Below are 56724 nucleotides of genomic sequence, written 5' to 3'. Positions count from 1 at the left end.
TGTCGATGCCCAGAACGCGCACGTCATCGCTGGATTCGAGAACACCTTCCGAGTGTCCGCCCATGCCGAGCGTCATGTCCGCAACAACGGGGGTCTCCCCCGCAGCGCGGGCAGCGTCAATGCCGACTGTCAGCAGCTGAACGCACCTGTCCAGGAGGACGGGTACGTGCGGGTAGTCGCTCACTGTCCTCCTCCTTGGTGTTCTTCGCGGCTGTTGGACCTAAGACCCCGTCCGGCCGTGCCCTGGCACCGGGGAAGTGTGTCAGGACCCCTCGGCTTTGGAATCGGGGAAGTATTCCAAAACCTTGTCTTCGGTCGGACGGAGTCTTCGGACCAACAATCAGAAGACTCCGGGAATCACCTCGTCGGTGCGGTCGGCGAATCCCTGCTCGGTGTCTGCGAGGTATTCCTCCCACAGAGCCGAATCCCAGATCTCAGCACGGTTTCCCATGCCGATCACTGCGACATCGCGGTCAAGCGATGCGTACCGGCGCAGGATCTGCGGAATGGTGAACCGCCCCTGCTTGTCCGGCTGCTCGGCCGAAGCTCCGGAGAGAAACACGCGGAGGTAGTCCCTGGCGTCCTTGCTCGTCATGGGAGCGGCGCGAAGCTGCTCGTGGACGGTTTCGAACTCCCGGGTCGAGAACAGGGTGAGACAGCGCTCTTGACCCCGGGTGATGACCAGACCCCCGGCCAGTTCCTCACGAAACTTTGCGGGCAGGAGAAGACGACCCTTGTCATCGAGCCGCTGAAAGTGCGTGCCCAAGAACATGTCGTCTCACCCCTTTCGAAGCCACTCGACTCCGATGAGCCCCACTATACTCCACTTTCCCCCACCATGTCCTCCCCCGGGAAGAAATACCCGCCTAGAATCTGCATTTCCCCTGGTCACAGAGGTGGTGGAAAGTGGGGTGACCAGACCAAAGGGGCGCGAAAAGGACCACCCAACAGGCACCTCGGGAGAAGAAAACCCGCGAAAAACACGCCAAAACACCCCCATGGAGGGCCGCAGGGAGGAAAGTGGGGGCGCGTGGGGAGGAAAGTGGAGTGACCCGGTGGAGGGAAGTGGGGTGAAAAGTGGAGCGGCCTTCGGCTGTGGGGCAGAATGGAGCGCATGACGACACCAGCGCCCGAAGACATTCAGCACTACGGAGAAATCGCCTCGCGGCTGACAACCGCGGTCAGCTCAGTCCTGGACGGCAAGGCCGACACTGTTCGCCTGGCCATCACATCGCTGTTCGCGGGCGGCCACCTGCTGCTGGAAGACGTTCCCGGCGTCGGCAAAACCCTGCTGGCCAAAGCGCTCAGCCGCTCGGTCGGCGGCAGCGTGCGCCGCATCCAGTTCACCCCTGACCTGCTGCCCTCGGATGTTCTGGGCGTCAACCTGTTCAACCAGGAGACCCGCCAGTTCGAGTTCCGCGCCGGCCCGATCTTCTCCAACATCGTCATCGCCGATGAAATCAACCGCGCCTCCCCCAAAACCCAGTCAGCGCTGCTGGAGGCCATGGCCGAATCCCAGGCGACAATCGATGGGACCACGTACCTCATGCCCGACCCGTTCATGGTCGTGGCAACCCAGAACCCCATTGAAATGGAAGGCACCTACGCCCTGCCGGAAGCTCAGCGCGACCGTTTTCTCATGCGCACCTCGGTGGGCTACCCCTCGCTGGCGGACGAAGTCTCGATGCTCGGCTCACACGTGGGTCCCGATCCACTCGACCAGCTTGGAGCCGTGACCACAACAGAAGAGCTCACGGCACTGCGCCAGGCAGTTGCGGCTCTCCCCGCGACCGATGAGCTGCGCACCTACATCGTGGGCCTGGTCACCGAAACCCGCAGCGATGCCTCGATCCGCATGGGTGTTTCTCCGCGTGGTTCGGTGGCTCTGCTGCGCGCAGCACAGGCCAACGCGGTGCTCGAGGGCCGCGGCTATGTCACACCGCACGACGTGCAGACAATGGCCGTGCCGGTCCTTTCTCACCGCATCATCGCCCAGGACACCGACGCTCCCGATGTTGCCGAGCAGCTGATCGCCGACATCATCAGGAGGGTGCCTGTTTCGGCATGAGGATCAACACCTCCGGCTGGGTTTTCGTCATCCTCGGGGCGGCGCTCATCATCGCCGCCTACCGCTTCGGCTTTCCGGGGCTGCTTCCCGTGGGCATCGTGTTCATCGGGCTTGTCGTGTTCAGTCTGCTGGCAGCACTGCTCACCAGTTCGCAGCTGAGTGCCAAGCTGGTGGCTGATGCGCCGGCCCTGGACGGAACCGCCATCACCAAGGTGGGCGATGAACTGGTCGTCACGGTGCGCGCGGCGAACCGTCTGCCCACTCCCCTGCTTCCCTTTGATCTCACTCTGCACGCGAAGCCGGGCTTCGGACCTGATCAGGATGCGCACTTGGGCTCCCTGCCCGCGCGAGGGTACGCGGACGTGCAGGCTGTTTTCGTGCCCACTCACCGTGGGATGACCGGGATTGAGAAGCTGTCGGCCGCTGTCGCCGGGCCGTTTGGTCTGGCCTCCTCAATGCGGTCGGTTCCCGGTTCACTGGATGTTGCGGCAGCACCCGCCGAGGTGCCTGTCGGCTATCCGCAGTCCCTGTCGGCTCACCTGTCGCGCATCTCGAGTGACCGCGTGTCACGCGGTCGCGGAACACGTGACTACTTCACACGCGAATACGCTCCCGGCGACGATCTGCGCCATATTCACTGGAAGACCACGGCCCGGCTGGGCGAACTGGCGGTCCGCCAGGAAGCAGAAGAGGAACACGCCACCGCGATTGTCGTCCTCGACGGCGGGCTGCCCGCACCTGCGGAAGGCGAAGCCTCGGAGCCCAGCCCGCAGTTTGAAACGCTTGCAGCCGCCGCGGCGGCTGCCGTGCGCGCCTACTTCGCCGCCGGCTATGACATCCGCCTGCTGTGCGGGGAAGACGACGTCCGGGTCGAGGCCCGTTCGCTCGATCTTCCGCACGCAGAACTGGCGATTTCCCAGGCTGATGGCCGCAGCGTGCCCGCGGGCGTGCATCTGCCGCAGAACGTCGAAACAGTCATCGTGTGTGCCGACCGAGGCAGCCTGAGCGTGAACGTTCCGGCCCGCGCCCACGTGTGGGCCGCCGACTCGCTTGAGATCCCCGCCGCTGGAACCGAGCCCGCTGTCCCCAAACGGTGGACGCTGACAGCAGGGAGGGGTCGCTGATGCAGATGATCCGCTCTCTCCTCCTGTTTGCCGCGCTGTCGCTGGCCGCATATGCCACGACCGCCATGTTCTCCGGGCTCGAACTGCTTGTGCCGGTCGTTTCGATCATCGGCATCACCCTGCTTGTGGGATGGCTGGCGCGCATGGTCCGCAAGGTGGCCGAATCCGGACTCGCGGTTCTCGTGCAGTTCCTCGCGGCGAGCTTTGCAGTGCTCTTCATCTGCGTGCCCGATTCGCTCATCGCGGGCTTCATACCGGGCCCGTCGTCGATTTCGGCTCTCGTGTCGTCTGTCAGCGCCGGCTTTGAGGATGTCGCGACCAAGCAGATTCCGCTGGAGGCCACCGGCGGCCTCATCACCATCTTCACTCTGGGCTTCGGGTTCCTAGCGCTCATCATCGACGGCCTGGTGTCAGACCTGCGCATATCAAAGGTCCCCGCCTTCCTGCTGCTGACGGTGTGGGCTTTCCCCGTGTACTTCGCCTCGGTGCACACGCAGCCGGTCCACATGGCAGCCATCAGTGCGGCCTTCATCATCGTGCTGCTCACCGAGTACGCCAGCGCTGTTCTCACAGCGCACACCGGAGTGGGCTCGACTGCCGGCCATGAGAAGCACACGGCCGCAAGCCGGCCCGGCGCAGAAGCCCTGCGCCAGCGCGGCACCGTGGTCGGTCGGGCGAAGAACGGCCTGCGCAGGTTCCCCGGAACCGCGCTGCTGGCGGGCGCTTTGGCGCTCCTGCTGGGCATGGGCCTCCCGACCGTCCTGCCGGCAATCACGGCAACACCCCACTACTCCAGTGAGCGCGCTGAGGATCTCACGATCATCAACCCGTTCCTCACCATCCGCAACGACCTGCAGAACCCCTCCACTGACCCCGTCTTCACCTACACGACGACCGATCCGGGTGCCGGAGAGCCCATCCGCCTGACCTCGGTCAGCGAGTTCGACGGCGAAGTGTGGAAACCCGCGGAGTTCCCCCTCAGCCGGTCGCGCACCGCTGACGGCGGTCTGTCCAATGCGCGCTCGCAGGCTCCCGCGGGTGTTCAGCAGAGCACTGAGTTTTCGATCGGCGCACTTGACCAGGCGTATCTGCCGGCTCCGTTTGCTCCCACGCAGACTCATGATGCGGGTCCGCAGTGGCTGTACGACTCTGAGACGCTCACGATTGTGGGCAGCGGCGTGACTTCGCGCGGGCTGAACTATTCGGTCGACTACCTGTCCCTGCAGCCGACGGCGAAAGAGCTCGACGATGCCGGAGAGAATGCGGGACGTTCAGCTGACCAGAAGTACACCCAGCTGCCTGACGATGTCCCTGCGGTCATCACCGACACGGCACGCGAACTCACGGAGGACGCGGATTCGCAGTGGGCGAAGGCCGCTGCCATTCAGGCGTATTTCCGCGGCGGAGATTTCACCTATTCACTCGAAGCGCCGACTACGGCATCGAGTTCGGCGCTGGCAGACTTCATGAAGCAGAAGAAGGGCTACTGCGTGCAGTTCTCAGCTGCAATGGCGTCGATGACCCGCTCCCTGGGCATTCCCACGCGAATCGGTGTGGGCTTCACCGCAGGCTCTGAGATCGGCGACGGCGAATATCAGGTGACTCTAGCCGAAGCTCACGCGTGGCCGGAGCTGTTCTTCGATGGGATCGGCTGGGTGCGCTTCGAACCGACCCCCGGCGGTCCGGTCGGCGATATTCCCGCCTGGACGACTGCTGGCGGACAGTCAGAAGAACCTGACGATGAGCCGACGGAAGACCCGACTTCTGCAAGCCCCGAACCGACTCCGGAAGAAACCGAAGACGCCGGCAGCGAAGAAGAGGACGAATCCGATGACACAGCGGAAGGGTCCGCTGAGGCCGTTGCCCCAATCCCGGCGTGGGTCTGGCTGCTTCTGGCCGCAGCGATCATCATTGCGCTGCTGTTTCTGCCGATGATTGTTCGTGCCGTTCAGCGCCGTCGCCGCCTGCGGGCGGGTGCGGCAGGCCTGTGGGACGAGATCACGGCGACCGCCGCCGATGCGGGGCTCGGCTTGCGCTCGTCAATGACGGCGCCGGCTGCTGCCGCCGCGCTGGCTGAGTACGCGCCTGATAGCGCGGCTGAACTGGCGAGTGCTGCACGGGCGTCGGACGCTCAGCGCTACGGCAACGCGGATGTTCAGCTGAGTGCAGATGACAGCCGCGGCCTGGTGGCGGATGTTCACGACGAGCTGTTCGGCCGTCTGTCCGGTCCGCAGCGAGTGCTGAAGACGCTGCTGCCGGCAAGCGTGTTCGACCGACGCCGATGAAGAAGGCGATAAACGCGTAAGCGGCGGTGGAAAACTCCACCGCCGCTTACGCGTTTATGTTCGTTTCAGCCCTCTTGGCGCTTGTCCCAGCGATCTTCCATGCGCTCCATGAAGGACGAGCGGCGCTTGGGCGCACCTGATTTGCGGGGCGCTGATCCTGTGCTGGACGAAGAAGCCGCGGCGTTTTCATCCGGGGTCACGGCGTAGTAGCCGCCGAAGACCATGGCTGCGAAGCCGACCACACCGCCGACAGCCGCCAGGGGCATGTTGAAGAAGAAAAGCGAGGCGATTGCGACTGCCAGGCCCACAACGAGAATGACGATGCCCAAAACCAGGCGGCGCGGCGAAAGGCGCAGGCCGGGAGCGTCCTCTGCAGGGCGCGAAATGTTCTGGGCGAAGCTGGGGTCTTCGCTCCGCAGCTGCTGTTCAAGCTGGTCGAGAAGCTGCTGTTCGTGATCTGAAAGAGCCATGGTGTGAACTTCCTGCCCAAAACTTTCTGAAGTCGATACGACTAATGATAGTGCCACATGAGTCTTTGAATTCCATGGGCGGGAGAAAAAGTCCCTATTCCGGGCGCAGGAGTGAGGCGGGAGAGATAGCTCCCTTGCCGAACTTCTTGCGGATTTCGTCGACCGCGATGTCCGATTCGCGTGTTGACCTGCCGCTGCTTTCCAGAGTCTCCTGCCTGCCGACAACCCCGACGGGCTGGAGGTTCGATGCCGCGACTCCCAGCAGCCTGGCCCCTGTGCGCTTGGCCGCGGCCGTCTCCAGAGGTCCGAGGAGAGCCTCGTACACCTCGCCCGTGACATCTGTCGGAGCCGGCAGGGTGACCGACCGGGTGATGGTGGTGAAGTCGGGTGACCGGAACTTCAGAGTGACAGTGCCGGCGGCGAGCCCCTCGGCCCGCACTCGGGCGGTCACTTTGTCAGCCAGACGAAGAAGTTCGGTGCGCAGGAGCTCCAGCTGGTAGATGTCGTCGTCGAATGTGCTCTCCGCACTGATCGAATGGTCTTTTGCCCTGTCGTGCACAGTCCGGTGATCGCGCCCCTGCGCGTAGCCGACGAGTGCCGGCCCGGCCGAACCGAGGGTCTTCGCTGCCCACGCCGGTGTTTGGCGGGCCAAATCGCCGATTGTGCGGATGCCGTAGCGCGACAGGGTTTCGTGCGTGGCTCGGCCAACCCCCGGCAGCGCTGTGACGGGCATCGACTCCATGAACTGAGCTTCTTTCCCCACCGGCACCACCAGCTGGCCGTTGGGTTTGGCCCTGGCTGACGCGATCTTGGCAACGACCATCGCTTTGGACAGCCCAATGGAGGACGGCAGACCCATCCTTTCGGCAATCGTCTGCCGCAGGTGCAGGGCGATGCGCGCGGGACTGCCGAGCCTGCGCACCGCACCGGACACATCGATGTAGCCCTCATCGACGCTGACACGGCTGAAGTCCGGGGTGACGTCGCTGACAACAGCAAAAACACGGTCTGAATACTCGGAGTAGACGCCCTTCGTCGGTGGCACGACAACCGCGTTCGGGCACAGCGCCAGGGCACGGCCGATCGGCATGGCCGAGTGCACTCCGTAGGCCCGGGCCTCATAGCTGGCCGAGGCCACCACTCCCCTCCCGCTGCGACCGCCGACTATGACGGGAAGGCCGATAAGCGAAGGGTCGAGGAGGCGTTCAACGGACACGAAGAACGCGTCCATGTCCAGATGGAGAATTGTGCAGCCGGTGTCGTCATCACCCAGGCCCGTCAGATCACCGCCCGTGCGGTCCAGCTGCTTTCTGCTCATGCGTCCCCCTGTGCGCATCGTACACCGACAGAAACCCGGAGAGAGGCCCGTTTCATCCCGCGTCCAACCCAGGCCGCGGCCCGTTTAGGCTTAGGGCATGAGCCTTACAGATCCGTCTGATGTCCGCCGCCAGGTTGATGCCGCTCTGCGCGAGGGCCTGGACAGCACCTCCAGCCGCTTCACAGCGCTGTCGCCGTCCGCTGAACACCTGATGCGGCCTATTCTGGACTTCACGGCCTCCGGCAAGCGCATCCGCGCTCTGGCCGCCTGGTGGGGCTTTGAGATTGCCGGCGGCAGCGCCGAAGCCCACCCCGGCATCGCAAATGCCGCCGCGGCTGTCGAACTTCTGCACGCCGCAGCTCTCATTCACGACGACGTGATTGATGCATCCGACACCCGCCGGGGCGCTCCGTCGGTGCACCGGCAGTTTGAAGCCCTGCACAGGAACGACGGCTTTGCCGGCGACAGCGAACACTTCGGAATTGCCACGGCAATTGTCGCCGGCGACCTCTGTTTGGCCCTGTCAGAAGAGTTCTGGTCGATGACCGGCCTGCCGGATGCGACGTCACCGGCTGCACTGGAGGCGCGCAACGACCTGCGCCGGGACGTCATGTTCGGACAGTTTCTCGACATCTACGTACAGGACGCCCCCGTTCCGGCGGCCGAAGTCACGGACCGCGCCTGGGAAGTGCTCACCTACAAAACCGCAAAGTATTCCGTCGAACAGCCCTTTGCCGTCGGCGCATCGATTGCCGGAGCCGATGAGGCGGTCATTGACGCGCTGCGTGCTTTCGCCCTGCCCCTGGGCCGGGCCTTTCAGCTGCGCGATGACGAACTCGGCGTTTTCGGCGACCCGGAGGTCACCGGCAAGCCCGCGGGCGATGATCTGCGCCAGGGCAAGAAGACCGTGTTGGTGGGCCACACCCTCGAGGCTCTTCCGGAGGGTGAGCGCGATTGGTTTGTCAGCGCCCTAGCCGCTGAGCGCAAAACCGCTGAGGACATCGCGCGGATGACCGACCTCATCCGCTCTTCCGGTGCGCTTGAGCGCATGGAGCAGCTCATTGCGCGGGAAGTCGCCGATTCCGAGGCGGCACTCGACAGGCTCAGTGAGCTCGGTCTGGACGCCGAAGGACACAAGGTGCTGCGCGGCTACGCGCAGTCCCTCACCGTTCGCTCAAGCTGAGGGTCCGGAAGCCCGGGCTGACTCAGATGGCCAGCGCCTGAGCGCGCCGGCGGATCTCAGATTTTTCGCCGCGGCGCAGGAAGTCAATGGCCCGCCCGGGCAGGGTGTCGTCTTCTTCGTACAGCCAGGCGATCGCCTCGTCGTCCGAGAATCCGGCGTCGGACAGCAGAACAAGAGTTCCGCGCAGAGCAGGCACGGGCTGGCCGTCTTTTATGAAGAGCGCCGGAATCCGCATGGTGGGCGGAGTGCCGAACTTCAGCCCCAGGAGCACTCGGTCTTCGACCTTCCGGTGAACCTTCGTCACGGGGATGTCGAGCAGCTCAGCGACCTCGGCGGCGGTCATCCATTCGTCAACGATCTCTTCAGCTTTAATCACGACTCCAGCCTAAAGCACGAACGCACACCGCGGGCCCGGGCCGCGCCCGGCGGCCGCAGACCGCCGGCACACCGCGATGGTCCGACACGCCGCCGCGCCTGGCGACGCTGTCGAAGAGGTCGACCTAACCTGGGGGCATACCAACTTCCCCACAGAAAGCGTCCCATGCAGCGAGACACCAGGCGCGACCCTACAGGTGCGCCCGCGCCGGGTTTCACCTCGGGAACCATCACTGAGGCCGTACCCGTCACCCACGGTGGCCGCACCTACCGTGTGCGCACGGGCGACACCGTCATCAGCGTGGCAAAAAAGCACGGCGTTTCGGCTCCCGCTCTCATCGAGCTGAACGAACTGCGCGGACGCACCTCACTGACACCCGGCCAGATCCTCTCCCTGCCCGAAAAGAACGTCCCACCGCCGCCTGCGGGCCACACCGTCAAGCCCGGCGACACCCTCGAATCCATCGCCCGCCAACACGGCACCTCGACCGCGGCACTGCAGCGCGCCAACGCAATGGGAACCTCCGTTCTCATCACCGTTGGAGAAGTCCTCGCACTGTCCGGTTCCGGTGCCACGAGCGCCCGTGTCAAACCCACCCTGCCGGAAAAGCTGCCGAACATTCCCCACTCCGTCGATGGACGGGAATACCCGGAGGACGTGCTGATGGCGGCCCGGCTGAATAAGGCCCAGCTCATGCGCCGCCCTTCTCCATCACGCGCCTGGGTGCGCAAAACGATCCTTCGCCTGGCCGGTGAAATCGGTGTTGACGGACCACTGGCACTGGCCGTTGCAACCCAAGAATCCGGGCTGAACCACCGGCTGGTCTCCCCGGTCAACGGCATCGGCATCATGCAGCTGACACCGCGGGCAGGCCAGTGGGCCTCATCGCTCATCGGCCGTCGTCTGGACATCCTCGACCCTGAAAACAACATCGTCGCAGGGCTTGCGATCCTGCGCAGGCTCTTGGCGACAACCGACAACCGCTCGGCCGCCGTCGCCGCCTACTACCAGGGTGCCGCCAGCATTGAGCAGACGGGAATGGCGCCGGACACGCGTTCGTTCGTGCGCACCGTCGACATCCTCACCGAACGCTACAGCCACAATTCGGAGGTGCCGCATGGCACAGATCCGTGATCAGCTGATCGGCGTCGTCCTCGACGGCCGCTACCGCATCGAATCCGTTGTCGCCCGCGGCGGCATGGCCATGGTGTACCGCGGAACCGACCTGCGGCTTGACCGTGAGATTGCGGTCAAGGTCATGCACGCGCACCTGGCGAGCGACCCCTCGTTTGTTGAGCGCTTCGAACGCGAGGCGATGAACGCCGCCCGGCTGTCCCACCCCAACCTCATCGCGGTAAACGATCAGTCCCGCGATGGGGACGTCGTGTATCTGGTCATGGAGTACCTGGAGTCGGTCACTCTGCGCAAGGAACTGAAGTTCCGCGGCCGCTTCACACCCCGCCAGGCCATCAGCGTCGTCGACGCGATCCTCGCCGCGCTCGAAGCTGTTCACGAAGCCGGGATGATCCACCGGGATCTCAAACCCGACAACGTGCTTCTGGGCACCGACGGGCAGATCAAACTCGCTGACTTCGGACTCGCACGCGCTGTGACGAGCGAAACCACGACGAAAACGCTCATCGGCACTGTCGGCTACGTCGCACCGGAGCTTGTCACGCGCAGCGGCGCTGACGAACGCACAGACCTCTACACGCTGGGCATCATGTTCTACGAGATGCTCACCGGATCCCAGCCGTACACGGACGACGTCCCGATTCAGGTGGCCTATCGCCACGTGCACGACCGTGTGACAGCACCGTCGCAGGCAGTTCCCGGGCTCAGCCCCCAACTGGATGCTCTTGTCCTGTGGGCTACAAGCCCCAAGCCGGACGACCGCCCGGAAAGCGCCACTGCAATGCGCCAGGCTCTTGGCGAAGCCCGGTTGGCGATGACGGATGAGCAGCTTGACTTCGGCGGCACATCGGATGCGGCCGATCCCACCGAACCGGCGCTGACCGCAACCGCCGACATTGACGAGCAGATCGGCCTCGAAGCTCCTGAACCGGTTCCCGGCACGGGTGAGATTCCCAAGCTCTCCACTGACGAAACCCCTGCCGCAGTCAGTTCGACGACTGAGATCCCCGGCACTCTGACCGCCGCCGCGGTTTCGGCTGACGGCACTCCCCCGGTTGACCTTCCACCGCTTGAAGACGAGCCACCGACCGCGGAAGAACTCGAAGATGACGATGAGCCGCGCGACTCACGCCGCCGCCGGCCTGTCTTCGTTGGTCTGGTTGCGGCTGTCGCTGCTCTTGGCCTGGCGGGCACGTTCGGCATTGCAAAAGCCTCCGGTGTGATCGGGGGCGAAACCGAGCAGGAAGTCGTCATGGCTGCGGTTCCCCAGATCGAGGCAGGCACAGCCGAGGCTGAGGCGCGGCAGATTCTGGAGCAGGCCGGCTTCGCTGTCAGCACCGAGACCCGCAAGCACGCCGACATCGCCAAGGGAACCGTCATTGAGACGCGCCCCGCCGCGGGTGAACAGCTGCAGGAAGGATCATCGGTCACCCTCGTCACCTCCGACGGACCCGAAATGGTCGCAGTTCCCACACTCGACGGCAAGACAGAGGACGAAGCGACAAAGGCCCTGGAAGACGCCGGCCTGAAGAAGGGCAAGGTCTCGACAGTCGAAGGGCAGGGCAAGAAGGGCCGCGTCGTTTCCCAAAGCACCGAGGCCGAAGCCCAAGTTGAGAAGGGCAGCGCGGTGGACATCACGGTGTCCAGCGGACCCAAGACGATCGCCATCCCGGACTTGCGAGGGCAGGACTACGAAGCCTCGTATAAGCGTCTGCTGGGCATGGGCTTCCGGGTTGCGCGCGATGACGTCTACAGCGAATACACGCCCAAGGGCAAGGTTGTGGCCATGTACCCCGGCCCCGGCAAGAAGAGGACTGCGGACACTCTGGTGATCCTCAAAGTCTCCAAGGGCAAGGAGCCACCGAAGGACGACAAGCCGAAGGACGAAAAGAAGAAAGACGACAAGCCGAAAGACTGACTTTCAGCAAGCGCCTTAAGCAGAAGCAAAGCCGCCGGGAGATTTCTCTCCCGGCGGCTTTGCTCTTCTATGTCAGGTTCGTCAGTCCGTGCCCTCTGTCAGGTATTCGGCCACCTGGAATGCCATTTCGAGTGACTGGTCGTGGTTCAGGCGCGGGTCCACGAGGGTTTCGTAGCGGCGCTGCAGACCTTCTTCATCGATGTTGGCTCCGCCGCCCATGACTTCAGTGACATCATTGCCGGTGAGCTCAACGTGGATGCCGCCGGGCACCGTGCCGACTTCCTGGTGGGCGCGGAAGAATCCGGTGACTTCACCCATGACGTCTTCAAAGCGGCGGGTTTTGTAGCCGTTGGAGGCCGTAATGGTGTTGCCGTGCATCGGGTCGCACATCCAGGTGACCTGCGGGAGGTCGTCCTTGACGGCTGCGAGCAGCTTAGGAAGCGCCTCGCCGATTGTCTTCGCTCCCATGCGGGTGATGAAGGTCAGACGCCCGGGTTCGCCTTCCGGGTCAAGCTTTTCGGCCAGGCGCAGAGCGTCGTCTGCCGTTGCGTTGGGGCCGAGTTTCACGCCGATGGGGTTCTTCACGCGCGACAGGAAGTCGACGTGAGCACCGTCGATGTCGCGGGTGCGTTCGCCGATCCACAGGAAGTGGCCGGAAACGTCGTAGGGGTCACCCGTGCGCGAGTCAATGCGCGTGAGTGCCTGCTCGTATTCCAGAAGCAGAGCTTCGTGGGCCGAGTAGAACTCGACGGTCCGCATAGCGTCGAAGTCGACACCGCAGGCGTCCATGAAGCGCAGTGCGCGGTCGATGTCGCCGGCCATCTTTTCGTAGCGGACGTAGTTTTCGTTCGCCCCGAGGAAGCCGCGGTTCCACTGGTGCACCTGGCGCAGGTCCGCGAAGCCGCCCTTGGTGAAGGCCCGCATGAGGTTCAAGGTCGAGGCTGATGCATGGTAGGCGTCGAGCAGACGGGCCGGGTCGGGTCGTCGAGCCTCTTCTGTGAATTCGTGGGAGTTGACGATGTCCCCGCGGTAGCTGGGCAACGTCACACCGTCCCGGGTTTCAACATCGGATGAGCGCGGCTTGGCGTACTGGCCGGCCATGCGCCCCATCTTGACGACGGGAACGGCAGCGCCGTAGGTGAGCACAGCGGCCATCTGGAGGATCGTCTGAACGCGACGGCGAATGCTGTCGGCAGTGGAATCTTCGAAGGATTCTGCGCAGTCTCCGCCGGCAAGCAGGAACGCTTCGCCGCGCGAGGCAGCCGCAATCTGGGCTTTCAGCTGGTCGGCTTCGCCGGCGAACACCAGCGGCGGAACCCTGCGCAGCTGTTCAAGCGCGCCCCCAAGCTCTGCCGGGTCGGTGTACTGCGGCTGCTGCTTGGGGTCGAGATCGCGCCAGGCGTCGAGACCTTTGAGGGTTTCCTCGGAGGCGCGGGCATCGCCGGCCAGCTCGAACATCGGGTTAACGCTTTTCACAATCATCCACTCTCTGCTGTCAGCAAGGGCGATCTTCTCCGGTCCACTAAGGCCCGGAGCATTCGGAATTCCTCAGTATAGGCGGGTCAGGATTCGCCTTCGAAGTCTTCGGGTGACACGTGGTCAAGGAACTCGCGGAACTGGGCGACTTCTTCTTCGTCAGGCTCCGGACCTTCGATTCCGGCCTGCCCCATCAGCTCCGCGGTGGTATAGACGGGGCATCCTGCGACGAGCGCCATTGCGACCGCATCGGATGGGCGCGCTGACACCGTGTGCCCGCCGCTGGTGCGAAGTTCCGCATAGTAGGTGTGGGAGTCAGCTTCCGTGATGTGCACGGATTCGAGGGTGTCGCCGTACTCCTCGATGAGGTTGACCATGAGGTCGTGCGAGAGCGGACGAGGCGGGGTTACCCCGCGCAGTGCAATGCCGATCGCGTTTGCCTCCGAAGATCCGATCCAGATGGGCAGGAAGCGCGCCTGGGAGGCTTCTTTGAGAAGCAGGATCGGCTGGTTCGCCGGCAGTTCGATGCGAACGCCGACGACTTCGAGCTGAATGTCGGTCACGCAGTCCTCGGGCGCTGCTGGAAAATCATGCGGAACTTGCCAATCTGCACGTCGGCGCCGTTCTGCAGTTCGACCTTGTCGATGAGCTCACGGCCCACGTAGGTGCCGTTGAGCGATCCGGTGTCGCGCAGGGTGAAGCCCGAGGGAGTGCGGACGAATTCAGCGTGCTTGCGCGAAACCGTCACATCGTCCAGGAAGATGTCGGCGTTGGGGCTGCGGCCGACGGTGACAACGTCGGTGTCAAGCAGGATCTGCGCACCAGCGTCGGGTCCGGAGACTACGACGAGGAGGGCGTCGGTTTCCTGCAGGTGGTCGACGTCGGGAACGGGACGGATTTCGCCGGTGCGCGGATCAAGGATTCCGCTGATGGGCGCCGGCTGAGCCGCCTGCGTCTGGTGCGAGGTGGTTTCCGGCTGCTGTTCGCCGGTTCCTTCCGGGTTGCCGGGCTGAGGCTGCTGAGTCATCAAGCACCTTCACTTTCGACGTGTGCGCTGTAGGCGTCGGCGTCAAGGAGCGCTTCGACTTCCGAAGGGTCGGAAGGCGCGACTTCCAGCATCCAGCCGTCACCGTAGGGGTCGCTGTTGATGATCTCGGGCGCGTCTTCCAGAGAGTCGTTGACACGCAGCACTTCACCGGAGACGGGAGCCTTGAGGTCAGAGACGCTCTTGGTCGATTCGACCTCGCCGAAGTCCTCTCCGGCTTCCAGGGTGTCGCCGACTTCGGGCAGGTCCACGAAGACGACGTCGCCGAGCTGGTCCTGAGCAAAGTCGGTGATGCCGATGCGCACGGTGGCAGCATCAGCGGTCGCGTCGACCCATTCGTGGTCCCGCGAGTATTTGAGATTCTGCGGTGCTGCAGCGTCAGACATGTCTTCTCCTTGCTCAGGCTTACTCAAACCTACCTTTCAGCTCCGAAGATAACATCTGCGCAACAGCAGACGCCTTATGTTGCGAAGCTGAAATGATACGGCCAGATCATCGTATCAACTTTGAGTCCTGCGTCTCACATACCGGCCCGTAATAATTGCCCGATCAGCGGTTCCTGCACCTCCACCTCGTCCCCTGTGCGCAACTGACCGTACCGACCGAAACATGAGCACACATCCCGTTTTGCCTTCCCTGAAACAACTCGCTAGTATTTACAAGGCTCAACACCACGGGCTATGGCGCAGCTTGGTAGCGCGCTTGACTGGGGGTCAAGAGGTCGTGGGTTCAAATCCCGCTAGCCCGACTCACTGAAGAAGTCCCGAAGCACATCGCTTCGGGACTTCTTTTTTCTGGCCAGTTTCACTGATCTGGCAAACGGAGGGCTCGCTGTTCCTGCCTTCGAGGCGTCGCTCAGCCTCGTGCGTTGGCATCAGCACCGGCTTTGTCAACCGCCTGCCACACCGCATTCACATAGGCGTCGGCCAGGTTGTAGGAGAAAACGGCCTTCGTCCACTCCTCCGGAACCTCCCGCTTGCATCGCCTCCCGCAGACGCCTCGAGGCGCCTAAGTTGAACACCCGGGACCAAACCGGGACCAGATGCCCATTTTCGGCCTCACTGGCCCCGATCGTCGGGACCACGCTTCGGCTTCCCTCGCCCTTTGCCAGACGACCGCTCGGGTCCCTCTGTCTGGGCGTCGAGGAACCGGTTGGTCAGGTCCCCCGCCTGGGCGATGTGATCAAGATCAGGGTGGAGGTAGCCCTTGGTTGTCTCGATCGATTTGTGGCCGAGGATCTTCTGGAGCACGTTAAGCGGGATGCCGCGGTGTCGGACCGGTCGATCATCGATATCAATACTCTCAGCGAGGACGACTACACCCGCGTCCACCACGCCGCCCGTGAGAAGCTCGGCCTCGCCGGCATCGTGCGCACCCGCGAGGACGTCCGCAACTACCTCGTCGAGAACGCCAATCTCCGCGATGACGTCACCGAAGCCGCCGACTTCCTCGAAATCTCCCACGAACACTCGCTACACACTGGACCACCGATTTGCAGCTCCCAACGAGGAATAGAGGATACGCGAGATCCCGTACGTCGACCTTGATCAGGTTTGCTGGACGACGAACCGCCAACAGTGCAGTTAGCGATGAGCTCTTCGTCGAACGAGGAACACGAGAAGGGACGCCCCGAGCAATACGACACCCAACGCAAAGAGAGCGTAGTCCAACGGCCGCGCGTCTCCCACAGCCGCATTGGCGTCCACCCAGATTCCGTACCTGTAGAGCGAGACCGCCCAGATGATCAGGAGCACGAGTCCCGCCAGTGCGAGAGCCGCAGCCGTCCAGATTCTTACTCGACCTTGCTTGCTGTTCATGGTGCGCACCTTCCCTGTATCACCAGTTGCAGAATAGCTTTCCCTTTTTCGAAGACCTGGGTGCCGGCAGTGTCCGGTGAGTCGAATCTAGAAGCAGAGCATTCGGCCCCACATCCCTCGTTTGAGGTACGTCGCACCAGCTCATAGACGTGTATCGAACTGTGACCCTGATGAGGGCGCGTGACTGCCGAGGACCAGGTACGGTGAGTAGACGGCAGGGCATCCCCGTGCTGGGAAGAGGGCAGACTTTGGGAATAGATGTTGAGGCGGCAGAGGCGACTTCATCCAGCCGGAGCACTAACTGGACCAGAGTGCTGCGCGGACCACGATACGTGGATGCGCCATTCCGTGTGCTATTGCTATTAATCGCTGTCGTCGGTTTGACGCCCGCATCGATTGAAACGCCAGATCCCCTGTACTGAGCGTTTCAAGTCCTCGCAGCGATCCTGCTGGTGGCCCTGTGTTTCACCCCCGTTATCGCCGTGTCGGTTGGGTTAATCCTCTTTGTCGTCTTCGTTCTTACGTACCCAGACCGAGGGGACCTCGACGGCATGGAAGGGGCTAGGAGACGCACGCACCTTGCCGTCGTAAACTCGACAAGAACGGGAAATCGTAGCGCTCAACCACTATGACCACCCGGGACCAAAGCGGAACCAGAACCATGCATCCCATGCATTGCATGACGTGAAATCGGCCTCTTGTGACCGCAGAAATCCCAGGTCAGAAGGCTATGAGAGCCTGCCGTCCACCCGGGGGGTCAAGAGGTCGTGGGTTCAAATCCCGCTAGCCCGACGGAAAAGCCCAGGTCAGACACTGTTTCTGACCTGGGCTTCGTCATATCCGGAGTCGTTCGCGACTACCCCCGGCGCCTCCCGCTCCTCCGGCCGGAATGGCCTCCGGCCAGAGCCGGGCTCCCAGCCAGCAAGAACCCCGCCAGGCACTTTCTTTTGCGAAGCATTAGTGCTCCTTCTGAAGTGTGTTTCGCACCGGAATGTCCGGCGATAGGAGCATAGGTGCCTCGCAAGACCGCTCTCACCCCTCATTCGAGGTATATGGAGCCCGGCCGGCTTCACCTATGCCGAGATATCGATTGCCCTCAGATGCCACAGGACACGGATACCGGGGTGAGCCTGCGAACATGACCGGCACTTCTCGCGATTACCCTATGCCCTTGGTTGAGACCACCCCTGAGGTGCTTCCATGCCTCTTAGGTCGAGTAGAAGCGGTGTTGAAGGGCGCGGACGATGAGTTGAGCCAGATTCTCCGCCTGAAGTTTTTCTCGCAGATGCTTCGCCTGTGTCTTCGCCGTCCAAACGGAGATGCCCTGGGTCTCGGCTATCTCCTCGTATCCGCGCCCCTCGCAGATCAGAGTGAGCACTTCATGCTCGCGTTCGGTAATTTGAGGGCTCACTGCAGGGGCGTCAGGTAGGGCGTCGCCGGCGATGACGATATCTCGCGCGAGGAACTTCAACATGCTGGGGTCGTCTCCACGTGCAGCAGCGCGGACCGTTTCGCGCAGAGTTGATTCGGAGCAAGTCTTATTCACCGCAGCGACCGCACCCGCTTCGAGAGCACGTGCGAGCCCTGGCCCCGGGGAGACGGTGCTGAGGATGATCACAGTCGCGTCTGGGTCGAGCTTACGAATGCGAAGGGTCGCATCCACGCCGCTGATCCCGTCGGGCATATTGACGTCCATGAGGACCACATCTGGACGGTGCTGCCGGTAGCTTTCAACGGCTTCTTCACCGCTATGAACTGGCGGGAGCACACTCATGTCGGGCTCAGTGACAAGCGCGTAGGAGAGCGCTCGTGTGGTCCATTGGTCGTCGTCCACGATGAGCACCGAGAGGCGTCCGTGAGCGCTCGGCGCTTGCACCGGGATGTGGCGGCTTGAAGGGTTCATTTGCAGTACTTCTGAAACTTCTTCTTGTCGATGACGCGCCAGATAACGCACCTGTAGGGATTTCGCGTTGTGCTGACGTCGATTTCATCAGTTGCCGATACCGAGTGGATGGACACGGTGGCAGGGGCGCGTTCGACTGGGGCGGTCAGGGGGGGAGAGTTGAAGAGCAGCAGCGGTCGAGAGGGCGACGATGAATTTCATGCTCTAAGAGCACGCCAATTCCACCTCCTCGGACATCCCTCATACGAGGTATCTACATTGCGACCCCGTTCCCTACGGGAATCGCGACCTTAATCGCGAACATCCCCTCGTCATGAGACGTGCTCAAACGCCCTCCTGCACGTTCCACCCGTGCGCTGAGACTTCGGGGCGTACGCGTAGGTGCTTGCAGAGCTGGATTGGACGCTTCGAACTCGATCCATATCTCCATCTGTTTCTCAACCTGCTCGACAGATATCGCGCATGAGGACGTTGCTGAGGAGTGTTTGACCATGTTCGTAGCGAGCTCCTTGAGAATGAACTGAGCCGTCTCAAGCGTCTCTGCAGGCACGTCACTCGGCAGAGCTTCAACGCGGATCCCAATATCGAACCCGCCTGCCTCTGTAGCTGAACCGATCATCTCCGCAGCCTTGAGCATCTCAACGTCGAATGCCCTCATGGTCCGTCGTCCACCAGGATCGCCGGTGAGTCGGGCCAGCAGCACACGAAGCTGCTGCTGCGTGTGTACATTGACCAGCGCCAACTCCGTGACTCTCGAATCGGAGCGATCCTCCATACGGGCCTCAACACCGAGCATCCGAATGATCGCTGCCTCCGCGGCCAGACCGTGAGAGACAGTGTCATGCGTATCGAGCGCGAATTCCAACCGCATCCTCTCTACGTTTCTCTCGTGTGAGCGTGCCTGTGCTGTTTTCATCAAGATCTCAGACTGGATACGCCGCTCAAATGCTGCTGCTGCAAGTCCGAGGATCACAGCAAGTAGCCACCCGAAAGCCATCGTAAAGAGCGACTCACCATCCCCCTCCCAGATTCCCACTGCCGTATGGGCAACCACGATCCCGAATAGCAGCAGCGTCAGTAAGGAAAACGAACGGATCCGCAGCTGACTCAGGACAAGCGCGATCGCGGCTCCAGCAACGGTCGGAAATGGATTGACGAACTCGGGGAAGGTGATCCCAAAGACAACGAATAGCACTAACCCCATCAAGCCAGCGGTGAGCGGGACGAAACAGACGCTGACAATCAGGATCGCCCCGAGAACCTGGAACGCAACATACTGAGGATTCGACGATTCCATTGCCGCCGGCATGAGTCCTGCAACGCTGATAAGGAGCAATAGCACTCGGAAGGGCAGGTCCACGAACCTCGGACCTCTCATGAAACTGATCCATTTCGGCGTCGCCGCGCGTGAGGGTCTCACGACGAATTGTCTCGTCACCACCGAATATTGTCCTTCTTTCGCCTCCAGGAGAATCATCAGTGTCTTTACGGTAGCGGTGAACGAGGCTCGGACCAGCGTCATGGAGGTCACAGTTCGATACACCTGCGACTCAACCCACGACGCTGTTCCCGACGACGGATGCAACGGCTATTGGGCTCATCGCGTTCGAGGCTGCAGTAGGTGTGTACTGCCCGGTCTCTACCAGGGGCCGGAGGGGAGGACGTTGTGCGTGAGGTTGCGTAATTCGAGCACGGTGCCGCGGGGGTGCTCGATACGACCAATGATCGCCGCCGTGAGCCTGCTTCCGGTGCCGGGGCTCGACGGTGTCCCACAGCCATACCCAACGGCAGTCTGCGCAGGGGGGCAACTGTGGGCCCTGTCTCGAGGCACCGCGGCCTGGCCGCAACAGGGCAGTCTGATGGACTGTTCATTCCCGAGCTTTATGGTCAGGGTCGACCGTTGCCCGATGGCTAGGTGTCCGTGTCCACCAAGTCTGGCCCACTAGGGTCGTGCCGCCAGTCGTCTTCGGGGCGTCTGAGGGTGAGGACACATGTGCGCAGACTGTGTCTGCTGCGTCGCCAGTCGCCGAGATCGCCCAGTCAATTTCCAATACCGAAGTCGCCTCGCCCGGATAAAGGCTGAATCAAGTCTGATGATCACATTCCAGAGACGTGGAGCAACGGCGTGCAAGGGCCGGACGGTAAACGTGACGTCTATCGTCCGGCCCTTGCACGCCGACTCAAGGAGCGGAGCTACCTGAAAACCGCTAGTTCTGACCGTCTGCTTCGTCTCGCGGCTCTGATTCACACACCGATGTGTGTTCCTTACGTCGAGCTCGCCTAACCATCCAAATTACGGTTCCGATGATGACCAAGATGATAGCTATCACCAGGACAACCCCGAATATGTCGTATGCGTCTGGTACTAGAGGATTCATCTAGATCACGATTCCTTTCAGCTCCACCCATTGAAGGTTACTTTGCCGCCGGCGTTGGCCTTAAGAGTCTGATAGCCCTCGCGGGTCGACCAATTCATCCCCTTGATGGCCCCACGTTCAATGCGGACCTTGCATTTGAAGGTTGCCGTCGAGGACGTGAAGGCCTTGCTCTGCTTGCTTACGGTCACGTTCTTGCCAAGCACGATGTTCTTGACGACCTGGCACCCATAATCGGTGATCTTGGTGATTTTACCCTTGTTGGACGAGTATTTCCCCCAGACCTTCGTTTCAGTCAACTTGATGCCAGCGAACTTGAACCATTGCGTGCCCCAAACTGACCGGCCGACTGCAGCAGCAGTTTTCATATTCTTTTCTTCGGTGTGCAAGTAGACGCCAATAGAGCGCCGGATGTGTCGACATCAAACTGTCCTTCACCCTGTCTGCACTTTAGATTGCGACTTTGGTCTGTTGCATACCTCAAACGAGGTAAAACCGCTTCGGAAGGTTGTGCTGGCAGGTGAGACGTGTCACACGTTTGGCTGTGACAGGGCGTCTATCTCGCCGCCGAACGCCTGTGGCGCACCGACGCGCGCATCACGCAGATGCACCACACCCCCACGACGGGGTCGTCGACCTCGCCACCGATGGTCATCACGAGGGGCCCTTCGTCACCGACGGCTAGGCGGCCGAGGTGGCTTGGTCCCATCGAGCCACCTCGGGAGCGTTCCGCACCTGCTCGCATACACGAGCCACAACGAGCGAAGGACCGAGGCTATCCCCACGCCGGACTTCACTCACGGCTCGTGGGAGCGACGGCCAGACAGGGGCTAGATTGACTTTCGGGACATAGAGCGCCTGAAAGGCGTGGCCCCTGGTCGGCGCCACGTCGGGTCAGAAGGTAGGAGTCACCTGCCGACCCACGCGCACTTCGCCTACGCAGCAGCGTCAGTTCCGGCTTTGTTCGCCGCCTGCCACACCGCATTCACATAGGCCTCATCGGGGTTGTAGGAGAAAACCGCCTTCGTCCACTCCTCCGGTGTCGTGATGCTGCGCTCGGAGCACAGGTAGGCCGCGGCTGTCACGGCCGCATCGTCATAGCTGTGCGGGTCTTTCTTGCCGTCGCCGTTGGCGTCGACTGCCATCTTGTCCCAGACGCTGGGCAGGAACTGCATGGGTCCGACCGCCCGATCGTGCTCATTGTCCCCGTCGAGCCGTCCCCCGTCGGTGTCGGTGATGACAGCGGTGCCGCGCACGGACCCGTCGAGCTTCGGCCCGAAGATCTGCGGCCCTACCACCCCTGTGTCATCGACGGCGGACCCGCCGATTGTGCCGTGGGCTGTTTCGACGAACCCGATGCCCGCCAGCGTCGTCCATCCCAAACCGCATTCGGGGTGTTCCCTGCCCGCCCACGCTTCAGCGGTGACATAGGACTGCAGAGCACGCGCCGGTATCCCGGTCTTTTCGGCTGTCGCCGTGAGCCATGGCGATTCAAGCTGTGGAGGCTGAGGGCTCTGCTGTTCATCAGCGGGGAGATCAGGTGATTCGGGGCGCTCCGGCACTGGTGGCGGCGTTGCGTGGGTCGCGGAGTCATCGTTCTGCAGCTGAACCACCAGAAGGCCGCCGAGCACAAGGCTTGCGATTCCCAGCAGGGCGCACACAACCGCTGTCGCGTGCTTCATCGGCGCCTCCGCGTCAGGATGCCGATGGGTACAGCAAGCAGAGCCCCTCCCAAGCCGAATGCACCGCCTGCCACCAACCACAGCAGAGGCGAGCGCTGTGCCTGTCGCTGTTGTGGCTGGACTGCCTGCGGAGCAGCGCCGGCTGCCACCAGGCTGTAGGCGCCTTCGCAGCGTTCGAGCGCCGTGTCGACCGCACTGCCTTTGTCGGAGCGCAGTTCGCCCACGCTCACGCTGAGCTTCGCGTCTTTTCCATCGATCCGCAGGCCGAGCGTGTATTGGCCCGGCTGTGTGAAGCTCAGCGTCGGCATCATGGTGCTCTGCGCGGGAACTGAGAAGCTTTCGCCCTCTTGGGCCAGAAGTTCTTCTGCGCCGACCGGGTCGATTGTCAGCAGCGAAACGCTGCCGGGGCCGTCGACTTCGGCCAGCTCAATCTGCTTTTCCGCATCACCTGCCGCGAACTGCAGCTGCGGGCTGCCGGGCAGACCGGTTCGCCACTCCCCCTGCTGCTTGGCGTCTGCGGCAATTCCCATCGCGGTGGCGCTCTCTGCTTCGGCGATTCCGCTCCGAATGGTGCGGGCATCGCCGTCGCACATCATCGCGTAGGCCGGCAGGGCTTCGGGGAGGGTCGGTTTTTCGTCGGCTGTTCCGGTTTCCCAAGAGGGCGTCGCGCGAAACTGCGGGGTCGGCTGTTGCTCACCGGGATTCTCTCCTTGGCTCTGATCTTCTGGCGAGGTGGAGCTGGGCTGGTCTTCTATCTCGTCCGGGTGGTCCTCGTGTGGGGGCTGGCCCGGCTGGTCGACCGCGGGCAGCGACTCGACCGAATCCGGGCACTCTATGTCTGCTTCTGGTCCAAGTGCGGATCGCTGACCCAGGAGGACTTTTTCCACGCGGGGACTGGTGCGCTCCCCGTCGCGAACACCAATGCAATAAACACCGGCGGGACCGGTGACGGGCACCTCGAGGGCACCTCCGTGTGTCCAGTGGGCTGTCAGCGGCACGGGCCTGCCGAGGATGCGCAGCGCGTCGGCATCCGCGAAGCTCAGTTCACCGTCGGAGATGACGGCTCTTCCGGCAGCAGGGAATTCGACGGTTCCTCCCGTCTTCCCCTCAACGCGGATCTGCGCTTCGCCTTTCGGTTCGGCAGCGGCGGCCGTCCCAGGGGCGAGCACAGCGAGAGCACACGCAGCAGCAACAGCCCAGCGGCACATCGTCATGCGGACCTCAACCGGAAGATGAGTCCGTGGCGCGGAGCCGCCAGCCATGCCACACAGAAGACTGCGGTGAGCACAAGAACGATTGTGCCGCCGACCGGGGTGTCAAGAGTCCAGGACAGCCACAGGCCGATGAACGCTGACACCGCACCGATGGTCGGCGCGAGTACGAACATGACGGACAGACGCTCTGTCAGCATCCGAGCGGCAGCGGCTGGCGTAATGAGCAGACCGAGCACCAGGATGTTGCCCACCGTCTGAATGGAGAAGACGACGGCCAGAGTCACGCACACGTAGAGCAGCATGTCGATCCAGAACACGCGAATGCCCTGCACGGCGGCGAACTCTCGGTCAAGGCTGACGGCGACGAGCTGCTGGTGGAAAACCGCCAACAGCACCGCGATAAAAGCTCCAACAGCCGCGACGATCACGAGGTCGCGCACCGGGACTCCCGTCAGGGAGCCGAACAGGAAGTCGGTGAGTGATCCCGCGTATCCGGGCGCCCGGGAGATGATGACGATGCCCAGGCCGAAGGCCGCCACGAGGAACACACCGATGACGGAGTCTTCCCGCAGTCTGCGCAGCTGCGACACCACGGCGACGGCCAGCGAGGTCACGAGCCCCGCAATGATGCCGCCCAGTGCAAGGTCGGCTCCGATGACGAAGGCGGTCGCAAGGCCTGGGAAGACGGCGTGCGAAACGGCGTCGCCAATGAAGCTCATCCCGCGCAGCACAACGTAGGTGCCGACGATTCCGCACAGTGCTGCGGCCAGGACGGCCATGGCGAGCGCACGGGGCAGGAATGCCAGCTGCGGGTTGAACAGGTCGGTGAAGAAGTCCAGGGGCGTCACACTGCCTCCAGAAGGGAGGATGTCGCGTCGATGCCGAAGACGTCAGCCCACAGTTCACGGCTGCGGATGTCCTCTGTCGCGCCGTGTGCGCGCACGGTTCCGTCGAACAGCACACAGTGGGAGCAGGTGCGCAGGGCCGCCGGCAGGTCGTGGGTGGACATGAAGATGGCGGTGCCGTTGCCTGCGAGGTCGGTGAAGACCTCGGTGAGGAACTCCTGTGTCGGCATGTCGACTCCGGTGAACGGTTCGTCAAGCAGGAGAACATCGGCTCCTCCCACGAGTGCGCGCGCTACGAGAACACGCTGTTTCTGCCCACCCGAGAGCGCACCGACGGGCCGGTCGGCGAAGTCGGCGAGGTGGACGTGAGCCAGGGCTCGCTCGACCGCCCGGTAGTGCTCGACCGGCCGCAGCAGGCGCCTGGGCAGCCCCGTCATGACGGCGGTGGCCACCGTGACGGGAAAGTCCCACGCGAAGGACTGGTGCTGCGGCACGTAGCCGGGGCGGTTCTTCCTGGAGATGGGCTTGCCGTTGACCGTGATGGTTCCAGATGACGGGATGGTGCCGAGGATGGAGCGCAGCAGGGTTGTTTTGCCCGCACCGTTGGGTCCCAGCAGCGCGGTGAACTCCCCGGCCCGGATCTTAAGGTCGGCACCGCGGACGATTGTCCGCCCACCCAGTGAAGCCGTGACCCCGTCAAGTGTCAGCAGCGGTTCACTCACGGCGGTCACCTGCGGCCCTGCGGCGTCGGTTGATGACGGCGATGACGGTGAAGAAAACAGCGGCGAGCACTGCAACAGCACCGATGCCGATGGCGATGAGAACCGCCGGGTCGGCGCCCTCAGCGGCGCTGTCTGCCTGCTGTGCGCTGTCTTGTTCGCCTGATGCCGGCTGCGTGGCTTCTGCCTGTGCTGCTTCCTTGGGGTCGGCGTCATCGCCGACGGCCAGCCGGATGGTCTGCGTGTCTTCGCTCGTGGTGCCGTCGCTGCGCTTGGAGCTCAGGCTGACGGTCACCAGGTAGATGCCGGGCTTCGTGAAGACCCAGTTGGCGTGCGTGTGGGTGTTGAGGTCGACATTGACGTCGGCCGCTTTGTCTGCCGTCCACAGAACATCGGGTTCGCCGAAATCGCCGTTCTGCAGGAACAGGCTCACCTTCCCCGGCCCCTGTGCGCCGCTGAAGCGCAGGGTGACGTTGTCAACCGCGCCGTCGAGGAATGCGGGGTCCTGTGTGTTCCAGCCCAGCCACGGCACTCCGGGCTGTTCGACCTGGGGAATGATCCACACGTCCTCCCCGGTCGAGGCGCCGGTGAAGTCGTACTGGTCTCCTTCTGGGATCTGTGTCTTGGCGGTATCGCCGACTTGGAGGACGAGGTCGTCCAGGTGCCGCCACACGGGGGTGCTTTCGGTGTCATCGCGCGCGGCGAAAACGAGTCCGCCCTCGACGACCTTCGGGCCCAGGTCGATGTGGCCTTCTGAGCGCACGACCTGCTCGCTGCCGAATGCTTCGTCACTGGTGACTTTCTGCTCCAGTCCGTCTTGACCGCCGTCGGCTGGTGCCGCTGCCGCTGATGTTCCGCTGGCGACGATGGCTGCGGTCATGGCGGCGGCGAGGATGCCTGAGAGTCTCTTTGCGATTGTCATGGTGCGAGGCAGCCTTTCAGAGTGCGGGCGTTGGTGCGCATGAGTTCGATGTAGCTGGATACGTGGTTGTCAAAGGTGTCGGAGTAAAGAGTGCAGATTTCGGCGCCTTCCGCGGCAGCCGCATCTGTCAGCGCCGGTGCGCGGCCCATCGGCTCCAGGAATACAGCCGGTATGTCGAGGTTCCGGATGGTGTCGCCTAGTCTGCGCCGGTCTGCAGCAGACGGCTCTGCTCCCGGGTGGGGGCTTGCGAAGCCGGCGATTGAGAGCCCGTAGGCATCCGCGAAGTACCGGTATGCGTCGTGCGCTGTGACAATGTGCCGCCTGTGTTTGGGTATTGCGTCGATGTCACGGCGCACTTCGGCGTCCAGCTGGTCGAGCTGATCGATGTAGTCCGCGGCATTCGCCCTGTAGGTTTCAGCGTTTGCGGGATCGGCACGGCTGAAGACATCGCGGATGACCTTGACGTAGGCGATTGCGTTGTCTGCTGACAGCCACATGTGCGGGTCGATTTCCCCGTGAACGTGTTTGCCGAGCACAGCCTGTGGCAGCAGGTAGGTGGGTGTGCCTGCCGGTCCGAGGAACGACGCTCCGCGCGGGATGTCCCTCCACGCGCTGTTGGTCACGGATACGACGGTTTCTGCAGGGTCCAGGTACTCCAGTCCCCCGCCCTTTTTGTCCACGGCCAGGGCGAATCTGCCGGCATCGGCATCGACCGTGATGTCGGCGTGACCCGCATCAACAACCCTGCGGTCTTTCATTTCCGGGATCGTCGCGGGGTCTTTGCCGACGACGACTGCAAATTCGCCGCTGGCCAGCCGTTCTTCGCGGCTGTCTTCTGCGCGCGCGGCCAAACCGGCGGAGAACCGCAGCCGGTAGACCCCAGGCTTGCTGAAGGCCCAGGACACGTGGGTGTGGGCCGCCGGCGGCAGACTCACCAGATCTTCCGGGCCGAAGCCGTCAGTCGTGTCGAACAGCACGTCCGTCTGGCCCAGCGAGCGCGTGAGGAACGTGTGCGCTGAAGCTCCTTCCGGCATAGAAGCCCCCGTCATCCTCAGACGCACCTCGGAACTGCGGTCGGCACCTCGAGAATCCGCGGTGCCGTGCACTCGCAGCCCCAACCACACGGTGTCCAGGTGGACGTCTTCAACCAGCGGGATGACGTTGGCCCCGTGTTTCACAGCGCTTTCGGCCACCGCCGCATTGATTGCAGTTTTCGGCAGGTTCGCATCGACCGTCGTGATGAGGCGGTGTTCTTCGAGCATCTGGTAGTTCGTCAGGGCGACGTCGGCGTAGACGATGCTGCGTACGTCCCGCAGGGTCGGCTCGTAGCTGTGCGGGTCGGCTCCTTTGGGCACGAGCGGCTGGACTTGGGCGGCATCACCTGCGACGTGGGAGGCCAGGTCGGCGATGACGCCGGTTGTGGCGACCACGCGCAGCTGTTCTGCGCTGCTGGGCAGACCCGTTGCACAGCCGGTCAGGGCGAGGGCCGCGGCACTTGCTGCCGCGACCCTCAGCAGTCGGCGGGCCTTCACTTTGCAGTGCGACGACGCTGGATCCAGACGACTGCCGCACCGACGGTCAGCAGGCCAAGGCCGACAGCGCCGGTCGCGCCGAGGCCGTTCACGCCGGTTCGGGGCAGCGCGCATGGATCACCCGCTGGCTGCGGTACTGGCGAGGCGGAATCGTCAGCGGTCTGCTCCCCCGTCTGAGGCGTGGCGCCATCTGTCGGCTGCTCCCCAGCCGGCTGCGGGCCCTCAGCAGGCTGCTGGTCGGCTTTGATGCTGCCGCCGGCCTGTGCGCCGCCTCCGACGTTGAAGTGCAGGGTGCCGTCGGCTGTCGTGGTGCCGCCGGACTTCAGCGCCACGGTGAACCGGATGGTGGCGGTGTAGGTGCCGGGCTTTGTGAATGCCCAGAAACCGTGCTGGTGTGTTCCCACCGGCACCTGGTAGGAGTCGCCGGCCTTGCTGAACACACGGGTGGCGCTGCCGCCGCCAAGTCCGCTGCCGCCGAGGAAGACGTGCATCTGGCCGGGACCGCTGACATTGGTCAGAGTCATCGTGACTTTCGATGCGCGGTTCATGATCTCTGGGTCCTGGGTGTTCCAGCCCAGCCACGGAACACGGTCTTCCTGCTGCTGCGAAATCATGTAGACCTGCGATCCCGCGGAACCGAGGAACTCGTAGCCGGCCGGAACGGGCTTCTTTGCGGCCTGGCCGATAATGAATTCAACGTCGTCAGGGTTGCGCCACACCGGCGGTGCGGTGCGGTCATCCTTGACCTGTGCGGAGGCCTGACCGCCAATCAGTCGCGCGCCGAAGTCAAAGTGCCCGGCTTCTGCGCGCACGCGCTGGCCATTTGGAGCTGTGCTGCCCTGCGCCCCAGCACCGTTTGTGCCTCCCGCAGAGGATCCGCCGGACGCACCGGCACTTCCGGCGGCGTCGCCACCGACGCCACCACCGGCTGAGCTGTCCGGCACGCACGGCTCGGGCACCGATCCGGCCGGCTGCGCTGCAGGCTGTGCGCCTGGGGCCGCTGGGGCGGCGGCTGCACCGCCAGCGGACGGAGCACCGTTTGACTCCGCGTCTTTCTTTCCGGCCTGCTTGTTCTGCTCTTTGCCCTCGATGTCAATTGTCACCGGCTCCGAGACAGTCTGCGCACCGGTTTTTGCCACAGCCAGTGCGCGGACCTGCATGTCGCGGTAGTCGTCTGTCAGCTTCGGCAGGACGAGTGTGTTTCCAGCAGCACCCTGGTAGCTGCGCCAGCTGTCACCGCGCTGCTTGGTCTGCCACTGGATTTGAACGTCGGTCTTCGCCTTGACTTTCGCGGTCAGCTTCGGCTGGTCCCCAAGCTTGTAGGAGTCTTTGTCCTTCGTGACCTTCACGGTGTCCGGTGCGAGTTCAGGGGTGCCGGAGTCCGTGGGCGGGTTCGGCTGGTTGGGCGCCTGGCCCTCTCCGGGGCCCGAGGTGCCGCCCCCGGGACCGCTGGGCGGCTGCGTACCGTCGGGGTTGTCCGGGTTTGGCTGGCCATCCGAATCGTCGGCGGGCTTCTTCAGTTCGTCAATGCCGGATTGGCCGACTGCGAAGACGTATTCCTTTTCGTCAGCGGTTTTCTTTCCGTCAACGGTGGCCTCGGCGGAGAAGACCAGACGGTAGACACCGGGTTTGGTGAAGGTCCAGTTGGCGTGAACGTGTGCTCCCAGCGACTGGTCGAAGCTGGCGTGCTTGGGATCTGATGAGGACAGGATGCGCTTGGTCCCGAACAGACCGGCCTGGAAGATCTCGACCTGCGCACCTTCCGGCAGGGAGGACTTCTTCTGGTTCAGGCGCATCGTGACGTGGTCTCCGTCGACCATGCCCTCACGGATTTCTTCGGTGTTCCAGCCAGCCCAGATCCCGTCGTGGTTCTGAGTTTCGGGAATCATCCAGGCGTCCTTGCCGGCCGCACCGGTGAATTCGAAGCCTTTGGCGGGCACCTGGGTTTTGAGGGCGTCGGTCACGTGGAACGCGACGTCTTCCGGCGCGAGGCGCTGCCCGTTCCCGGAAGCGAGGTCGGCCTTCGTGAACAGGCGCATGTTCTTTTGACTGTCAAGGCACATGGAAACCGCGTCCGTGTGCTCTTTTTCAAGCGCCAGCCGTTCATGGTCGGCTTTGTTCTGCGCGGCCGGAGGGCACACTGCCTTTGCGGCAGCTCCTTCGGCAGCGTTGACTGGGACGGTCGGCATAAAAGCTGAAGCGCTGATTGCAGCGGCCGCGAGCGCGGCGGTCATGGGGTGCGGACGAACCACGGTGTTTCCTCACTGTCAATGAGACTGTCAACGGGCTTTAGCTCCGCACAGGCTAGGCCGCAGCGCGCATGCCTGTCATAGAAAGCCATCGACATATGTGCACATTGCTATACGCTGCTCTTTTCAAGACTGAAACCGCGTGATTGACTGTGTGCACATCCCTGACAGTTATTTCATAGTGCCCCCGAGGAGTCCCCATGCCGAAGCTGAGCCAGCGCGCTGCCAATGTTCCCGATTCCGGTATTCGCGCGGTCTTCGAACTCGCCGCAAAAATGGACAATGTCATCGACCTGTCTGTCGGCGAACCCAGCCTGCCTGTATCGGAGCACGTGAAGAAGGCCGGCGCTGACGCCTGGCTGCGCGACGACCTGAGCTACACCGCCAACCAGGGCATTGACGAACTGCGTGAAACTCTTGCCCAGAAGCTGCGCACCTACAACGGCTACACGGTCGATCCCGATCAGATCAACGTCGCTGCCGGCGGTTCGCAGGCGCTCAACGTGGCCATGAGCATGGCGCTCGACCCGGGTGACGAAATCCTCGTGCCAGACCCCGGATACGCCACGTTCTTCATGACTCCCATGCTCATGAGCGCCACACCGGTTGCCTACCACCTGAACCCCGAAGACGGATTCCTGCCGCGCCTTGACGTGCTCGAGGGTCTCGTGACCGAGAAGACGAAGGCGATTCTCATCAACAGCCCGTCCAACCCTCTGGGCACTGTCATCCCGCCTGCCCTTATTGAGCAGATCATGGACTTCGCCAAGCGCCACGACCTGTGGGTCATCAGCGATGAGGTCTACGAGCACATTCTGTTCGAAGACGCGCAGGTTCCCTTCACCTCGCCGGCGGTGTTCGACACCGAGGGCCGGGTGATGTCGGTGTACTCGCTGTCGAAGAGCTACGCGCTCACGGGTGCCCGCCTGGGCTACCTGGTGCTGCCCAAGGGCCTCGACGTGCGCTTTGCCGCGGTCCAGGAAGCCAATGCAAGCTGTGTCAACACTCCGTCGCAGTACGCTGCGATTGCCGCGGTTGCAGGCCCGCAGGACGACCTCGAAGCTGCGCGTGACCACTACACCGAGAACCGGCGTGCCGCTCTCGAAGTGCTTGATGAGCTCGGCATTGAATACGTCAACCCCGCCGGCGGTTTCTACCTTTTCGTCAACGTCAGCCACGACTCCGCCGGCGATGTCGGCGCATGGGCGCAGAACTTCCTGCGGGAGCACCGCGTGGCGGTCGCTCCGGGCACCGCGTTCGGCAGCTTCGGCGAAGGCTGGGTGCGCGTCTGCTTTGCCGGCGACCGTGACGCTCTCGTGGAGGGCCTGCGCCGCTTCCCGGCGAAGAACGCCTGATACGCAAGCCGGCTCTCCCCTGACCCCAGCCAGAAGAAGCACGAGGTGCCGCTCACCTGAGCGGCACCTCGTACTTTTTGGTGGGGACTTCCGGAGCGCTCAGCCGCGGAAGTACGTCAGCTGGTGAGTTGAGACCAGCAGGTGCCCTTCGGAGCTGAACAGGCGGGCGCTCTGATCTGCGGTTCCTCCGCCGAAACGCTGTGCGCGGCCCTGGCAGAGCACGTATTCGCCCGCGGATGCGTATTCTTCCGGCGCGCCCAGGAAGTACGTGGTCAGTGAGATCGTGGCTGCCGGGTGCGGTTTGCCGGTGCGCAGAAAAATGCGCGGGAAGAAGGAATCCGCGGCACTGGCCAAAGAGGGTGCGTCCCAGTGGCGGCTGGGTGTGTGGCGCAGCCAGTAGACGGACTCGGAGTCGTCGTGTTCGCGGCCCATCTCATAGGCGCCGCGGGCAAAGCGGAACTCGTAGTTGTCCAGCCAGCGCAGATCATTCACGGGCGGAGCCGACTCGCACTCTTCTGGGCCCGGCACCTGCGGCAAACGCGCTTCTTGATGCGCAAAGGTGTCACGCTCGGACGTGAAGACGACGCTGCCGGTGACCGGTGTGCGCTCCCCCTGCGTAATACGCACGTTCCAGTGCTGGTTCGAGTTGTTCGTCTGCACCAGCTCCAGGTGAATGTCGAACTCGCCGTACTCCACCGGCGATGTGTAGTTGAGGGTTTGGGCGGCAGGGTTTCCCTGGGCTGCGGGGTGCTGCTGAACTGCGGCCAGCAGCTGTGCTGCCGTGATCCCGCCAAAGGGGCCGACCATGTTGTTGTACGCGGGGTGGGTTGCTGCGCGCAGCGTGGCGCCGGAATCGTCAGAATTGGTGGTGGTGAAGCGGACGGCTTCGTCCAAGGGGTGTGTCATGAGCGCTCGCTGAGATCGGCCAACAGTACGTATGTGCCCTCGCCGAAGCCCACATCGGTGAAGCCCAGCCGGCCGAAGAGCTCCTGAGCTTCGTTCGCTTCGGCTATTGCGGCGCTGACGGCGGTCGCGCCGGACATGCGGGCAAGTGAGAGCACTCCGCTCAGAAGCTTCGTTCCCAGCCCTTCGCCCTGGTGTTCTTCGGCAACCGCGACATAGACCTGCGGAATGCCCTCACCGACAAAGCCCGCTGCGGCCGGGCCGTCGTCTTTCAGCCACGCCGCTCCGACAGGCTGACCCGAAACGCGGGCAATGAGCCCCTGATCGCAGTCAGCGGGCGCGCCGGGAACCATGTCCGCAAAGGGACGCAGCTCGTCCTGGCTGCCGGGTTCAAGAGGTGTGATGTCCATGGCACTCACTGTAGCTTCTCCGCGCGGATGATCCACGTGTCCGCCCGCATGCGCACGCCCAGGCCGATGGCGCGGAAGGCCACGAAGCCGATCGCAAAGCACGCCCACAGCACCACGATGCTCGGCCACAGGGCTTCGGCCGTGAACGCGAGGATTGCAAAGCCCGCACAGGCACCCACCTGGGCGAGCGCCAGGTAGCGGGCGTCCTCTGCCCCCATGAGGATGCCGTCGATTGTGAAGACATAGCCTGCCAACGGCAGGCTGATGGCCAACACGATCACCAGCTGCAGCGTGATGTCGATGACCTGCGGGTCAGACGTGAAGAAGCGGCCCACCCACGGTGATACCGCGGCGAGGAGTGCTCCGACAATGCAGCCGAAGCCCACTCCCCACAGAACCAGACGGCGGTTGACGGCGTGCACCATCGCCCGATCCCGCCGGCCGATCTGCAGGCCTACGAGAGCCTGACCCGCTATGGCCAGAGAATCAAGCACGAGTGCCAGGGAATTGAAGAGCGTCTGCGCGATCTGCAGGGCAGCGAGTTCAGCCGTACCGCGCACGGCAGCGAGGCTTACCAGGATGATGAGCGCAGTCCGCAGAGCCGCATTGCGCAGCAGCAGCCATCCGGAGGTGCGGGCTGCAAACAGCACGCCCGCCCAGTCGGGCCGCAGACTGGCCCCGTACCGGGTTGCTGCGCGAAAAGCGATAACCACATACACGGTGCACATGAGCCCGTGGGCAGTCACCGTCCCCAGAGCAGAACCGGCAACCCCCATGTCGAGCCCGTAGATGAAAAGGGCGTTCAGCGCGATGTTGACCCCGAAACCGCCGACGGCGACTATCAGCGGGGTGCGCGTATCCTGCAGACCCCGCAGAAGGCCCGTCGCCGCAATGACGACGAGCATGAACGGAAGCCCCCACCACGAAATCGTGAGATACGAGACCGCGCCCGGCACCACCTCGGGAGCCGGACCGATAAGCTTTACGACGCTCTCCAGAAAAGGCAGACCCGCAGCGAGCAGCACTGCGGAGGTGACAAGAGCCAACCACATGCCGTCGAAACCGGCCGAAACGGCGCCTCGGGTGTCACCGCGGCCGAGCCTGCGTGCAACCCGCGGGGTCGTGGCGTAGGCCAGGAAGATCATGAGCCCCAGAACGGTCTGGACGACAGCACCGGCAACGGCCAAGCTGCCCAGAGCATCAGCACCCAGGTGGCCCACCATCGCGGTGTCAGCCAGAAGAAAAACAGGTTCCGCGGCCAGCGCACCGAGCGCGGGCAGGGCCAGCCGGATGATTTCGCGGTTAAGAGAGACAGGCGGTTGTGACATCGCCGAAAGTCTAGCGCCCCGCATGACAGCGCCGGTCTCCCGAAAGGCTCAAGGCCCTGAGAAGACCGGCGTGTGCGGTGGTGGGTGCAGTGACGCGTCAGCCGGCAGTGCTAGAAGCTTCAGCGGCTTCGGCAGCCGTGCGACGGACCTCACGGCGCAGAATCTTGCCGCTGGCGTTCTTCGGAACCTCGTCGATGAACGTCACGCTGTGCGGAGCCTTGTAAGCAGCGAGGCGTTCCCGGCAGAAGGCGATGAGTTCGTCCTCGCTTGCCTGCTGACCTTCTTTGAGGCTGACAAAAGCAGCGACGGTTTCGCCCCGGTACTCATCGGGAGCGCCGACGACGGCTGCTTCCATCACGGCGGGATGCCGATACAGGACGTCTTCGACCTCGCGCGGCCACACCTTGTAGCCAGAACTGTTGATCATGTCCTTCACGCGGTCGATGATGAACAGCCAGCCGTCCTCGTTCATGTAGCCCACGTCCCCGGTGCGCAGTTCGCCGCCGGGAATATTGGCCGCGGTGGCTTCGGGATTGTTGAGGTAGGACCGTGCGATGATGGGACCGCTCACACAGATTTCTCCGACCTCGCCGGGGCCGACTTCTTTGCCGTCAAGGTCGATGATCCGATACATCGTGGCCGCCAGCGGCAGGCCAGCAGACAGAGTACCGGTCTTTTCGTCAACGGGTGCGCGCATTCCCTGCGGCACAGCGGCGGATTGGCCGGAGGTTTCCGTCAGGCCGTAGCCCTGACCGACGTAGTGTCCCGTGCGCTCTTCGAACTTTTCAACGAGCGCTTCCGGTACGGGTGCTCCGCCGGAGTTGATCGCGGTGAAGCTGTCGAACTCAGTGCCGGTGAACTCAGGGTGGGCCAAGAGTGCGAGAAATGCGGTTGTCGGACCGGCCATGGCGTGTGGCTTCTCTTCACGCAGCATGCGCAGCACCGAGGACGGCTCGAACCGGTAGTTCATGACGAGCGTGCTCGCGCACGCAACAGCTGCCAGCATCTGGGTGACGAAGCCCGTAATGTGGAAGACCGGAGCCAGGGTGAAGTAGGAGTGCTCCGGGCCGTAGCCGTTCTGGATTTTTGCCATCTGGGCGTTGTGGGCGATGGCCACGTGCAGGATCTCGGCACCTTTTGAACGGCCGGACGTTCCCGAGGTGTAGCCGATCATTGCCGGGTCTTTTGGGCCGACCGGGGGTTCAGTGGGAACACTGTCGGTGTTTCCGCTCTCGAGGACCGTTCGGATGGCGGTGAGGAAGTCAGTCTGGCCGGTGTCCGTGTTCTGCATCAGCGGCGCGATGGCAGGCGGCAGCTGGCCGGTGATGAAGTCGTCTTCGCTGACGGTGAAGATCTGCGGGATGTGCTGCGCCCACTGTGCGACCCTGTCGTTCCAGGCGTGAGCGGACACGACAATCGCTTTAGGCTGCGAGTCGTTGAAGATGTGTTCGAGTTCACCCCGATACATGGGGTTGAGCGGGACCACCTGACCGCCGAGCTTCCATGCGGCAAACACCGCAATCGGGAACGCCGGCACGTTCTGCATGTACAGGCCCAGCCTGTCGCCGGCCCCGAAGCCGCCGTCGGCAAGAACCTGTGCAAAAGCCCGTGCGTAGGCGTCGAATTCACGGTAGGTGATGGTCGTGCCCCAATAGCGGATCGCGGGACCATCAGAAGTGGTGCGCACCGCCTCGTCAAGCAGATGAAGCATCGTGGTGTCGGGAATCGGGCGGCCATAGCCTTCGTGCTGCGCACCGGTCTTCAACCATGGGCGTTCGTCAAACCAGCTCATTGTCGTCCTTTCACGTCTTTGTGAACGGGTGGATCAGTGGGTTGGGGCGCCGGCGCAGGGCCTTCGCTTCTCACACAATAGGACATGCTCCGTGGGCGGCAACAGATGAAAGCGCGTCGAAACTGCGAGACGGCTGCTGCCGGCTGCAGAGAAAAGCACGCCCGGTGAGTTTCCCCGATCAGTCGAATCAGCTCCGCTGAATCAATTCTTGAGGTACACGAAATTCACCAGCCGTTTACCCGCCCAAAATATCATCCAATGAAGAGCCGAAAACACAGGCGAGCAAAGGGCATTGCGTGAAGAAATTCTGGAAGAAATTCTATAAAGGCCTCCCACCGCAGATCAGGATGATTCTCGGCGGTCTTGGCGCCCTGCTGTCTTTTGGCGCCGTTGCGGTTTTCTTCTACCTTGCCATGATGCTGATCGTCGTGATGCTTGAGATTCCCTGGGTTGCGTCCGGGGTGATTCTCGCAGTCTTCCTGATCCTCCTCTTCTATTCCAACGGGTGGACGAAGTTCGGCACCCTGCTGTTCATGGGCGCGGTTCTTATCAGCGCCCTGCTCGACGTGCCGGGAAATCCAATCTACAACGCCCCGTTTGAAAAGCTGTTCCTGGAAGAAGGCCAGTATCTTACTGGAGAAGCCATCGTTGAAAAACCATCACAGGGCGAAACAGTCGTCAGCGGCAACAATGTGGTCGTCGACGCCGGCGGCGAAGAAATCTACGACATCAACGACTTCCTGACATTCTTCTACCGTTTGGTCCTCTTCTCGGTCATCTACGGAACTCTGTTGACGCTGCGCAGTTTTCTGCCGAAAGTGAGCACCCGCAAAAACAAATGACAGCGCCTGTGCCCCGGACCCTTTTCCAAGGTCTGGGGCACAGGCGCTGATTGCGGAATGGACCGCGTGAGCCGGATGAGCCGATGGGGCTCACCCTGCTTGCGCGTTAGGCGACTTCGAACAGACCGGCAGCGCCCATACCGCCGCCGACGCACATCGTGACGACGACGTACTTGGCTCCCCTGCGCTTGCCTTCCAGCAGAGCGTGGCCAGTGAGGCGGGCGCCGGACATGCCGTACGGGTGGCCCACCGAGATCGCTCCGCCGTTGACGTTGAACTTCTCCGGGTCAATACCCAAGCGGTCACGGCAGTACAGAGCCTGCACCGCGAAGGCCTCATTGAGTTCCCACAGGCCAATGTCGTCAATCGTCAGACCGTGCTGTTTGAGCAGTTTGGGCACGGCGTAGACCGGCCCGATGCCCATTTCGTCCGGGTCCAGACCGGCAACCGCAATGCCGCGGTAGATGCCCAGGGGCTCAAGCCCACGGCGGGATGCTTCTTCTGCGGACATGAGGACGGAGGCCGAAGCGCCGTCGGACAGCTGTGAAGCATTGCCGGCGGTGATCGTCGGGTTGTCGGAGTAGTCCCCCGGCGGCAGAACGGGGTTCAGTCCCGCCAGTCCTTCCAGTGTGGTGGAGGGGCGGTTGCCCTCATCGTGTTCCAGAACGGTTTCGACTTCGGAGATCTCCTTGGTCTCTTTGTCCTGGACGAGCTTGACCGACGGCAGCGGGACGATTTCATCATCGAAGCGTCCTGCCTCCTGTGCTGCGGCGGTGCGCATCTGCGACTGGTAGGAGTATTCGTCCTGCACTTCGCGGGACACACCGTAGCGTGCGGCGACGACCTCTGCGGTTTTCAGCATCGGCATGTAGAGGTCCGGCTGGTGCTCGGCAAACCATGGGTCGCGGGAGCGGTACTGGTCGGCGAAGTGTTCGTTCTGGACCAGCGAAATCGATTCGACTCCCCCGCCGACGGCGATGTCGAAGCCGTCGACGATGATCTGCTTGGCCGCCGTGGCAATCGCCATGAGGCCGGAAGCGCACTGCCGGTCGATCGTCATACCGGCGACCGAGGTGGGAAGGCCCGCCCGGATGGCGGCCTGGCGGCCCAAGTTGGTGCTCTGGGCACCGTGCTGGACGGCCGCACCGAGAATGACGTCGTCGACTTCAGGGCCTTCCAAGCCTGCTCGCTGGACCGCGTGCTTAATGGCGTGGCCGGCAAGCTCCTGCGGCATGGTGTTGTTGAAAGCGCCCCGGTAGGCCTTGCCGATCGGTGTGCGCGCTGTCGAAACGATGACTGCGTCTGTCATGTGTCCTCCTGTGTGGGATGTGGGTTGGCGACTCGGCTGTGATGCGTCAGCCGCGGGGTCTTGAGTCAGCCGCGAGATCTTGAGTCAGCCGCGGGGGCCGCCGGCGACGTAGAGAACCTGACCGGACACGAATCCGCTGGCTTCCGAAGCGAAGAACGCCGCAGCGTTTGCAATGTCTTCGGGCACGCCGCCGCGTCCCACCGGGATGGCGCTGACAGCCCGTTCGACGAAGGACTCAAAGTCCATGCCGACGCGTTCGGCGGTGGCCTTCGTCATGTCGGTCTGGATGAATCCGGGAGCAATGGCGTTGGCGGTCACCCCGAACTTGCCCAGTTCAATCGCGTAGGTCTTCGTCAGTCCCTGCACGCCGGCCTTTGCGGCCGCATAGTTCGACTGACCGCGGTTGCCGAGTGCCGATGTGGAGCTCAGCGAGATGATGCGGCCGAACTTCTCAGCCACCATGTACTCCTGGCAGGCCTTCGTCATGAGGAAGTTGCCCTCCAGGTGCACGGCAAGCACCTTCTGGAAGTCGTGCAGCGGCATCTTGAACAGAAGATTGTCCAGAATGATGCCGGCGTTGTTGACCAAGACCGTGGGCGGGCCGAGTTCGTCAGCGGTCTTCTTCACCGCCGCCTGCACCTGTTCTTCATCCGACACGTCAGCGCCGATGCCGATGGCTTCGCCACCTGCCGCCTTGATCGCCTCAACTGTGTCGCGCGTGTCTTCTTCCTTCAGGTCGAATACAGCGACCTTGTGACCGTCAGCTGCGAGGCGTTTTGCTGTTGCCGCGCCGATGCCGCGGGCGGCTCCGGTGACGATTGCTGTGCGTGCCATAGATCATTCCTCCTGGTGGTTCTGCGTCTTTGCTGAAAACCTGGTGCGCTTTCTTTTCTACCGCCCGGTCAGAACTTTCCGCAAGAGCTGTCCACAAGGCAGAAAGGGCCGGCGGGACGCTCATAGTCCCACCGGCCCCTTCTGCCGCGGTTGAAGCTCAGCGCTTCTTGCGCTTTTCGCGGATGCGCATGGAGATCTCAATCGGAGTGCCTTCGAAGTCGAAGACCTCCCGCAGGCGCCGCTCGATGAACCGGCGGTAGCCAGGATCGAGGAAACCGGTGGTGAACAGAACAAACTTCGGCGGCCTGCTGCCGGCCTGGGTTCCGAACAGGATGCGCGGCTGTTTGCCGCCCCGAAGCGGGTGCGGGTTGGCCGCGACAAGCTCAGCCAGGAATGCGTTGAGCTTGCCGGTGGGAATGCGGTTCTCCCAGCTCTCAAGCGCCGTTTCCATGGCCGGGACCAGCCGTTCGACGTGTCGACCCGATTCGGCGGAGATGTTGACGCGCGGAGCCCAGCTGATGTGGCCGAACTCGCGTTCGATCTCACGTTCCAGGTTCCACCGGCGTTCATCATCCAGCAGGTCCCACTTGTTGAACGCCACGACGAGGCCGCGACCGGCGTCGATGACGTTGCGGATGATCTTCATGTCCTGATCGGAGATGACCTCGCTGGCCTCCAACAGGACCACTGCAACCTCGGAGCGCTCAAGCGCGGTCTGAGTGCGCAGCGAGGCATAGAACTCTGAGCCGATGGCGTTCTTTGAGCGCTTGCGAATGCCTGCGGTGTCGATGAAGCGCCACTGCCGCCCGCCAAGCTCCACCAGTTCGTCGACCGGGTCGCGGGTGGTGCCGGCTTCGTTGTCGACGACCACCCGCTTGTGGCCGACGATCTTGTTCAGCAGCGAAGACTTGCCGACATTTGGTCGGCCGACAAGAGCCACGCGGCGCGGTCCACCGCGTTCCATGGCCTGGTCGATCTGCGACTGTTCGGGCAGGATCTTCAGAACCTCATCGAGGAAGTCTGCCACACCGTTTCCGTGCATGGCGGAAATTGGGTGCGGCTCCCCCATGCCCAGTGACCACAGTTCTGCCGCGCTCAGCAGATCTTTGTCGCTGTCAACCTTGTTCGCCGCGAGCAGCACCGGCTTCTTGGTGCGGCGCAGCATGCGCACAATGTGTTCGTCAGTTGCCGTCACACCCGTGCGCACGTCGACGACGAGGACGACGGCGTCTGCGAGTTCAACGGCGACTTCAGCCTGTTCGGCAATGCGCGAAGCAATACCCTTCGAGTCGATGTCCCAACCGCCGGTGTCGACAAGCGTGATTTTGCGGCCGGCCCACTGCGCGGGATAGCTCACGCGGTCGCGCGTGACTCCCGGGACGTCTTCTACAACAGCTTCGCGGCGTCCGAGAATGCGGTTGACGAACGACGATTTGCCCACGTTCGGGCGGCCGACAATGGCCAGCACGGGCGCTGGGCCGTCGTCTTCGTCGTCATCGTCAAAGCCTGCGCCATAGGCGTTGAGCAGGTCCGCGTCTTCGTCTTCGAGGTCGTATTCCTGCAGCCCGGCCAGCAACGATTCGGCGCGCTTCTGCGCGTCGTCATCGCTGATTTCGCTGATCCGGCGCGCGAAATCATCGTCTTGGGTTCCGGTGTACTCCTCAGCCACGCGCCGCCTCCACCAGGTCGAGGACTGCCTGCACGGAAGCTTCGAAGTCGATGTCCGAGGTGTCGAGTGTGTGCACGCCGTCTGCCGCGGTGAGGAAGCTCGTGGTCTTCGAGTCCTTTTTGTCGCGGCCGATGACGTTTTCGGCGGTCGCCTTCATCGTCGCTTCGTCAACGCTGCCGTGCAGCTGCTGGGTGCGGCGGGCAATGCGAACTTCATCGCGTGCGGTCATGAGGATGCGCACTTCGGCATCCGGGGCGACGACGGTCGTGATGTCGCGGCCTTCGACGACGATGCCGGGTTCGGCCGCGTTGATGATCTCGCGCTGCTTTTCGATCAGTTCGGCCCTGGCGTCGGGCACAGCGGAGACGATCGTGGCGTTGGAGGTCACTTCGTCGGTGCGGATTTCCTCGGTGACGTCGATGCCGTCGACTTCGATGTAGAAGTTCTTCGGGTCCGTTGAGATTTCGAGGTCGCAGCCGCGGATCTGCTCGACGACATCGCCGGGTTCTTCAACGCCGCGGTTGAGGCACAGCCACACCACTGCGCGGTACATGGCACCGGTGTCGAGGTAGCCGAAGCCCAGACGCGAAGCGGATTCGCGCGAAACGCTCGATTTGCCGACTCCGCTGGGCCCGTCAATCGCAACTGTGGTCATGCTGTTCCTTCTTGTTCGAGTGCGGCTTCGGGCAGGCGCCAACCGCGCTCCCGCAGGCCGCTGATGAGGTCGATTTCACTTGCCGGGAGGACTGAAACGTCAACGGAGCCCAGTTTAACGCCCGTGGCGTGGTCCATTCGCATGTCTTCGATGTTGACGCCGAGTTCGCCGATGTCAGCAAACAGACGCGCCAGGGCACCCGGGGTGTCGTCGACGACGACTGTGACGACGGAGTATCGAGTGGGTGCGGAACCGTGTTTGCCGGGGATCCTGTCGCGCCCCTCGTTGCCCGCCGCGAGTGCTCCGGCGAGCGCAGCATAGGCGCCGGGCCCCAGGTCAAGCGCGCTGATGACGGTGTCGAGGTCGTCGCGCAGGCCTTTGAGGACGGTGCGGATTTCGGCCGCGTTGCCAGACAGAATCTGGGTCCACAGGCCGGGGTCAGAGTCTGCGATCCGCGTGGTGTCGCGCAGGCCCTGACCGGCCAGGGCGATCCCGTCTGCCGGCATGTCGCGCAGCTGGGCTGCCATGAGCGAGGCGACAACCTGCGGGGCGTGGGACACTCGCGCGACCGAGGAGTCGTGGAAGTCGGGGTCGAGGTGGATAACGGCTGCTCCGACCGCTTCGGCTATGTTGACGATGTGATCCAGGCGCTCTTTCGGGGTGTCCTCGTCAGAGCAGACCACCCAGGGGCTCGCGGTGAAGAGGTCACCGCGGGCTGCAATAGCCCCGGACTTTTCGCGTCCGGCCATGGGGTGAGAGCCGATGTAGCGGTCGAGTTCGCGTTCACGGGTCTGTTCGCGCACCTGGGCGAGAATGGCTCCCTTGACGGAGGCCACGTCGGTGACTGTTGCCCGCGGCCACGTGCGCAGTGCTGTGACGATGATGCCGGCGCACACGTCCGGCGGTGCGGCAACGATGACGACGTCCGGGTCGGTGGGGTTTTCGCGGGTGCCCGCCCCCATGTCGGCGGCCAGGTTGACCGCGGTCGGCGACAGGTCTTCCAGCGTCACCCGGTGCCCCGCGTTAGTCAGGGCCAACCCGAGCGATGTGCCCAGCAGGCCAGTGCCGATGATGTGGACGTTCACATCTTCACCGTTTCGAACAGCGCGCCGATTTCGTCCGGCCGCAGCGAGCGGACTTTGCCCTGTCGCTGCTCTGCCAGTTCAATGGGTCCGAACTTCGTGCGGACCAGGCGGATGACGGGGTTGCCGACAGCGTCCATCATGCGACGGACAATGCGGTTGCGGCCTTCGTGCAGCACGATTTCGACGAGCGAGACACCCTGAACCGTTTCGATCAGCTTGAAGCTGTCGGCGTGGGCCAGGCCGTCATCGAGTTCGATTCCGTCGCGCAGGCGAGCGCTGACGTCCTTGGCGATTGTGCCGCGCACCTGAGCCAGATAGGTCTTCGGAATTTCGTAGGAGGGGTGCGACAGGCGGTTGGAGAGTTCACCGTCGTTGGTCAGCAGGAGCAGGCCCTCAGTTTCGTAGTCCAGCCGTCCCACGTGGAAGAGCCGCTCGGGGCGGTCGCCCACGTAGTCATCGAGGTTCTTCCGGCCCTCCGGGTCGCCCATGGAGGACACGACCTTCCGGGGTTTGTTGAAGGCGAGGTACACCTTGTCGGTGTGGGTGGTGATCGGCATTGCATCAACTTCGACGCGCTGCTTGTCCGGATCGATGCGGGTGCCGAGTTCGCGCACCTGCGTGCCGTCAACCGACACGCGACCGTCGACGATCAGCTGTTCGCACGAGCGGCGCGATCCGAGACCGGCATCTGCGAGCACCTTCTGCAGACGCACACCGTTGCTTGCGTGCACATCACGCGACGGCTGGTGGCGTTCGGCGCGCTTGCGACGCGAGGGCCTTTTCGATGGGTGGCCAGGGAGGCGAGAGTCTTTCGTGCTCATGTCCCCCATTGTCGCAGAGGCCGGGCCGGCTATGCCCGGCGAGGGCCCACCCGCGGGCCTCAGTCGTCGGCGGGGACGTCTTCGGGCAGATAGGGGGCGATGTCCGGAAGCTGGTCGAGACTGTCGATGCCCATCGATTCGAGGAACACCTGTGATGTCACGTACTGGCGTGCTCCCCCAGCGTCGTCGCTGTCGACCTCGACGATGAGTCCGCGCATCAAGAGGGTGCGCACAACCCCGTCGACGTTGACGCCGCGGATGGCGGAGATTCGCGCCCGGGTGACCGGCTGGGCGTAGGCGACGACGGCAAGGGTTTCCAGCGCCGCCTGCGACATCTTCGATGATTGGCCTCGCACGAGGAAGCCCTTGACGTTGTCGAACTGCTCTTCGCGCGAACTGATGCGCCACCCGCCGTTGGATGCCCGAAGCTGAAACCCTCGGCGAACCGAACCACCGTGTCCGTCATAGTCGGCGGCCAGATCGGCCAGTGCCTTTTCGACGGAGTCCTTGTCAATGCCGAGCCCCTGGGCGAGGTCGTCGGCAGTGAGCGGTTCAGCGGAGATCACGAGCACCGCCTCGAGAGCTTCGTACCAGTCTTCGCGCACGTCAGTCCTCCCTGTCCGGTTCCGCGTCCTGTTCCGATTCGCCCAGGTCGGCGCTGCGCAGCTCCTCGCCGGAGGCAGCGGCAACGACGCTCAGCGGCCCCAGCGGGGTGTCCTGCTGCAGATCGCACAGGTGGGCTTTGAAGAGTTCCAGCAGCGCGAGGAAACGCGCCACCACGACGAGTGTGGTTTCGGCACTGGCCGCCAGTTCTGCGAAGTCAATTCGCCCGCGGCTGGCCAGCTCCCCCAGAATGACGGAGCGCTGCTCGGCAACGCTGACGTGCTCGAGGTGCAGGTGGTCGACTGCCACGGTCGGCGGTGTGTGGTCTCGGCTGATGGCCGTGGCGTAGAGGGCCGCGATGACTTCCGGGGTTGCTGTGAACTCAAGAGGCGGAAGGATGTCGCGGAACTTCTCTTCGAGTTCGGGGGTGCGCGGGATCCGCATGCCCGCTGCGGTCATCTGCTCGCGGAACAGCAGGGACACCTGTTTGTAGGCGCGGTACTGCAGCAGGCGGGCGAACAGGAGGTCGCGGGCTTCAAGAAGTTCGAGGTCGAGCTCATCTTCCACTTGGCCCTGCGGCAGCAGGCGGGCTGTTTTGAGGTCGAGCAGAGTTGCTGCCACCACGAGGAAGCTTGAGAGCTGTTCGAGCCCCTCCGTGGTTGACGCGTGGTCGGTGTCGCGTAGCTGGGCAGTGAAGGCGAGGAACTCGTCAGTCACCTCGGCTAAGGCGATGTCGGTGATGTCCAGGCGTCGTTTGGCAATGAGGTCGAGCAGGACGTCGAAGGGTCCCGTGAAGACGTCGAGCTCAACCGTGAACCCGGCCTCGGCGGCGTCCGCCTCGTCTGTGGCTTGTGCAGGACCGGGGGTTTCGACCGTGTCGATCAGGGTGCGCCCCCGCGGGCAATGAGTTCGCGGGCGAGTGTCCGGTAGGCCTCGGCACCGCGGTGAGACGATGCGAACGATGTGATGGGCTCTGCTGCGACGGACGCGTCGGGGAACTTCACGGTGCGGTTGATGACGGTTTCGAAGACCTTGTCCCCGAAGGCTTCGACAACGCGCTGCACAACTTCTCGCGAGTGCAGTGTGCGGGTGTCGAACATGGTGGCGAGGATGCCGTCGATTTCGAGTGCAGGGTTGATCCGCTCCTGCACTTTTTCGATGGATTCGACCAGGAGTGCGACACCGCGCAGGGCAAAGAATTCGGTTTCGAGCGGAATGATGACCCCGTGGGCTGCTGACAGCGCGTTGACGGTGAGCAGACCCAGTGAGGGCTGGCAGTCCACCAGGATGACGTCGTATTCCGGGGCGAGTTTCTGCAGGGCGCGATCGAGAGCGCGTTCGCGGCCGACTTCGCCGACCAGCTGCACTTCCGCGGCAGAAAGGTCGATGTTTGCCGGCAGCACGTCGATGCCCTCAACGTCGGTGCTCTGGACGACGTCATGGGGGTCCAGGCGGGAGTTCATGAGCAGGCTGTAGACGCTCTGGTCAACGCTGTGCGGGTTGATGCCGAGCCCCACCGAGAGTGCTCCCTGCGGGTCGAAGTCCACCAGCAGCACGCGCCTGCCGTATTCGGCCAGCGCAGCACCCAGGTTGATCGAGGTGGTGGTTTTGCCGACCCCGCCCTTCTGGTTGACGATCGCGATGATCCGCGCGGGACCGTGCTGTTCAACCGGCGGTGGGACTGGAAAATCAGTCAGCGGACGTCCAGTGGGCCCCATTTCGGGGACATCGATGTCGATTTCCTGCTGGTTGTCCACACCACTCACCTTTCTCTTTGCTGCTGTTCTTCTAGCCTACCGCGCCCGGGGGTGGGCTGATGCAAATACTTCACGCAGGGACTGCACCGTGACCTTGGTGTAGATCTGCGTGGTCGACACCGAGGCGTGCCCCAGCAGCTCTTGTACCGCACGAATGTCCGCACCGCCTTCCAGCAGGTGCGTTGCGCACGAATGCCGCAGGCTGTGGGCCGTCACACCGGTCAGTCCCGCGGTCTCTGCGGCAGTGCGCACCGCCGCCCACGCGGACTGGCGGGTGAGCCTCCCGCCCCTTTGGTTGATGAACACGGCCGCGGTGCTGCCGCGGCTGAAGGCGGTCCGCCCGCGGGTCAGCCAGGCACCGAGCGCGTCAACTGCGTGACTGCCCAGCGGCACGATCCTCTCTTTGCTGCCCTTTCCGTACAGGCGCACAGCCCCGCCGTCGAGGTCGAGGTCGTCAATGTCGACGCCGACCGCTTCGCTGATGCGCGCCCCGGTTGCGTACAGCATTTCCAGAAGAGCTTTCGCGCGCAGACTCACCGGATCATCGCCCGCGGTTGCGGCAATCATCGATTCGACTTCGAAGACTGTCAGTGCCTTCGGCAGTCGGCTGATGTCCTTCGGCAGCTGGACGTCAACGGTCGGGTCAACCCTGCCGGCTGCTTCAGCCGCATAGAAAGCGTGGAACCTGCGCAGAGCGGACAGGGCGCGTGCCCGTGACGATGCCGCCGCTCCCCTTTCGGCGAGAACTTCCGAATACCGGCGCACCACCTCGGGATCGACCTGCGCGAAGTCACTTAGCCCCTCGTCTTGGAGAAACCGCAGATAGTCGGCCAGGTCCCGGGCGTAGCCGTCGATGGTGTTCTGTGCCAGGCCGCGCTCCAGGCGCAGCATCGTCAGGTACTCCTCGGTGGGCTGCCGCAGGGCGCGCGGTGCATCGTCCGGGAGCAGCTGTGCTCCTCGTCTGGCCATATCAGCCGTGCAGGTGGCGGTATGCGGGCCACGCGCAGTCGGCCGGCCGCAGACCGGACCATCCGCCGGTACGCGATGCGTGGGCGTGCAGGATGGCCAGCTGCGCGGTGGCGTTGCCGATCCTGCCCTCACGGACCGCCTCGAATGCCTCACCCAGCGGGGTCCAGCGCAGCACGAGGCCGGCCTCTTCGCCTTCGCGCACAAAGTCCGAGGCGTCCTCGGCTAGGTCACGGGCCAGGTAGATGCGCAGAACTTCGCTCAGACCGCCGGGCGAGCTGAGCTGGTCGGCAAGAACCGCCCAGGAGCCAGCCTGGAGGTCGGCTTCTTCACTCAGTTCGCGCTGAGCGGCCAGCAGCGGATCTTCGCCCTGCACATCGAGCAGACCGGCTGGGATCTCCCAGTCGCGCTGACGGACGGGATGCCGGTACTGCTGGATGAGGAGGATCCGGTCGTCGTCATCGACTGCGGCAATGCCGACCGCTCCCGTGTGGTCGACGAAGTCCCGAGTCAGACCGGCTGCTTCCGGCAGGTCGACCGTTTCGCGGCACACGTCCCACACGGCACCGCGAAACACGACTTCCCGCCCGTGGGTCGGATAGTCGACCAGCTGATCAGCCAGCTGTGGTCGTTCAGGCATTGAGGGTCTCGGCGTACGCGTAGAGTTCCAGCAGCGTTTCGACCAGGTGGTCCCGGTTGCCGCTGCGGACGCGTTTGCGAAGCGCGAAGCCGTCGCTGATCCGGTCGGCGGGGCTGCCCGCGTAGCTTGCGATCGCCTGGCCGATTTCGTCTGCCGTGTTGGCGACCGTGGCGTGCGGGCCGTAGGCCCTGGCCAGGCGCTCATTGCCGACCACGATGGTGGCTTTGCCGACGTTCATGACGTCGTCGGAATCAAGGCCGGTCATGCGGGCAGACGCAATGACGATGTCTGCGGCATTGACGACGTTGACGGCGTCTGAGGGTGCTGCAACCGTGACGTAGTCCAGGGCGTGGGAGAGCTTTTCGAGGTGCGAACGGACTCCGCCGCGGCCGGTGAAGACAACCCTCCAGCGGCGGTCGGACTGGGTCTTGTCAAGCGCGACGATCGCTTCGACCACCTCGGTCAGTTCCACGGTGTCTTTGGCTTCGATCGGCACGGCGATGACCATGCGGCCGTCATCGGCGGACAGGCGACGGCGCATCTTCTTAGCGGACACGTTCGGACGTGGGAAGCCCTGATCGTCGGTGCGCACAAGCTGGGCCCGTTCAGCAACGGCGACGTCGTCTTCGTAGTCGGCAACAACCCGCTCCGTGGTGCCGAGAACCGCGGTTGCTGTGCGGGCGACAATCGAGTGCTGCGCGCCGAAGAGGGAATCGTCTTCGTCACGGCCGACGGTTGCGATGATCGGCGGGTGCATCCTGGTGGGCAGACCGGTCAGACCGAGACCAGCAAGCACGGCCGCGTGCCGACCGTGGGCGTGGACGACATCGATGTGCCGGTAGATCTTGTGCAGGCGAAATGCCGAGGTGCCCGCTGACAGGTCAAACGCTGACGGTCGGGCGGGAATGTCGATGTGCCGCAGCTGTGGGTGCTGGGCGCTCAGGGCCTGGAATACTTCTGCCCGCGAGGCAACCGCAACCCGGTACCCGCGTTCGAGTTGGCCGGCGATGATGGTCGCGGCGGTGTCGGCAATAGGCGAAGACGCCTCGGTCAGAACATGCAGAATGCGCTTCTGCGGGGCCAGCGTGTCGCTCACGTGTAACTCCTTCTTCCCTTCCAAGCCTACTTCTTCATACCGGGGTACAGTTCTTCGGCGCGCTGGCCGAAGCCGTAGGCGGCGGGTTTGCCGCCGTCGATGAGGTCTGCTGTCGCCAGCACCGTGATGACGGCGCCCGCGCTGGTTTCAATGCCGTCGACGGTTGTTCCCGTGCGGTCTGACCTCAGCTGGTGGATCAGCCCGCTGTTGCCCAGCGGTCCAGCAACTACGAGCGGCAGTGTGCCCTGCATTTCTCGGATCGCTTCGATGTAATCGCCGGTGTCTTCGGCGGGCTCAGCTGTTTCCCCTTCGCGTGCCTGTTCCACAGCGGTTGTTTCCCCGGCGACAAAGATCAACGCGTCAACTTTGCCGGGCTTGCCGCCCACGAGCCGGCCGTGGTCGCGCAGGATCTTCAGGACGTCTTCAGCTTCCTGTTCTGACAAGGAGTCGGCTTTGCTGCCGACACCCCACACTTCGGTCAGCGCTCCGGCAACTGCCTGCGTGGGATCCTGTGGGCCCGCGTCCACATATTCGCGTAGCTTCTCAACCAGATCGCCCTGCGGGTCTTCCACCGAGAACGTCGTCTTTGTCAGCGTCCCGCCGTCGACAACACTTGCGCCCGCGGCTGTCAGCTGCTGCTCGAGCCCGCGCACATCTGCGCCGGCGGCCTCTTCTGCGCTAATGATCGAAACAGTGCGGCCGCGCAGTTTGCCGTTGATGAGGTCCGGTGCGTTCGCTTCGACGAACTCGTTGAGGCTGCTGGTTTCCTCACGGCTCTTATCGAGATCACCGCGCAGGTTGTCACGGTCCTCGCGCAGTGCCTGCACTTGGTCCTGAAGGGACTGGCCGATGGGTGCTTTGAGGGGGCCTGCGCCCAGCACAATCCCAACGGCCAGCGCCAGGAACACCGAAAACAGGGAAACCAGATGGTAGCGGAAGTCGATCACGGGTTCTCAGCCTTGGATAACGGACGGTAGATGGGTGTGAAGCAGTGCGTCAGAGCGTGGGCTCCCGCCTCCGAAGAGTCCGAAGAAGCCGTCGAGCTGCGCGGCGATGAGCTCCAGCAGAAGACGCCCGGACTCGGTGGCCGCCAGAGCTGCGGCGAGCGCCAGCAGGCCGGCCAGGGCGAGCACCACCAGCTGCCAGGATCCTGCGCGCTGCCGATAGAGCAGCGACACTCCCTTGGCGTCGACGACGCGTGACCCGAGGATCATGCGGACCACATATGCCGACGGCTGGCTTTCAGCACCGGCGTGGGCGTATTCGATAACGGCCGGTGAGCCCACAGACACGATGAGCGGCGCTCCGAGGGCATCCGCCAGCAGAAGTCCCGCGTCTTCGTTTGTTCCGGCGGTTTTCAGGACGTCGTAGTGCAGTCCCTCTTTTTCCAAACGCTGGATGCCCTCGGCCGGGCGGTCTGGACCGTAGTGGGCGATGAGCACAGCGCCGGACAGAAGCGGCGAATCGCCCACGGCGTCAAGGTTGCCGATCACAATGTCGGGGCGGTGCCCGGCCTCGAGCAGCGCGTCGGCGCCTGCGTCAACGCCGATGAGCAGCGGACGGTATTCCCGAATGTAGGACTTGAGCATTGCCAAGTCCTCTTTGTAGTTGTACCCGGCGGATACGACCAGCGCTTGGCGTTTGAACATCGATTTGGGGATGTCCGGCAGGTCGAGTGCGCTGAAGAGGAGGTCGGGATGAGCGTGGACGAACGTCGCCATGTCGTCGACGAGGTCGGCGATGATCCCGCCGTGCCCTTTTTCAACAGATTCTGCAGTGTCCACGGGTCTATTCTTTCACGCCGCTGAAGGAGGATTTTTCCTGCGCGGCGATCGCCAGGAGTTCGTCTGCGTGTTCGCGTGCCGAATCGGATTCGGCCAGGCCGGACAGCATGCGTGCCAGTTCGTGTTCCCGTTCGTCCCGGCTGAGCACGGTCACTCCGGAGACGACGCCTTCTCCGGCGTCGTCCTTGGCAACCGTGACGTGGTTGTCCGCCCACGCGGCGACCTGCGCCAGGTGAGTGACGACGATGACCTGCGAGTGCCCAGCCAGCTGTGCCAGGCGTCGACCGATTTCAATGGCGGCCCGGCCGCCGACTCCGGCGTCGACCTCGTCGAAGACAAACGTCGGGAACGCCACACTGCGGGCCATGACCACTTCGATGGCAAGCATGACGCGCGACAGTTCACCGCCGGAGGCGAGTTTGCCGATTTCGCCGGGCACGGTCGATGAGTGAGCGGCGAACAGCAGCGACACGCTGTCGCAGCCGTGGGCGGCCGGTTCGGCTTCTTCGATTTCGAAGGTGATCGACGCCTTCGGCATGGACAGCGCGGCGAGTTCAGCACCGACAGCCTGTGAAAAGCCGTCCGCGGACTTCTTCCGCTGTTCGGTCAGCTGCGCGCCCTTCTCGAGCATGTCCGCTTCGGCGGCTTCGACCTGCGCATCCATTGTGGCGAGGCTTTCACCGGCTTCGCGCAGCCGCAGGAGTTCCTCACCGGCCTGTGTTTCAAACGCCAGAACCGCCGAGGTGTCCTCACCGTAGGCGGACAGGGAGCCGAGGTCTGCACGCCGCTGTTCGATGTCTTCGAGTGACCTTTCGCCGAGCTCGTCAAAGCCGGACAGGTATTCACTCAGTCGTGCCGCCCGGTCTGACAGCTGCAGACCCAGGTCGGTCAGAGCCGAGGCGTGCTCCGTGAGGGTTTCATCCGCTGCGGCCGCCTGGTTCAGCTGTGCGGCGGCCGCATTGACCTGGTCAACAGCATTGGCGGCGTCGTCCCAGTCGGCACCGGTGAGTGCCGCCTGGGCCGCCGCGACTGCGGTTTTGAGTTCGTGAGCCGATGCCAGCCGGTTGGCAAGGGCGGTCAGTTCGGCGTCTTCGCCCTCCAGCGGGCGGACTTCCTCAATCTTTTCGAGCGCGGTTTCCAGGAACTCAATCCGCTGTGCTCTTTCGGTCGAGGTGGCGGTCAGTTCGGCGTGCTCTTCTTTTAGGGAGGTCCACTTGGCGTAGGCCGCGGAATAGGCATCGCGCGCCTTGGCAAGTTCGTCACCGCCGTAGCTGTCGAGCAGTTCGCGCTGCCGGGTGCGGCTGCGCAGGGTCATCTGCTCGGACTGGCCGTGCATGGATACGAGTTCCTGGCCGATGTCTGACAGCAGGCCGGCCGGAACGGTGCGTCCGCCAGCGGTTGCCCGAGCACGACCGGACGCGGGAATTGTCCGAGTGACGATGAGTTCGCCTTCAGCTTCCCCGCCGGCATCTTCGACTCGCTCAGCAACTGCGGGCTGGTTGTCGATATCGAAGATTCCCTCAACAACCGCTTTGTCTTCTCCGGCGCGCACAACGTGGCTGCCGCTGCGAGCGCCCAGCAGGAGGTCAAGGGCGGTGACGAACATCGTCTTGCCAGCCCCGGTTTCTCCCGTGACGACTGTCAGACCGGGAGAGAGCTCCACCTCGGCGGCCTTTATCACCCCGAGGTTCTCAATGCGCAGAACCTCAATCATCGCGGGCCCCCGGTCCGCGCCAGCCGGCGACCGGCAGCTGGAACTTGGCGACCAGACGGTCGGTGAACACGCCCTTGTTCAGGCGTGCCAGCGGCACCGGGACGGCCGAGCGGCGAGCTTCCACGCGTGCACCTTCCGGCAGGTCGAAGCGGAAGCGCCCGTCGCAGAAAAGGACAGCCCTTGTGCCGGGTGTAACGGGCTGGAATTCCACGCCCAGGGTTGAGGACGGCGACACGACCAGCGGAGTGGAGAACAGCGCGTGGGCTGAAATCGGCACCATGAGGAGCGCTTCGACGTCCGGCCAGATGATCGGCCCGCCGGCCGAGAACGCGTAGGCGGTCGAACCGGTCGGGGTGCCCATGATGACGCCATCGCAGCCGAATGACGAAACGGGACGGCTGTCGACTCCGACAACCACTTCGATCATCGAGGCGCCACGGTCTTTTTCCACGGTTGCCTCATTGAGCGCCCAGTCTTCGTGGATCACCTCGTCGCCGAGGGTGACGGTGATGTCGAGGCTCATGCGCTGTTCGACGACGTAGTCGCGGGCGATTGCGGCTTCGACGGTGTCGTGGAGATCTTTGCGTTCGGCTTCTGCGAGAAAGCCCACGTGGCCCAGGTTGATGCCCATGATCGGCACGCCGGTGCCGTGGAAGTGAGATGCTGCGCGCAGGATCGTGCCGTCCCCGCCTAGGACCATGACGAGTTCGGGGCCGGTTTCAGAGTCGAGTTCAGCGAAGTCGCTGAGGACCTCAATGCCGGTCAGATCCAAGTCGCCATAGGACGACAGGCTGGCGTATTCGCGCTGTGCGATCACCGGCGTGATTCCGCGGTCGATCAGGCTTGCGCACACAGTCTGCGCAGCCGCGCGGGCACTCTTGCGGTGCGGATGCACCACGACGACGATTCTTCGATTCACCGAGCCTCCTTGCCACCCAAACTATCAGCCCGGTTGTCCTCCCGCTCTGTTCGAGCGGGGATGGTCAGCGGGTGCTCAGCTCCCGTGCGGATGTGCTCGGCAATGCTGTCAAGGTCGAGGCCCTCCCCCGCCGAGGTGGAGCTCAGGTGCCGCTGTGTCTGCCCCTTGTGCGCCCACAGGAAGTATTCGATATTGCCCGTCGGTCCCGGCAGCGGCGATTGGACGATCCCGCGCAGGTGAGCGCCCAGGCTTTCGACGTGTTCTGCAACGGAGCGCACAGCTTCGGCACGGTCCTGCGGATCGGTGACCACGCCGTGTTTGTCCAGGGCGCTGCGGCCGGCTTCGAACTGCGGTTTGACCATGAGCAGAAGATCACCGTCGGTGTTCTCCAGCAGCGGACGGGCAATGAGGGTCAGCGAAATGAACGACACGTCGGCGACAGTCATCTGCATCTTGTGACCGTCGAGCCAGTCCTCCGTGAGCTCCCGAAGATTATGCTCTTCGAGGCTCGTCACCGCCGGGTTTTCGCGGAGACTCGAGTCGAGCTGGTCCGTGCCGACGTCGACCGCCCAGACATGCTCGGCGCCTCGTGACAAAAGGACCTGAGTGAAGCCGCCCGTGGACGCTCCAGCGTCCAGGCACTTCAGTCCGGTGGCATCAAGTGCGAAGGCGTCGAGCGCGCCGATGAGCTTGTGAGCCGAACGAGCAACCCAGGGATCTGCGTTGTCCACGGTGATGTCGGCAGTGTCGCTGACTGGAACAGAGGGTTTGGTGGCGGTCTTGCCGTCGACCGCGACCCGGCCGGCGCGGATTTCGCGTTGGGCTCGGTTGCGGGAACGGACCAGGCCGCGCTCCACGAGGGCTGCATCCAGACGAAGGGTCATGATGCGCGCGCGTCGAGAATCGATTCGATGCGGTCAATCAGCGCTTCTGCGGATTCAACCGCTTCTGGTGTTTCCGCGCTGAGAATCACGTCAAGCGCCGCCCGCAGGTTCTGCTCCTCACGGTCCGGAGTGGGAGGCGGCTGCGGTTTCGCGCCGGGTGTCGTGGAGCCAATCATGCGAAGCGCTCCGGAAGGGTTCCAGCGTCCAGCGGGCGATCGAGGTGCGCAGACAGAGCGAGAGCCCCGGCTGTGGCGTGTGCGTTTGGTCCCGAGTGAACGATGCGGTCGTCTTCTACGTGCACGCGGGCTTCGCCGCACACGGCGGTCTCACCGTCGCAGCGGACGGCCGGGATGTCTTCGACGGCGGCGCGGACTGTGGCAATCGACGCGGTAATGACGTCGGGCTGCTGGCTTGGCGGCAGTGCCAGGGCCGAGTGGACGGAGTCGACGCCGGTGAGCACGAGGGCTGTCCGCATACCGGCTGCTTTGCCCGCAGCGATGTCGGTTGCGATCTGATCGCCGACCATAACGGTGTCGCTCATGTCCTGGGCTTGTGCTGCAAGAGTGAGCATGGTGGCTTCGGGTTTGCCGAACACCTCGGGATCGATGCCCGTACATTCCTGCACGATGCGCACAAAAGAGCCGTTGCCCGGGAAGAACCCGGTTTCTTTCGGCAGGCGGAGGTCCGGGTTGGTTGCACAGAATTTCGCGCCGGCGCGCACTGCGGCGATTGCGCAGCACAGGTCGATGTTCCCAACATCAGCGGCAAGCCCCTGAAGAACAGCGTCAACCCGCTGCCTCTGGCTATCGAGTTCGTCGACGAGGCCAGCAGTCGGCAAGACGGGTTCGAGGCCTGCCTGCTCCACACAGGCGGCGAGGAACTCACTGCCGACGATGAGCACACGAGAACCCGCTGGCAGCACCTCGGACAGGGACTGTGCTCCCGCAATGGCGGACGTCATGACCTGACTGTCGGCAATGTCGACGCCGAAGCTGCGAATGTGCTCAGCCATTGCAGCGTTGGAGCGCGAAGCGTTGTTCGTGACGAAGGCGATGGGACTGTGAGCGGCGAGTTCGCTCAGCGCCGCACCGGCCCCGGGAATCTCCGCTTGGCCTGTATAGACAACACCGTCGAGGTCGAAAAGCCAGCCTGTCACAGGTCAAACATGGGAGGAGTGTCTCCCGGCTCCGGCTCATCGTCCACGCTCGGCTGGTGCTTGGCTTCGGCGTCCTCAGATTCCGGCTTTTCATCGGCATTCCGCTGTTCCTGGGCCGCGTCGATGTCAGCCATGATTTCGGCCATTTCCTCGTTGATTTCGTCTTCGAGGGTGTTGCCTTCGGCCACAGGAACAGGTCCATCGTCAGCGGGTGTTGCTTCAGACTTGTCGTCACCCGCTGCCGGTTCGGCTTCCTCGTCTTTCTCTGCCCCAGCATCGTGCGAGGCTGAGTCAGCCGGAACGTCTTCAGCAGGTTCAGTGCCCGCGGGTTCATCGTCAGAAGCCGCTTCCGCGGCCTGTTCTTCTTCGGTGCGGTCTTCTCCGGTCTGCTTGTCGTCAGCGGCTTCGTCTTCGAGTTCTTCTTCGATGACGATGATGTCGACTTCTTCAGAGGCATCGGTCAGGCCGGTGCGTTCGGCGGTGACCTGAGCGAGTTTGTCGTACTTGTCCGCGGTTTCGCTGTCTCCACTGACGCGCAGCAGATCTGCGTACGCCTGCAGCAGGCGGATTGCGCTTGCGGGCTTGTGGCCAGTGAATCCGACGTCTTCAATCGTCTTGCGGGCCGTTTCAAGGTCACCCAGGTCGGAGTGGGCTCCCGCGGCGACGATTGCCAGTTCGAGCCAGATGTCTTTGCTCAGATCATTGCGATTGGCATCCGCGAACATATCGATGGCTTTTTGGGGCCTGCCGCGGCCGCGTTCGGCATCGGCGATGACCGCGAGGTTGTCTTTTGAGCCGGTGATCCGCATGTGCGTGCGAAGTTCGCGGGAAGCTTCGTCGTACAGGCCCTTGTGGTAGGCGACGAGGCCGAGTGCTTCACGGGCTGCACCGATTCGGCCTGCGCTGCGTGCGGCGGCTTTTGCGTGTTCGTAGGCCTGGTCGAGGTCAACGTCGAGAAGGAAGCCTGCAGCAACGATGTGCTTGGCGGTCCGTTCCGAGTTTTCCGCACTCAGGCCGCGCAGTTCGCTTTTGACGTGGCCGGGGAGTTCTTTTCCTGTGATGCCCTCAGGGATGGGAGGGGCATTGAAGCGTGGACGGTCGTCACGCTTTTTGGGGCGACGGTCCGAGCGCTTATTGTCTTTGAAGCGCGGTTTTCCGTCCCACTTCTTCCGACGGTCACCATCGCGACGCTCACCATCCCAGGAACGACCGTCACGGCGGCGGTCACCGTCCCACTTCTTCCGACGGTCACCATCACGGCGCTCACCATCCCAGGAACGACCGTCGCGACGGTTGTTCTTGCGCTCAGTTCCGGAATCACGGCGCTGGAAGCGGCTGCCGCGGTCTGGACGGCGTTCGCTGCGCTGTCCGTCGTGTGATGATGAATTCGCCACTGTTCTCCCCTATTGAAATCTGCAGGCTACAGTCTATCGTGGACGCGCTTACCAGCTAGTTTGGACGTTCAGAAACCGTGTGAGTTCAGATACTCCGAGAATTCGCGCACAATTTCGGCTGCGCTCTGTTCCCTACATTCGGCCCATCCGGTTCCAGCCCACAGGTTCTGCCAAGCGGCGTCATCGCCAGCTGCCTTCTTCAAAGAACCGACCAGGGTGTTCACCTGTGGGTATCCGATCACGGCTTCAGAATCAAAGCGGTCAATGAACTCGTTGCGCAAACCCCTGGCTGGACGTCCAGAGAATGCACGCGTCCGCGTGGTTTCGGTGTAGGTGCCTTCTATGAGAGCACGGCGGTGGCAGGGTTTTGTCCCAGCCTCGTCGCTGGTGAGGAACCGAGTTCCGATCTGAACTGCGTCGACACCTCGATCCAGAAGGATTGCTGCGTCTGCGGGCGTCCCGATGCCTCCGGCCGCAACAAGTGGAAGGGTGACTCTGCTGCGAGCTTCGTCAATAAACGCTGCCAAAGGGAGCGTGCTCGGTTCGGCCGATTGGTCAAACTGTGCGCTGTGGCCGCCGGCCTCCGGACCCTGAAGAATCAGGAAGTCCGCTCCGTTTGCCTCAGCTTTGAGTGCTTCAAACGGGGTGGTGACGGTGATGCCGACGCGAATACCGGCGGACTGAAGAGAAGAAACGACACTCGTGTCAGGAAGCCCAAACGTAAAAGTGCAGTAGCCAGGTTGGCGCTGCAGAACAATATCGACCTTCGCGTTAAAAGAATCGTCCGTGAACGAGGGAACAGCTGGCAGGTCTACACCAAGCTCGGCAAATGCTGGCTGCAGAGCATTTCTGTAGAAATCGAGATCTTCGTCCTTGGGGTGGTGCGACTCCGGAACGAAGAGGTTCACGCCAAACTGCCGGTCGCCGACATCGACAATCTGCTGGTCAAGGGACTGTGGGCTCAGATACCCGCCGGCTAAGAAGCCGAGTGCACCGGCATCGTGGACTGCTTTCACCAAAGACGGTGTTGTGGGTCCACCGGCCATAGGAGCTTGAATGATCCGAGTCGAAATAGCTGTGGCCATGAGGTAACACTACATAGCGTGCTGAATGATTTCAGCAGAAATGGGTGAAGGCCCTGCAGGTGCCCCGG

The 56724-nt window shown here is 63.4% G+C and carries 54 protein-coding genes and 1 tRNA gene (1 of these 55 only partly in view); 9 read left to right on the top strand and 46 right to left on the bottom strand.

What is annotated here, in order from left to right:
* Positions 1-184 carry the 5' portion of a 16S rRNA (cytosine(1402)-N(4))-methyltransferase RsmH gene (gene rsmH, locus HMPREF3087_RS00560; protein ID WP_061941299.1) on the bottom strand. Its footprint begins 788 nt before the window's first position, so the window shows 184 of its 972 coding nt (coding positions 1-184); it begins with the start codon at positions 182-184; its stop codon lies off the left edge, out of view.
* Positions 185-340: 156 nt separating this feature from the next.
* Positions 341-772 carry a division/cell wall cluster transcriptional repressor MraZ gene (mraZ, locus tag HMPREF3087_RS00555; protein WP_019175277.1) on the bottom strand — a complete coding sequence of 144 codons (432 nt, stop codon included), beginning with the start codon at positions 770-772 and terminating at the stop codon, positions 341-343.
* 342 nt (positions 773-1114) lie between these two features.
* Here mraZ and HMPREF3087_RS00550 point away from each other — a divergent pair, with 342 nt between their 5' ends.
* From HMPREF3087_RS00550 to HMPREF3087_RS00540, 3 genes are read left to right on the top strand one after another with little or no spacing between them, the layout of a single operon-like run.
* A complete protein-coding gene (locus HMPREF3087_RS00550; RefSeq protein ID WP_061941301.1) occupies positions 1115-2068 on the top strand; it encodes an AAA family ATPase in 954 nt (317 codons plus the stop codon).
* On the top strand, positions 2065-3192 hold the full coding sequence (locus HMPREF3087_RS00545; RefSeq protein WP_061941303.1) for a DUF58 domain-containing protein: 1128 nt from the start codon (positions 2065-2067) through the stop codon (positions 3190-3192). The genes HMPREF3087_RS00550 and HMPREF3087_RS00545 overlap by 4 nt, the downstream gene beginning before the upstream one ends.
* Before the next feature lie 5 nt (positions 3193-3197).
* The gene (locus HMPREF3087_RS00540; RefSeq protein ID WP_176744990.1) at positions 3198-5477 is read left to right on the top strand and encodes a transglutaminase TgpA family protein; all 2280 of its coding nucleotides are present in this window, start codon (positions 3198-3200) and stop codon (positions 5475-5477) included.
* Between the two features lie 65 nt (positions 5478-5542).
* Here the strand turns inward: HMPREF3087_RS00540 and HMPREF3087_RS00535 are convergent, their stop codons facing one another.
* Together HMPREF3087_RS00535 and dinB are read right to left on the bottom strand one after the other, a co-directional pair.
* Entirely contained in the window at positions 5543-5947 is a 405-nt protein-coding gene (locus tag HMPREF3087_RS00535) for a DUF3040 domain-containing protein (RefSeq protein WP_019175280.1), read from the bottom strand.
* Between the two features lie 94 nt (positions 5948-6041).
* Positions 6042-7265, bottom strand: coding sequence for a DNA polymerase IV (dinB, locus tag HMPREF3087_RS00530; protein WP_070427675.1), 1224 nt, complete (start codon positions 7263-7265; stop codon positions 6042-6044).
* Between the two features lie 97 nt (positions 7266-7362).
* Here dinB and HMPREF3087_RS00525 point away from each other — a divergent pair, with 97 nt between their 5' ends.
* Positions 7363-8448, top strand: coding sequence for a polyprenyl synthetase family protein (locus HMPREF3087_RS00525; protein ID WP_070427674.1), 1086 nt, complete (start codon positions 7363-7365; stop codon positions 8446-8448).
* Positions 8449-8470: 22 nt separating this feature from the next.
* Here HMPREF3087_RS00525 and HMPREF3087_RS00520 read toward each other — a convergent pair whose 3' ends face one another.
* Positions 8471-8824, bottom strand: a complete 354-nt coding sequence (locus HMPREF3087_RS00520; protein WP_083271940.1) for an Rv2175c family DNA-binding protein — start codon at positions 8822-8824, stop codon at positions 8471-8473.
* Positions 8825-8989: 165 nt separating this feature from the next.
* Between HMPREF3087_RS00520 and HMPREF3087_RS00515 the strand changes: the two genes are divergently transcribed.
* Positions 8990-9958 (top strand): lytic transglycosylase, encoded by a 969-nt coding sequence (locus HMPREF3087_RS00515; RefSeq protein WP_062020801.1) that lies wholly within the window; start codon positions 8990-8992, stop codon positions 9956-9958.
* A complete protein-coding gene (pknB, locus tag HMPREF3087_RS00510) occupies positions 9942-11876 on the top strand; it encodes a Stk1 family PASTA domain-containing Ser/Thr kinase (RefSeq protein WP_070427673.1) in 1935 nt (644 codons plus the stop codon). Before HMPREF3087_RS00515 ends, pknB begins: the two co-directional genes overlap by 17 nt.
* Before the next feature lie 81 nt (positions 11877-11957).
* On the opposite strand, the gene HMPREF3087_RS00505 is transcribed toward pknB, so the two are convergent.
* From HMPREF3087_RS00505 to gcvH, 4 genes are all read right to left on the bottom strand, one after another.
* Entirely contained in the window at positions 11958-13334 is a 1377-nt protein-coding gene (locus tag HMPREF3087_RS00505; protein ID WP_070427694.1) for a class II 3-deoxy-7-phosphoheptulonate synthase, read from the bottom strand.
* Between the two features lie 104 nt (positions 13335-13438).
* Positions 13439-13915 carry a bifunctional nuclease family protein gene (locus HMPREF3087_RS00500; protein WP_062020796.1) on the bottom strand — a complete coding sequence of 159 codons (477 nt, stop codon included), beginning with the start codon at positions 13913-13915 and terminating at the stop codon, positions 13439-13441.
* Positions 13912-14379 carry an FHA domain-containing protein gene (locus tag HMPREF3087_RS00495; RefSeq protein WP_209435916.1) on the bottom strand — a complete coding sequence of 156 codons (468 nt, stop codon included), beginning with the start codon at positions 14377-14379 and terminating at the stop codon, positions 13912-13914. Before HMPREF3087_RS00495 ends, HMPREF3087_RS00500 begins: the two co-directional genes overlap by 4 nt.
* Positions 14379-14783, bottom strand: a complete 405-nt coding sequence (gene gcvH / locus HMPREF3087_RS00490) for a glycine cleavage system protein GcvH (protein ID WP_070427672.1) — start codon at positions 14781-14783, stop codon at positions 14379-14381. The genes HMPREF3087_RS00495 and gcvH overlap by 1 nt, the downstream gene beginning before the upstream one ends.
* A 288-nt stretch (positions 14784-15071) precedes the next feature.
* Between gcvH and HMPREF3087_RS00485 the strand changes: the two genes are divergently transcribed.
* Positions 15072-15145 (top strand) — tRNA-Pro (locus HMPREF3087_RS00485).
* A gap of 310 nt (positions 15146-15455) precedes the next feature.
* Here HMPREF3087_RS00485 and HMPREF3087_RS10445 read toward each other — a convergent pair.
* The 12 genes from HMPREF3087_RS10445 to HMPREF3087_RS00425 all read right to left on the bottom strand — a co-directional run bounded on the left by HMPREF3087_RS10445 (position 15456) and on the right by HMPREF3087_RS00425 (position 29658).
* Positions 15456-15866 (bottom strand): tyrosine-type recombinase/integrase, encoded by a 411-nt coding sequence (locus HMPREF3087_RS10445; protein WP_070427671.1) that lies wholly within the window; start codon positions 15864-15866, stop codon positions 15456-15458.
* Positions 15867-15980: 114 nt separating this feature from the next.
* Positions 15981-16214: a hypothetical protein gene (locus tag HMPREF3087_RS00475; protein WP_019175290.1), complete on the bottom strand. Its 234-nt coding sequence runs from the start codon at positions 16212-16214 to the stop codon at positions 15981-15983.
* 1207 nt (positions 16215-17421) lie between these two features.
* Positions 17422-18048, bottom strand: coding sequence for a response regulator transcription factor (locus tag HMPREF3087_RS00470; protein WP_239233132.1), 627 nt, complete (start codon positions 18046-18048; stop codon positions 17422-17424).
* Between the two features lie 322 nt (positions 18049-18370).
* Entirely contained in the window at positions 18371-19648 is a 1278-nt protein-coding gene (locus tag HMPREF3087_RS00465) for a sensor histidine kinase (protein WP_141738833.1), read from the bottom strand.
* 864 nt (positions 19649-20512) lie between these two features.
* Positions 20513-20860, bottom strand: a complete 348-nt coding sequence (locus HMPREF3087_RS00460; RefSeq protein ID WP_070427669.1) for a hypothetical protein — start codon at positions 20858-20860, stop codon at positions 20513-20515.
* 567 nt (positions 20861-21427) lie between these two features.
* The gene (locus HMPREF3087_RS00455; RefSeq protein WP_070427668.1) at positions 21428-22174 is read right to left on the bottom strand and encodes a lytic transglycosylase domain-containing protein; all 747 of its coding nucleotides are present in this window, start codon (positions 22172-22174) and stop codon (positions 21428-21430) included.
* Positions 22171-23388 carry a hypothetical protein gene (locus HMPREF3087_RS00450; RefSeq protein ID WP_070427667.1) on the bottom strand — a complete coding sequence of 406 codons (1218 nt, stop codon included), beginning with the start codon at positions 23386-23388 and terminating at the stop codon, positions 22171-22173. The genes HMPREF3087_RS00455 and HMPREF3087_RS00450 overlap by 4 nt, the downstream gene beginning before the upstream one ends.
* Positions 23385-24236 (bottom strand): anchored repeat-type ABC transporter permease subunit, encoded by an 852-nt coding sequence (locus HMPREF3087_RS00445; protein WP_061944397.1) that lies wholly within the window; start codon positions 24234-24236, stop codon positions 23385-23387. Before HMPREF3087_RS00445 ends, HMPREF3087_RS00450 begins: the two co-directional genes overlap by 4 nt.
* Positions 24233-24955, bottom strand: a complete 723-nt coding sequence (locus tag HMPREF3087_RS00440) for a metal ABC transporter ATP-binding protein (RefSeq protein ID WP_231864046.1) — start codon at positions 24953-24955, stop codon at positions 24233-24235. Before HMPREF3087_RS00440 ends, HMPREF3087_RS00445 begins: the two co-directional genes overlap by 4 nt.
* Positions 24948-25874, bottom strand: coding sequence for a choice-of-anchor M domain-containing protein (locus HMPREF3087_RS00435; protein ID WP_083271938.1), 927 nt, complete (start codon positions 25872-25874; stop codon positions 24948-24950). The genes HMPREF3087_RS00440 and HMPREF3087_RS00435 overlap by 8 nt, the downstream gene beginning before the upstream one ends.
* Positions 25871-27406, bottom strand: a complete 1536-nt coding sequence (locus HMPREF3087_RS00430; RefSeq protein ID WP_070427666.1) for an anchored repeat ABC transporter, substrate-binding protein — start codon at positions 27404-27406, stop codon at positions 25871-25873. The genes HMPREF3087_RS00435 and HMPREF3087_RS00430 overlap by 4 nt, the downstream gene beginning before the upstream one ends.
* A complete protein-coding gene (locus HMPREF3087_RS00425; protein ID WP_141738832.1) occupies positions 27403-29658 on the bottom strand; it encodes a choice-of-anchor M domain-containing protein in 2256 nt (751 codons plus the stop codon). Before HMPREF3087_RS00425 ends, HMPREF3087_RS00430 begins: the two co-directional genes overlap by 4 nt.
* A gap of 197 nt (positions 29659-29855) precedes the next feature.
* On the opposite strand from HMPREF3087_RS00425, the gene HMPREF3087_RS00420 reads away from it, so the two are divergent.
* Positions 29856-31010, top strand: a complete 1155-nt coding sequence (locus HMPREF3087_RS00420; RefSeq protein ID WP_070427664.1) for a pyridoxal phosphate-dependent aminotransferase — start codon at positions 29856-29858, stop codon at positions 31008-31010.
* A 99-nt stretch (positions 31011-31109) separates the two neighbouring features.
* On the opposite strand, the gene HMPREF3087_RS00415 is transcribed toward HMPREF3087_RS00420, so the two are convergent.
* From HMPREF3087_RS00415 to HMPREF3087_RS00400, 4 genes are all read right to left on the bottom strand, one after another.
* Complete coding sequence (locus HMPREF3087_RS00415) at positions 31110-31916, bottom strand: acyl-CoA thioesterase (RefSeq protein ID WP_070427663.1); 807 nt, start codon at positions 31914-31916, stop codon at positions 31110-31112.
* The gene (locus HMPREF3087_RS00410; protein ID WP_141738831.1) at positions 31913-32323 is read right to left on the bottom strand and encodes a GNAT family N-acetyltransferase; all 411 of its coding nucleotides are present in this window, start codon (positions 32321-32323) and stop codon (positions 31913-31915) included. The genes HMPREF3087_RS00415 and HMPREF3087_RS00410 overlap by 4 nt, the downstream gene beginning before the upstream one ends.
* A gap of 5 nt (positions 32324-32328) precedes the next feature.
* A complete protein-coding gene (locus HMPREF3087_RS00405) occupies positions 32329-33651 on the bottom strand; it encodes an MATE family efflux transporter (RefSeq protein WP_070427661.1) in 1323 nt (440 codons plus the stop codon).
* A 97-nt stretch (positions 33652-33748) separates the two neighbouring features.
* Complete coding sequence (locus tag HMPREF3087_RS00400; protein WP_070427660.1) at positions 33749-35443, bottom strand: AMP-binding protein; 1695 nt, start codon at positions 35441-35443, stop codon at positions 33749-33751.
* A gap of 296 nt (positions 35444-35739) precedes the next feature.
* Here HMPREF3087_RS00400 and HMPREF3087_RS00395 point away from each other — a divergent pair, with 296 nt between their 5' ends.
* The gene (locus tag HMPREF3087_RS00395; RefSeq protein WP_141738830.1) at positions 35740-36285 is read left to right on the top strand and encodes a hypothetical protein; all 546 of its coding nucleotides are present in this window, start codon (positions 35740-35742) and stop codon (positions 36283-36285) included.
* A gap of 106 nt (positions 36286-36391) precedes the next feature.
* On the opposite strand, the gene HMPREF3087_RS00390 is transcribed toward HMPREF3087_RS00395, so the two are convergent.
* The 21 genes from HMPREF3087_RS00390 to HMPREF3087_RS00290 all read right to left on the bottom strand — a co-directional run bounded on the left by HMPREF3087_RS00390 (position 36392) and on the right by HMPREF3087_RS00290 (position 56656).
* Complete coding sequence (locus HMPREF3087_RS00390; RefSeq protein WP_070427658.1) at positions 36392-37594, bottom strand: acetyl-CoA C-acyltransferase; 1203 nt, start codon at positions 37592-37594, stop codon at positions 36392-36394.
* An 84-nt stretch (positions 37595-37678) separates the two neighbouring features.
* Positions 37679-38428, bottom strand: a complete 750-nt coding sequence (locus HMPREF3087_RS00385) for an SDR family oxidoreductase (protein WP_070427657.1) — start codon at positions 38426-38428, stop codon at positions 37679-37681.
* Between the two features lie 157 nt (positions 38429-38585).
* Positions 38586-40097 carry a ribosome biogenesis GTPase Der gene (gene der / locus HMPREF3087_RS00380; protein WP_070427656.1) on the bottom strand — a complete coding sequence of 504 codons (1512 nt, stop codon included), beginning with the start codon at positions 40095-40097 and terminating at the stop codon, positions 38586-38588.
* On the bottom strand, positions 40090-40752 hold the full coding sequence (gene cmk / locus HMPREF3087_RS00375) for a (d)CMP kinase (RefSeq protein WP_061944359.1): 663 nt from the start codon (positions 40750-40752) through the stop codon (positions 40090-40092). The genes der and cmk overlap by 8 nt, the downstream gene beginning before the upstream one ends.
* Positions 40749-41837 (bottom strand): prephenate dehydrogenase, encoded by a 1089-nt coding sequence (locus HMPREF3087_RS00370; protein WP_061944356.1) that lies wholly within the window; start codon positions 41835-41837, stop codon positions 40749-40751. The genes cmk and HMPREF3087_RS00370 overlap by 4 nt, the downstream gene beginning before the upstream one ends.
* Complete coding sequence (locus tag HMPREF3087_RS00365) at positions 41834-42658, bottom strand: pseudouridine synthase (protein WP_070427655.1); 825 nt, start codon at positions 42656-42658, stop codon at positions 41834-41836. The genes HMPREF3087_RS00370 and HMPREF3087_RS00365 overlap by 4 nt, the downstream gene beginning before the upstream one ends.
* 59 nt (positions 42659-42717) lie before the next feature.
* Positions 42718-43263 carry an SMC-Scp complex subunit ScpB gene (gene scpB / locus HMPREF3087_RS00360; protein ID WP_070427654.1) on the bottom strand — a complete coding sequence of 182 codons (546 nt, stop codon included), beginning with the start codon at positions 43261-43263 and terminating at the stop codon, positions 42718-42720.
* Position 43264: 1 nt separating this feature from the next.
* Positions 43265-44023 carry a segregation and condensation protein A gene (locus HMPREF3087_RS00355; protein ID WP_083271937.1) on the bottom strand — a complete coding sequence of 253 codons (759 nt, stop codon included), beginning with the start codon at positions 44021-44023 and terminating at the stop codon, positions 43265-43267.
* 119 nt (positions 44024-44142) lie between these two features.
* On the bottom strand, positions 44143-44979 hold the full coding sequence (locus HMPREF3087_RS00350; RefSeq protein ID WP_231864047.1) for a ParA family protein: 837 nt from the start codon (positions 44977-44979) through the stop codon (positions 44143-44145).
* Between the two features lie 75 nt (positions 44980-45054).
* Positions 45055-45987: a site-specific tyrosine recombinase XerD gene (xerD, locus tag HMPREF3087_RS00345; protein WP_070427652.1), complete on the bottom strand. Its 933-nt coding sequence runs from the start codon at positions 45985-45987 to the stop codon at positions 45055-45057.
* Position 45988: 1 nt separating this feature from the next.
* Positions 45989-46624, bottom strand: coding sequence for an NUDIX domain-containing protein (locus HMPREF3087_RS00340; protein WP_070427651.1), 636 nt, complete (start codon positions 46622-46624; stop codon positions 45989-45991).
* Complete coding sequence (locus HMPREF3087_RS00335) at positions 46617-47720, bottom strand: glycosyltransferase family protein (protein ID WP_070424752.1); 1104 nt, start codon at positions 47718-47720, stop codon at positions 46617-46619. Before HMPREF3087_RS00335 ends, HMPREF3087_RS00340 begins: the two co-directional genes overlap by 8 nt.
* 26 nt (positions 47721-47746) lie before the next feature.
* Positions 47747-48667: a copper transporter gene (locus tag HMPREF3087_RS00330; RefSeq protein WP_070427650.1), complete on the bottom strand. Its 921-nt coding sequence runs from the start codon at positions 48665-48667 to the stop codon at positions 47747-47749.
* 6 nt (positions 48668-48673) lie between these two features.
* Complete coding sequence (gene steA, locus HMPREF3087_RS00325; RefSeq protein ID WP_061944317.1) at positions 48674-49504, bottom strand: putative cytokinetic ring protein SteA; 831 nt, start codon at positions 49502-49504, stop codon at positions 48674-48676.
* A gap of 4 nt (positions 49505-49508) precedes the next feature.
* On the bottom strand, positions 49509-51218 hold the full coding sequence (recN, locus tag HMPREF3087_RS00320; protein ID WP_070427649.1) for a DNA repair protein RecN: 1710 nt from the start codon (positions 51216-51218) through the stop codon (positions 49509-49511).
* Positions 51211-52137: an NAD kinase gene (locus HMPREF3087_RS00315; RefSeq protein ID WP_070424748.1), complete on the bottom strand. Its 927-nt coding sequence runs from the start codon at positions 52135-52137 to the stop codon at positions 51211-51213. Before HMPREF3087_RS00315 ends, recN begins: the two co-directional genes overlap by 8 nt.
* Positions 52134-53021: a TlyA family RNA methyltransferase gene (locus HMPREF3087_RS00310; RefSeq protein WP_070427648.1), complete on the bottom strand. Its 888-nt coding sequence runs from the start codon at positions 53019-53021 to the stop codon at positions 52134-52136. Before HMPREF3087_RS00310 ends, HMPREF3087_RS00315 begins: the two co-directional genes overlap by 4 nt.
* Positions 53018-53197: a hypothetical protein gene (locus HMPREF3087_RS00305; protein ID WP_070427647.1), complete on the bottom strand. Its 180-nt coding sequence runs from the start codon at positions 53195-53197 to the stop codon at positions 53018-53020. Before HMPREF3087_RS00305 ends, HMPREF3087_RS00310 begins: the two co-directional genes overlap by 4 nt.
* Positions 53194-54177 (bottom strand): HAD-IIA family hydrolase, encoded by a 984-nt coding sequence (locus tag HMPREF3087_RS00300; RefSeq protein WP_070427646.1) that lies wholly within the window; start codon positions 54175-54177, stop codon positions 53194-53196. The genes HMPREF3087_RS00305 and HMPREF3087_RS00300 overlap by 4 nt, the downstream gene beginning before the upstream one ends.
* Positions 54174-55571, bottom strand: coding sequence for a hypothetical protein (locus HMPREF3087_RS00295; RefSeq protein WP_070427645.1), 1398 nt, complete (start codon positions 55569-55571; stop codon positions 54174-54176). The genes HMPREF3087_RS00300 and HMPREF3087_RS00295 overlap by 4 nt, the downstream gene beginning before the upstream one ends.
* Positions 55572-55639: 68 nt before the next feature.
* Positions 55640-56656, bottom strand: coding sequence for an NAD(P)H-dependent flavin oxidoreductase (locus HMPREF3087_RS00290; protein ID WP_070427644.1), 1017 nt, complete (start codon positions 56654-56656; stop codon positions 55640-55642).
* Positions 56657-56724: the final 68 nt, after the last annotated feature.

Origin of the sequence: Brevibacterium sp. HMSC22B09, assembly GCF_001806795.1 — a bacterium.
GTDB lineage: Bacteria > Actinomycetota > Actinomycetes > Actinomycetales > Brevibacteriaceae > Brevibacterium > Brevibacterium ravenspurgense.
Note: the sequence above shows the minus strand (reverse complement) of the source record. Positions and strands in the feature narration are given on the sequence as shown.

Excerpts from the sequence above, each read along its gene's own strand:
- HMPREF3087_RS00410 (WP_141738831.1), bottom strand. The coding sequence starts at position 32,323 with ATGGACATCACACCTCTTGAACCCGGCAGCCAGGACGAGCTGCGTCCC.
- HMPREF3087_RS00290 (WP_070427644.1), bottom strand. The coding sequence starts at position 56,656 with ATGGCCACAGCTATTTCGACTCGGATCATTCAAGCTCCTATGGCCGGT.
- HMPREF3087_RS00385 (WP_070427657.1), bottom strand. The coding sequence starts at position 38,428 with ATGGCACGCACAGCAATCGTCACCGGAGCCGCCCGCGGCATCGGCGCG.
- gcvH (WP_070427672.1), bottom strand. The coding sequence starts at position 14,783 with ATGTCTGACGCTGCAGCACCGCAGAATCTCAAATACTCGCGGGACCAC.
- HMPREF3087_RS00350 (WP_231864047.1), bottom strand. The coding sequence starts at position 44,979 with ATGGGGCCCACTGGACGTCCGCTGACTGATTTTCCAGTCCCACCGCCG.
- HMPREF3087_RS00535 (WP_019175280.1), bottom strand. The coding sequence starts at position 5,947 with ATGGCTCTTTCAGATCACGAACAGCAGCTTCTCGACCAGCTTGAACAG.
- HMPREF3087_RS00455 (WP_070427668.1), bottom strand. The coding sequence starts at position 22,174 with ATGAAGCACGCGACAGCGGTTGTGTGCGCCCTGCTGGGAATCGCAAGC.
- HMPREF3087_RS00460 (WP_070427669.1), bottom strand. The coding sequence starts at position 20,860 with ATGAAAACTGCTGCTGCAGTCGGCCGGTCAGTTTGGGGCACGCAATGG.
- HMPREF3087_RS00450 (WP_070427667.1), bottom strand. The coding sequence starts at position 23,388 with ATGACGATGTGCCGCTGGGCTGTTGCTGCTGCGTGTGCTCTCGCTGTG.
- HMPREF3087_RS00540 (WP_176744990.1), top strand. The coding sequence starts at position 3,198 with ATGATCCGCTCTCTCCTCCTGTTTGCCGCGCTGTCGCTGGCCGCATAT.
- dinB (WP_070427675.1), bottom strand. The coding sequence starts at position 7,265 with ATGAGCAGAAAGCAGCTGGACCGCACGGGCGGTGATCTGACGGGCCTG.
- recN (WP_070427649.1), bottom strand. The coding sequence starts at position 51,218 with ATGATTGAGGTTCTGCGCATTGAGAACCTCGGGGTGATAAAGGCCGCC.
- HMPREF3087_RS00405 (WP_070427661.1), bottom strand. The coding sequence starts at position 33,651 with ATGTCACAACCGCCTGTCTCTCTTAACCGCGAAATCATCCGGCTGGCC.
- HMPREF3087_RS00435 (WP_083271938.1), bottom strand. The coding sequence starts at position 25,874 with ATGACAATCGCAAAGAGACTCTCAGGCATCCTCGCCGCCGCCATGACC.
- xerD (WP_070427652.1), bottom strand. The coding sequence starts at position 45,987 with ATGGCCAGACGAGGAGCACAGCTGCTCCCGGACGATGCACCGCGCGCC.
- HMPREF3087_RS00400 (WP_070427660.1), bottom strand. The coding sequence starts at position 35,443 with ATGAGCTGGTTTGACGAACGCCCATGGTTGAAGACCGGTGCGCAGCAC.
- HMPREF3087_RS00475 (WP_019175290.1), bottom strand. The coding sequence starts at position 16,214 with ATGAACAGCAAGCAAGGTCGAGTAAGAATCTGGACGGCTGCGGCTCTC.
- HMPREF3087_RS00365 (WP_070427655.1), bottom strand. The coding sequence starts at position 42,658 with ATGAGCACGAAAGACTCTCGCCTCCCTGGCCACCCATCGAAAAGGCCC.
- cmk (WP_061944359.1), bottom strand. The coding sequence starts at position 40,752 with ATGACCACAGTTGCGATTGACGGGCCCAGCGGAGTCGGCAAATCGAGC.
- pknB (WP_070427673.1), top strand. The coding sequence starts at position 9,942 with ATGGCACAGATCCGTGATCAGCTGATCGGCGTCGTCCTCGACGGCCGC.
- HMPREF3087_RS00415 (WP_070427663.1), bottom strand. The coding sequence starts at position 31,916 with ATGACACACCCCTTGGACGAAGCCGTCCGCTTCACCACCACCAATTCT.
- HMPREF3087_RS00420 (WP_070427664.1), top strand. The coding sequence starts at position 29,856 with ATGCCGAAGCTGAGCCAGCGCGCTGCCAATGTTCCCGATTCCGGTATT.
- HMPREF3087_RS00305 (WP_070427647.1), bottom strand. The coding sequence starts at position 53,197 with ATGATTGGCTCCACGACACCCGGCGCGAAACCGCAGCCGCCTCCCACT.
- HMPREF3087_RS00515 (WP_062020801.1), top strand. The coding sequence starts at position 8,990 with ATGCAGCGAGACACCAGGCGCGACCCTACAGGTGCGCCCGCGCCGGGT.
- HMPREF3087_RS00495 (WP_209435916.1), bottom strand. The coding sequence starts at position 14,379 with ATGACTCAGCAGCCTCAGCCCGGCAACCCGGAAGGAACCGGCGAACAG.
- HMPREF3087_RS00525 (WP_070427674.1), top strand. The coding sequence starts at position 7,363 with ATGAGCCTTACAGATCCGTCTGATGTCCGCCGCCAGGTTGATGCCGCT.
- mraZ (WP_019175277.1), bottom strand. The coding sequence starts at position 772 with ATGTTCTTGGGCACGCACTTTCAGCGGCTCGATGACAAGGGTCGTCTT.
- HMPREF3087_RS00550 (WP_061941301.1), top strand. The coding sequence starts at position 1,115 with ATGACGACACCAGCGCCCGAAGACATTCAGCACTACGGAGAAATCGCC.
- HMPREF3087_RS00545 (WP_061941303.1), top strand. The coding sequence starts at position 2,065 with ATGAGGATCAACACCTCCGGCTGGGTTTTCGTCATCCTCGGGGCGGCG.
- HMPREF3087_RS00505 (WP_070427694.1), bottom strand. The coding sequence starts at position 13,334 with ATGTTCGAGCTGGCCGGCGATGCCCGCGCCTCCGAGGAAACCCTCAAA.
- HMPREF3087_RS00310 (WP_070427648.1), bottom strand. The coding sequence starts at position 53,021 with ATGACCCTTCGTCTGGATGCAGCCCTCGTGGAGCGCGGCCTGGTCCGT.
- HMPREF3087_RS00340 (WP_070427651.1), bottom strand. The coding sequence starts at position 46,624 with ATGCCTGAACGACCACAGCTGGCTGATCAGCTGGTCGACTATCCGACC.
- HMPREF3087_RS00390 (WP_070427658.1), bottom strand. The coding sequence starts at position 37,594 with ATGACAGACGCAGTCATCGTTTCGACAGCGCGCACACCGATCGGCAAG.